This is a genomic window from Bartonella sp. MF74HXZ, from assembly GCF_042194445.1.
Lineage (GTDB): Bacteria > Pseudomonadota > Alphaproteobacteria > Rhizobiales > Rhizobiaceae > Bartonella > Bartonella grahamii.
This window is the reverse complement of the sequence record NZ_JBHIMW010000002.1, coordinates 173,015-230,685: the sequence shown is the minus strand read 5'-3', so window position 1 is coordinate 230,685 and position 57,671 is coordinate 173,015. Positions and strand designations below refer to the sequence as shown.

Below are 57,671 nucleotides of genomic sequence, written 5' to 3'. Positions count from 1 at the left end.
TACCAAACACTGTTCAGGAGAAAAACATGTTGATTGAACAGTTTATTTGTCGAAAAGATAACTTTGGTGTACTCATTCATGATGAAAAAAGTGGCTACACAGCTGCAATTGATGCACCTGAAAGTGAAGCGATTCATAACGCCTTAAAACGCCGTAACTGGACGCTTCAGACTATTTTTGTAACTCATCATCATCACGACCATGTAGAAGCATTGGAAGAATTAAAACAAGTATACAACGCTATGGTTATCGGACCAGAAGCAGAAAAAGAAAAGATTCATCATCTTGATCAAACACTTCAACCTGATGAAAAACTTCTCTTTGGTTCTCATCCACTTTTGGCTCTCTCAACACCTGGTCACACTTTGGGCGCATTATCTTATTATTTTCCTGAGAAAGGTTTACTCTTTGCTGGAGATACACTTTTCTCACTCGGTTGTGGACGCCTTTTCGAAGGAACACCTGCTCAAATGCTGAACTCTTTAAAAAAGCTTCGTCAACTTCCCGATGAGACACTTCTTTATTGTGGTCATGAATATACCAAAACCAATGCTCTTTTCGCATTAACACTTGATCCACATAATCAAAAGCTTCGTCAAAGAGTGGAAGAAGTTTTTTTGCTACGTGCAAAAAACGCTATGACTTTACCAGTAACCTTAGGGAGAGAAAAAGCCACCAATCCCTTTCTCCGCTGGGATGATAGTGTGTTGCGAAGGAACCTCGCAATGGAAGAAGAAACAGATGAAGAAATCTTTGCTGAAATTCGAAAAAGAAAGGATAGCTTTTAAACATGCTTAAGTTCGTATTACGTTTGTTTCTCCTTTTTCTTTTCGTGATACATACTCAACTAACAATGGCAGAGGAAAAGGAAACAGACAAAAAATCCGATTTCCTGTATTCCATTAGAACTTACACCTTAACAGAAGATTTTCTCTTAAAAATGGAACAAATTGGAAAAGAGTATGAAAATTTACTGCCAGAGTTGAAAGCATCTAATATCCCATGTAACAATACTATTAAAGAATTTACCGCTTACATTTCTGATCAACCAAAATTGATGAATATTTTAAAAAATAATAACATCACGCCTAGAGATTTTTTTCTTGGTTGCAATGCGCTTGCGGGAACATTAATGTCACTTATCTGGGTTGAATTTGATGAAAAAAGCACCGTATTTTTAAGCAATTTGGAATTTGGTAAAAAACATATGTATAGAATATATACTGTTGTAGAAAAAACTTGTGGCTGTTAACTTAAAAAATTAATTGACTTAGCAAACAAGGATAAATTTTAAACATGTTCAAGTTAGTGTTACGTTTGTCTCTCCTTTTTCTTTTCGTAATACATACTCAACTAACAATGGCAAAGGAAAAGGAAACAGATAAACAATTAGAGTTCCCGCATGTTATTGCAAATTACGCCTTAACAGAAGATTTCCTTTTAAAAATGGAACAAATTAATAAAGAAGAGTGTGAAAACTCACCATCAGAATCAAAAGTATCCGATACTGAAAAAGAACCTGATATTGAAATTGAACACGACAACAGTATTGAAGGATTCGTAGCTTCTATTTCTAATCAACCAAAATTAATGAATATTTTAAGAAAAAATAATATAACACCTAAAGATTTTGCTATAGGAACCCTCGCCCTTCAAGCAACATTAACAACGGTTTTAGCTCCTCTTGAACTTCTTAAAGAAGAGGGGATTTCTTTTGATGAAAAAAATACTGTAGTTTCAAACAATTTAGAGTTTGGTAAAAAATATATGTATAGAATACTTGCTATTTTAAAAAGTCGTTGTAAATAGAATTCGTTCTATTTTGAACAGACGATTGACTTCGCAGACGAAAAAGAAAGAAAAATTTCAAACAATGTTTTAATTGGCATTGTGTTTGCTTTTTCTTTCCCTTTTTTTACATATGTTCAATTAACAATGGCAAAGAAAAAGCAAACAGACAATCAATTTGTTTTCTCCCTAGCAGCAATCAAAATATCATTATAAATTATCCTTTAACAGAATATTTCCTCTCAAAAATAGAATAACTAAAACAAATAAATTGAGGATTTACCTCCAGATCCAGAGGCATCCAATACCGGAAATAATAACAGCATTGAAGGGTTCATTTTTTCTATTTCTGCTAGATCAAAACTAACAGATCTTTTAAGAAAATATAATCTCTCACCTAAAGATTATGTTATTGGTCTCATGGCCCTTTAAACAACTTTAGCTGTAATAATAGCCTTTGAAGATAAAAAATTCTCTTCAAAAATACTATACCTTCAGATAATTTTAATTTAAGTCAAAAATATATCGATAGAATTCGTGCTATTTTAGACAATTAATTAGTTTTGCAAACGCCGGCAAATATCATCCAATTGTTCTAGTGAAGAGTAGCGTATTTTTAAATCACCACCTTTTTTGCCATGCCGAATAGTCACTTTCATTCCGATCACGTCTGCAAGTAATTTTTCTAAAGATTTTGTTTCTGTATCTTTCTCAACAGCAGTTCGTTTTTTGACTTTTGGATTTGCCTGTTCATACGCAAGTATTTCTGTTTGGCGCACAGAAAGTCCTTCGCGAATAATTTTTTCGGCTAAATCCTGTGGATTCTCAACAGTGATAAGACAGCGTGCATGACCAGCGGAGAGTTGCCCGTCGGTTAAGAATTGTTGTACTTTTGGTGGAAGTTTTAACAAACGAAGCGTATTAGCAACATGACTGCGACTTTTTCCAATAACTTGTGCTAAATCTGCCTGCGTATATCCATGTTCATTCAGCAAAATTTCATATCCCATTGCTTCTTCGATAGGATTAAGATCGGCACGTTGAACATTTTCAATAATTGCCAATTCCAAAGCCGTTTTATCATCTACATCGCGAACAATAACAGGTAATTTATTTAAATTAGCTCGCTGTGCAGCACGCCAACGCCGTTCGCCAGCAATTAATTCAAAACGATGAGGATGATCACGTGATGGTCTTACAATAACAGGTTGAACAACACCGTGCTGGCGAATTGATTGTGCTAAATTATCAAGTTCTGAATCGGTAAAATGGCGTCGCGGATTATGTGGATTGCACGAAATAGATTCAAGTGGAACAAATCGTTCAGAAACAGGAGAAGCTGTATTGGACTCTGTAAATTTGTCAGTATTTGATGAACGTGTAAGATCGCTGTTTAAACTGATATCCCCAATTAATGCCGCTAATCCACGACCCAGTCTTTTTTTTGATTGATCATCATTCATAATTTTGCTCTTTAAATTTTTAGTTGATTTTTTTAAGCAGCAGCACGTGCTTGTTTTTCACGTTGAATCATTTCTGATGCTAGACGCAAATAAGCTTGGCTCCCAGCACATTTGAGATCATAAAGCAATACAGGTTTTCCAAAAGAGGGCGCTTCTGATACTCTTACATTTCGTGGAATAACAGTACGATAAACCTTATCTCCCATAAAAGAACGTACATCTTCAACAACTTGATTTGAAAGATTATTACGTCCATCATACATTGTTAGAACGATACCTTGGATTTCTAAAGATGGATTAAGTACGGATCGCACTTGTTTTACTGTTTCAAGTAATTGACTTAAACCTTCAAGTGCTAAAAATTCACACTGCATAGGCACTAAAACAGAATCCGCAGCCCCCATAGCATTAAGTGTTAAAAGATTAAGGGAGGGAGGACAATCAATTAAAATATAATTGAATTTTTTTTCCATTTCCGGATCATCATAGAAAGCTTTACGTAAGCGTTGTATGCGATCTTGTGATGAAGAAATTTCCATTTCCACACCTAAAAGATCAAGAGTAGAGGGAACTATATAAAGATTAGGTACTGCTGTTTTTAAAGCCGCTTGTGTAATTGAAATTCCCGAAACTAAAACATCATAAGAAGATAAAGGACGGTTATTACGATCAATCCCTAAACCTGTACTAGCATTACCCTGTGGATCAACATCCATAATAAGGACATTTTCACCAATAGCCGCTAAAGCTGTTGCAAGATTAATTGCTGTGGTTGTTTTCCCGACTCCACCCTTTTGGTTTGCAATAGCGATAATTCGTGTTTCGCTCATTTTGCTCTACCCTCTATATGATCGAATATGAGAAATTTCTAAAATAACAGAATTTTCATCAACTTTACTTTTATGTTTTAACAGATCAAAGTGCCAATTGGCAGAGGCATTTTTTATTTCTGTAGCGTAATCCCGACCTTTTTGCAAAAGAGCGATTGTTTTTTCTGTTAATAAAGGAAAAATAAGTTGTAAAAGACTATTGAGCGGCGCTAATCCCCGTGCCGTTATAATATCAGATACGGGAATTTTTTGATATACATCTTCAATTCTAGCGTGATAAACCGTTGCTGGAAGATTAAGTTGAGCAATAACTGTTCGCAAAAAAGCAACTTTTTTCCCATTACTTTCAACAAGATTAATATGTCCTACTTTTTTTTCTTTCAAAAAGATAGCAATCACAATTGCAGGAAAACCTCCTCCTGATCCTAAATCACACCAATGTAAAGAATGAGCATACAAAGGAAAAATTTGTGCTGAATCTAGAATATGCCGTGTCCATAGATCTGGTATCGTTGTAGCAGATATCAAATTAATATGTGCATTCCATTGAAGTATTAAAGACTCAAACTGAATTAAATTTTCCATCGTTTCACGTGAAACAGAAGGAACAATATTTAATAATTGTTGATATTTTTTTTCTGTAGAAAAATCCATTAAGCTGTTTTAGCCTTTTCACGTCGTTGACGTTGAATATATGTAATAATAAGCGATAACGCGGCGGGTGTCATGCCATCAATTTTTTGTGCATCAGCAATTGAACGCGGCGACACTTCTTGAATTTTTGATTTAAGTTCATTTGAAAGACCTGAAATTGCCTGAATATCAAGAGAAGAAGGAATTTCTAACCGCTCATCTCTTTGAAGAGAGGCAATATCTTGTGCTTGTTTATCTAAATAAACCGCATATTGTGCTTCAATTTCTAAAGACTCTGCTGTTTTAGAATCAATTTTTTGTAATTGTGGCCAAAAATCTGAAAGACGCTCTAAAGTCATATGAGGATACGCAAGAAAATCATAAGCGGAACGCCGAATTCCATCATGATTAACGTGTAATCCATGAGCAGAAGCTTCATTAGGTGTTAAAAAAAGATTTTGACATATTGATCGTGCTTGATCAAGGCGTTCTTGTTTTTTCTGATAACATTCCCAACGTATTTCACTCACAATACCCCATTTTTGTGCCAAAGGTGTTAAACGCGTATCAGCATTATCAGATCGTAAAGATAAACGAAATTCAGCACGTGATGTAAACATCCTATAAGGTTCACAAACACCACGTGAAACCAAATCATCAACCATAACACCAATATAAGCGGTAGAACGACTTATAAGTATTTCATCTAATTTACCTACTTTACGTGCCGCATTTAATCCAGCTAAAAGTCCTTGTGCTGCTGCTTCCTCATATCCTGTTGTACCATTAATTTGGCCTGCTAAGAACAAACCCGGTAAAGAACGTAATTCTAAGCTTCTCGTTAATTGTTGTGGATTAACAAAATCATATTCAATAGCATAACCAGGTTGCAAAACTATAGCATTTTCCAACCCTTCAATGGTTTTCAATAGAGAAATTTGTACATCTTCAGGAAGAGAAGTAGAAAGACCATTTGGATAAACAGTATCATCATTTAATCCTTCTGGTTCTAAAAAGATCTGATGTCCATCACGTTCTCCAAACTTCACAATTTTATCTTCAACAGAAGGACAATAACGTGGTCCTAACCCTTCAATATTTCCAGAATATAAAGCAGAACGATAAATATTCTCGCGAATAATTTGATGTGTTTTCTCATTTGTACGTGTTATTGCACATTCAATTTGTGGTTGTTCAATTTTCTCTGTTAAAAGAGAAAAGGGAATGGGATTTTCATCTGCTTGTTGTTTTGGAAGATGATCCCAAGCAATTGTTTTTTTACTCAAACGAGCAGGGGTTCCTGTTTTTAATCGACCAAGTTTTATATGATAATTTTTTAAACGTTTAGCAAGTTGCACACTTGACTGATCTCCCATACGTCCAGCAGCCCATGTTTTATCACCAATATGAATAAAGCCATTTAAAAATGTTCCTGTTGTTAAAACAACAGCACCAGATAAAATTGTTCCTTGTTTTTTTAAAATAACACCTGATACACAATTATCTTTAACAACCAGATCAATAACTTCATCCTCAATAAGAGTAAGATTTTCTTGTTCTTTTAATAATTTTTGAATTGCTTTTTTATAAAGTTGTCGATCCGCCTGTGTCCGTGGTCCTCTTACTGCCGGTCCTTTACGTCTATTAAGTAGTCTAAACTGAATTCCAGCAGCATCTGCTGCTCTTCCCATGAGACCATCTAACGCATCTATTTCACGAACTAAATGCCCTTTTCCAAGTCCACCAATAGCAGGATTACACGACATTGTTCCCAGTGCTGATATTTTATGTGTAACAAGCGCTGTTTTGGCTCCTACACGCGCTGAAGCTGAAGCCGCTTCACAGCCAGCATGACCACCACCAACAATAACAACATCATATGATTGCATTTTATTCATTCCGTAGAAAATATTCTAAGGTTTCACGTGAAACAGAATATAAATTACATAATCTTTATAATCTGTCTATGAAATAATCAATGTTTCACGTGAATCATTATTTACCAACACAAAACTCTGAAAAAATAATATCAAGCAAATCTTCAACATCAATATCTCCTGTAATTTTTCCAAGAAAATCACTTGCACAACGGAGATGTTCTGCACGTAAACTGAGATCAAGAGAATTATAATTAAGAGAATATTCAATCTCTTTAACAGCCTCCTTTAATAATTGAAGTTGTCTTTTACGCGCCGGAACAATATTTCCAATTTCAGAAGCACGATGATGACAAAATGATTCAAGTTCTTTGATAAAATAATCAAAATTTAAACCAGTTAATGCGGAAAATTGTATAGACCAATGCTGATCATTTTTTTCATAAAGATCAAGCTTATTGCCAACACACCATATTTCAGCCGATGTTTCTGGTAAATCAACTTGCTCAGGATTTCCTATATCATAAACCAAAATAACTAAATCAGCTTCCCTAACATGCTGTTTAGCAACTTCTATTCCCATTTGTTCTATTTTATTTTCTGTTTTTCTAAAACCAGCAGTATCCGTTAAAAAAATAGGTAAACCACCAAGAATAATTCTCATTTCTAAAGCATCACGGGTTGTTCCTGCTTCTTCCGTTACAATAGCAACAGATCTTCCTGAAAGACGATTCATAATGCTTGATTTTCCAGAATTTGGAGCACCAGCAATAACAATTTTTAATCCATCACGTAAAATACTAGCACGCTCTCCTTCAGTAATATATTCACGAATAGAAGTACAAAGATCCTCAACATCTTTCCAAACTTTATCAGATATTGCGTTGGGAATATCTGCTTCATCAACAAAATCAAGTTCTGCCTCAATAAAAGCACGCGCCTTCATAAGCTTATGACGCCAATCACGATAAAGCGTCGTTAAATGTCCACTTGTACCCATAACAGCTAAACGCCGTTGGCTTTCCGTTTCTGCTTCTATTAAATCAGCAAGACCTTCTGCTTGAACAAGATCTAATTTTCCTTCTATAAAAGCACGACGTGAAAATTCACCTGCTTCTGCAATACGGCATCCAGAAAATGTCGACAATTCATCGAGAAAACGACTAACAACGGCTTTTCCTCCATGTAAATGGAATTCTGCACAATCTTCCCCCGTAAAACTATGAGGAGCAGGAAAAAAAACAGTTAAACCAGAATCTAAAAAGCTCCCATCACGAGCAGTAAGATTTCCATAATGCATAAAACGTGCTTTAGGTAAACGACCACAAAGCGTTTTAACTATATCCACAACATGAGGACCAGAAAGCCGAATGACTGCAACCCCTGAAGGTAACAATCCACTCGAAACAGCAAAGATTGTATCCACAGGTTTTATCCTAATAAAAACTTTAATGACTCTACGTATTCATTGAATCAAAAAATTCACTATTGTTTTTTGTTTGCTTTAATTTATCAATCAGAAATTCAATTGCATCTGTTACATTCATAGATGCTAAAATACGACGAAGAACAAAAATTTTGTGTAAATCTTGTCGTTCTACCAGAAGTTCTTCCTTACGCGTTCCTGACTTTAAAATATCCATAGCAGGGAAAATACGCTTATCAGCAACTTTTCGATCAAGAACAATTTCAGAATTACCTGTTCCTTTAAATTCTTCAAAAATAACCTCATCCATACGACTTCCTGTATCAATCAAAGCCGTTGCAATAATGGTTAAAGATCCACCTTCTTCAATATTACGTGCTGCACCAAAAAAACGTTTTGGACGCTGGAGAGCATTTGCATCCACACCACCTGTTAAAACTTTACCCGAAGAAGGAACAACTGTATTATATGCACGTCCAAGACGTGTAATAGAATCAAGAAGAATAACAACATCGCGTCCATATTCAACGAGGCGTTTGGCTTTTTCAATGACCATTTCTGCTACTTGTACGTGACGTATTGCAGGTTCATCAAAAGTAGAAGAAACCACTTCTCCTTTTACTGAACGCTGCATATCTGTAACTTCTTCTGGTCGTTCATCAATTAAAAGAACAATGAGATAACATTCAGGATGATTAGTGGTAATAGAATGAGCAATATTTTGAAGTAAAACTGTTTTTCCTGTCCGAGGAGGAGCGACAATTAACCCTCTTTGTCCTTTTCCCAATGGAGATATCAAATCAATCACGCGTGATGACATATCTTTCTCTGTAGGATCTTGTATTTCCATTTGGAAACGCTCATTTGAATAAAGAGGAGTAAGATTATCAAAGTGAATTTTATAACGAATCTTTTCAGGTTTTTCGAAATTAATTGTATTAATTTTAAGGAGAGCAAAATAACGTTCTCCCTCTTTTGGACTACGTATAGGGCCTTCAATGGTATCGCCTGTTTTTAAAGAAAATGACTGTATTTGTGCTGGTGAAAGATAAATATCATCAGGACCAGGAAGATAATTAGCGTCAGCAGATCTCAAAAAACCAAATCCGTCTTGTAAAACTTCAACAACACCCTCTCCTATAATTTCTACATCTTGTAGAGCAAGTTTTTTCAAAATAGCAAACATTAATTCTTGTTTGCGCATAAGAGAGGCATTCTCAACTTCTAATGTTTCAGCAAAAGAAACAAGTTCAACGGGATTTTTGCTTTTAAGTTCTTGTAGTTTCATTTTTTGCATGAAATATGCTCTTTGTAATTAAGGAGAAGATTATCTTAAATAATTTATGGAAATTTATGAATGAAATATTCTTAAGAAGAAAAATATTTTACACTCAATTTTTTTAATCTGCAAGTACCATTTATATGAAATTTATCCCTGTAATATTAAGTAATTGTATGAAAAACTTGAAAAAATATAAAAATACAAATAGTGTTTAATTTATTTTATAACAAAAATATGAGTTAGAGTTATAGCATTAATTAAATGCTATTCAAAAGTATTTTTTACAGAAATTTATATTAATAAATTTATATTAAAGAAGGGATTCTTCTTATTTATAACTGTGTTTAGTGTGGATTATTATTTATCCTCAATTTTATCCACAAAAGGGACTAAAAAAAAGAATAAAAATAACACTATCTTAAAGATATTATCCCCTCTTTTTTATAAGAGGTATAAAATTATCACAAGCATTTAATTTGTGTATAAAAACGAAGAATTTTTCCTAAATTTTAGTTTTATAAAAAACGGTAAGGATATATACACATATCTTAACAAGGAGTTAAAATTTCTGTGACAAAAGAAAAAAAATTCTTTCATTTACACATGCTTTCTGATGCAACAGGAGAAACATTAATCTCTGTTGGAAGAGCTGTGGCATCGCAGTATACAATGAGTCAGGCAACAGAGCATATCTACCCTATGATTCGTAATAAAATACAGTTACAAAAAGCTCTTGATGAAATACAACAAGAGCCAGGTATTGTTCTTTACACAATGATTGATGAAGAATTTAAACTTCTCCTTCAAAAAAGCTGTAAAAAAATAAAAGTTCCTTGTATTGATATATTGCATCCTGTTTTAAATGCTTTTCAGTCTTACCTTGGAATGCCAACACATTTACGTGCGAGCGCACAACATGATCTTAATGCAGATTATTTTCGCCGTATTGAAGCACTGGATTTTACAATAGAGCATGATGATGGACAGTCTTCCAGTAGCTTATCCGAAGCAGATGTGATCCTTGTTGGAATTTCAAGAACCTCTAAAACGCCAACAAGTATCTATTTAGCAAATCGCGGAATAAAAACGGCTAATGTTCCTCTTATTCCTAATATTGATTTGCCAGAATCCCTTTTAGAGGCAAAAAATTCTTTAATTATTGGTTTAATTGCTTCAGCTGAAAGAATCTCACATATTCGCCAAAATCGAGATTTGGGAGAAGGTTTTGCTCTTGATAGTTATACAAATCGTATCAACATAGCTGAAGAATTAATCTATGCAAAACGCATTTGCGAACGTTTTGGTTGGCCTATTATTGATGTCACAAGACGCTCTATTGAAGAAACTGCTGCTGCAATATTTGAACTTTTATCACGATTTCGTGAAGGAAAATGAGAGAAAATTCTCATGAACGCAGATACGTTAATATTAGCATCTCTTAGTTTTTATCGTGCAAAATTATTAAAAAAAGCAGGTTTAAATTTTTTCATTGAAGGAGCTTCTTTTGATGAAAGAGAAGTAGAAAAAAAAGCAAAAGAAAAAACACCTAAAGAACTCAGCTGTTTTCTTGCGGGTGCAAAAGCAAAAAATGTTTCAGATCGTTTTCCTGATGCTTTCGTTATTGGTTGTGATCAAGTGCTTGATTTGGAAGGTAAAGTTTTTCACAAAGCAACAAATATTAAGGAAGCACATCAACGTTTATGTGAGTTATCAGGAAAAACCCATTCTCTTCATAGTGCGGTAGCTTTATTTAAAAATGGTCAAAAAATTTGGGTTGAAGCTTTTAGTGCACATATGTCCGTCCGTTTGCTCTCGTCAGAATTTATTGAACATTATTTAGCACGCGTAGGAAAAGATGTTCTAAACAGCGTGGGAGTATATCAAATTGAAGGGGAAGGGATTCATCTCTTTGAAAAAATTGAAGGAGATTTTTTTACCATTGTTGGTTTACCTTTGCTGCCTCTACTCATAAAACTGCGTCATTTAGGAATTATTGATGGTTGACTTAACAATAAAAAAAATAAATTATCCGCGTGCTTTTGTTGTTGGTTCTCCAATTCATCATTCAAAATCGCCTAAAATTCACAATTTTTGGCTTAAACAATATGGTTTACAAGGAGAATATCTTGCACAAGAAGTAACATCTGAAGAATTCAGTCATTTTATTGCGTCTTTACAAAAAATAGGCTTTTGTGGAGGAAATGTTACTTTGCCTTACAAACAGGAAGCTTTTCGTTTAGCAGATTATAAAGATGAGAGAGCAACAATGATTGGTGCTGTTAATACACTTTGGTATGAAGGAAATAAGCTTTGTGCCACGAATAGCGATGCCTATGGTTTTAGCGCTAATCTTGATGATTTTGCATCTGATTGGGGAGGGGAAACAGCTCTTGTTTTTGGAGCAGGTGGTGCCGCACGCGCTATCATATATGCCTTAAAAAAACGCGGATTTGAACAGATTTATTTGGTTAACCGTACAAAACAACGCGCCGATAATTTAGCTCAGCATTTTGGAAAAACCATTAAAGTTTACGATTGGCATAAAATCCATGAAATACTCCATCAAGCTGATTTGATTGTTAATACAACCTCTATTGGTATAAAAAATCCAGAAGAAAAAAGTGATTCTTTTTTTTGTGATTTTCATAAAGCAAAAAAAACGGCGTTAGTAACAGATATTATTTATACACCATTGATAACTCCTTTTTTACAACAGGCAAAGGCTTGTAATCTCAAGACGGTTGATGGGCTTGGGATGCTTCTACATCAGGCTGTTATAGGGTTTGAACAGTGGTTTGGAATAAGACCACAGGTAACAAAAGCTTTACGGACAGCCATTTTAGAGGATATGAGTGAAAAAAGATAATGAAGATCATAGGATTAACAGGATCAATTGCTATGGGAAAATCAACAGTTGCTGATTTTTTCAAGCAAGCGGGTATTTCTGTTTTTAGTGCTGATGAAGCAGTACAACAGCTTTATAAAAGTGAGCCAGCTTTGTCATTCATAGAGCGTATTTTTCCAGGTGTTGTTGAAAACGGTGAAGTTAACCGTTTGAAACTTTCTGAAATTTTGATTGATGATAAGGAAAAATTACAAACATTAGAAAAAATAATTCATCCTTTGGTGCAAGAAAAAGAAAGGGAATTTATTAATATAGCGCGTGAACAGGGGAAAAAATTAGTTATTCTTGATATTCCACTTCTATTTGAAAAAAATGGTGAAAGTCGTGTGGATAGCGTTATTGTTGTTTCTGCCTCACCAGAAATACAAAAAGAACGTGTAATGATTCGCGAAGGTATGAATGAGAAAAAATTTGCCTTTATCAATGCTCAACAAATGCCGGATGAAAAAAAACGAGAACGTGCTGATTTTATTATTTATACAGGGAAAGATTTAGAGAATACACGTCAACAGGTTTTTGATGTGATAAAAAAACTAAAGAATTGAAGTCATGCGGGAAATTATTTTTGATACAGAAACAACAGGTTTAGATAAAGAAAAAGATCGCATAATCGAAATTGGTTGTGTAGAAATGGTTGATCGTTATCTTACGGGGCGCCAATTTCATGTTTATTTAAACCCTGAAGGCGTTATTATTCCTGATGAAGTTGTAGCAATTCACGGATTAACCAATGAACGCCTAAAAAACGAGAAAAGTTTTAATGATATTGTTGATGAATTTTTGGAATTTATTAAAGGCGCGACAATGATTGCGCATAATGCGAGTTTTGATATTGGTTTTATTAATGCAGAATTAAAACGCGTCAACAAACCGCTCATCAGTGTTGATAATATTCTTGATACACTGGCTATGGCACGGCGTAAATTTCCTATGGGGCCTAATTCTCTTGATATTTTATGCAAACGTTTTGGAATTGATAACAGCCATCGTGTTCTTCATGGTGCTTTGCTTGATGCAGAAATTCTAGCCGATGTTTATATTGAACTGATCGGTGGAAAACAAGGTGTATTGGGTTTTGGTAATAGAAGGGGTGTTGATGAACATATCCAGAATGATAAAGATACATCTTATGCAGTTAAAATTCGCCCACAGGCTTTACCTTCAAGATTGAGTACGCAAGAAAAAAGGTTGCATGCCGATTTTATCAACATGATGGGTGAAAAAGCTCTGTGGAATAACTTCAAAATTCATGAATAACATCATCTTTTCTCTAAAAAAGTCACTATTTAAATTAAAGAATATGGATGTCAAAAAAAACGGTCGTTGTGGGGAGGGGAACACCACAACGACCCTGTCGCTACATCGTACCTCAGCTATCATAGGAGGAGCAAAATGAAAGCTATTAATCCTGTAACAGCAAAGAAAAGCTCTAGGTACTTAATATAAAGTGTAACGACTTCATGTCTTATGAAAAGAAAAAATGGCTTTTTAGAGGCAAAGTGAAAAAATAAAATAAAAGTGAAAAAAATATATAAGGGTAATTTGCGTTTTTAGCTGAAATGGAGAAATAAAATTGTCATGAAAGCAACAGATCATCTTTTTTTGGTTGACGGATCAGGCTATGTTTTTCGTGCTTATTATGCTTTGCCGCCTTTAAAACGTAAAAAGGATGGACTTCCTGTAGGAGCAGTAGCTGGTTTTTGCAATATGTTATGGAAATTACTTTGTGATGCTCGTAATACAGCTACTGGTATTGTTCCAACACATTTTGCTGTTATTTTTGATTATTCATCTGATACTTTTCGGAAACAAATTTATCCTGAATATAAAGCGAATCGCGCTGAACCTCCTGAAGATCTAATTCCTCAATTTGCGCTAATACGCCAAGCAACGAAGGCTTTTAATTTGCCTTGTATTGAAAAGGAAGGCTTTGAAGCGGATGATTTGATTGCTACCTATGCAAAATTGGCAACAAAGGTTGGGGCAAAAACAACCATTATCTCTTCTGATAAGGATCTTATGCAACTCGTAAATACGCATGTATCTTTGTATGATGGAATGAAAGACAAGCATATAGGTATCTCAGAAGTTGTAGAAAAATGGGGTGTTGCACCTGAAAAAATGATTGATTTACAAGCATTAATTGGAGATTCAACGGATAATGTACCAGGTATTCCAGGCATTGGTCCCAAAACTGCAGCTCAGTTGTTAGATCAGTTTGATTCTCTTGATCTTTTGTTGCAAAATGTAACAGAAATTAAACAAACAAAACGACGTGAAAACATTCAAGCTTATAGAGAACAAGTTAAAATTTCTCGTGAACTTGTTAGGCTTAAAACAGATGTTCCTATAGATAATGATTTAGATGATTTTATTTTGGAGCCACAAGATGGTCCACGTTTAATTGCTTTTTTGAAAGCGATGGAATTTTCAACATTAACGCGTCGCGTGGCAGAGGCAACGACATGCGATGCAACTGTTATTGATGCACTTGATATAGATGTTGAATGGGAAAAACTGAGCCACGGGCATGATTCCGATATCAAGAATACTGAGCGCGCATCTCTTCATAATTTTTCTGAAAATTCTCCACAAGTTTTTGCACAAAAACGTAAAGATCAAGCGCTGACTCAAAAAATTACAAGAGATGCTTATACAACAATTCTTGATGAGGAAATTTTAAAAGATTGGTTATCACAAGCACAAGAGCAGGGTTTTTTCGCTTTTAATACTGAAACAACATCTCTTGATCCGATGCAAGCAAAGCTTGTTGGTTTTTCACTCGCATTACAGCCAGAAAAAGCAGCTTATATACCTCTTGAACATTTTGATGAAGGAGAAGAGGATCTTTTGAGGGGCGGACGCATTGCCTCGCAGATTGAGACCCGAAAAGCTTTAGCACTTTTAAAACCGATATTAGAAGATTCATCGGTGTTAAAAATTGGTCAGAATATAAAATATGATTGGTTGGTGATGAAGCAATACGACATTATTACAAGCTCTTTTGATGATACCATGCTTTTATCATATGCTTTTGATGCTGGAACGTTAACCCATAATATGGATGATTTGTCTGAACGTTGGCTTGAGCATAAACCAATTTCCTATAAAGATTTAACGCATAACGGAAAAAAAATTACTTCTTTTGCACAAGTAGATTTAAAACAAGCAACCCTTTATGCGGCAGAACATGCTGATATAACGCTACGCCTTTGGCAAGTATTAAAACCGCAACTTGTTGCTCGTGGAATGACAAAAATTTATGAACGTCTTGATCGACCCCTTGTAGAAGTTCTTGCAAGAATGGAAGAACGTGGGATTCTTATTGATCGGCAGATTTTATTGCGTCTTTCAGGAGAATTGGCACAAGCTGCTTTGATTCTAGAAGAGGAAATTTACAAACAAGCTGATGAAAAGTTTAATCTTGCTTCGCCAAAGCAATTAGGGGATATCCTTTTTGGAAAAATGGGATTACCTGGAGGCGCTAAAACTAAGGGTGGACAATGGTCAACTTCTGCACAGACCTTAGAAGAGTTGGCTGCTGAAGGTCATGTTTTACCGCGTAAAATTATTGATTGGCGTCAACTTGCAAAGCTAAAATCTACCTATACAGATGCCTTGCCTTCTTATATTTTTTCAAAAACAGGGCGAGTTCACACGAATTATTCTTTGGCAATAACATCAACAGGGCGGTTATCATCATCAGAGCCAAATTTGCAAAATATTCCAGTGCGGACTGCTGAAGGACGTAAAATTCGAACAGCTTTTATTGCTCCCAAAGGACATGTGTTACTTTCTGCTGATTATAGTCAGATTGAATTGCGCATTCTTGCACATATTGCGGATATAAAAGCATTAAAAGAAGCTTTTGCTAAAGGGCATGATATTCACGCTATAACGGCATCACAAATGTTTGGTGTTGCGATAGAAGGAATGCATTCAGATATACGACGGCGTGCAAAAGCGATTAATTTTGGTATTATTTATGGTATTTCAGCTTTTGGATTAGCCAATCAATTGGGAATTTCACGCCAAGAAGCGGGTCGTTATATTCAACTGTATTTTGAAAGATTTCCAGGAATTAAAGATTATATGGAGAAGACCAAAATTTTTGCACGTGAAAATGGTTACGTAGAAACAATTTTTGGACGTCGTATCCATTATCCAGAAATAAAAGCAAAGAATGTAAAAATTCGTTCTCTTAATGAGCGAGCAGCTATTAATGCTCCAATTCAAGGTTCCGCGGCTGATATTATTCGCCGCGCTATGATACAGATGGAAAATGCTTTAAAAGAAGAAAAATTATCAGCAAAAATGTTGCTGCAAGTGCATGATGAACTGATTTTTGAAGTACCAGAAGAAGAGAGTAAAAAAACCATGGCTGTTGTTAAAAATGTTATGGAAAATGCTACAATGCCGATTTTATCTTTATCTGTACCGCTTGAAGTAAAAGTCATGACGGCTCAAAATTGGGATGAGGCACATTAATTTTTTTATTTATTTTTAAGAATGTTGATTGCGTTGGAAAGATTAAGATAGGCTTTGATAGGCAAATGATCTGAAGCAATGCGTGCAAGCGGTGAATGATGATTTTCAATACTTGTTACCAATTGGTGGGGAAAAGAAAAAACTCTATCAAGGGCTAAAAAAGGAAAGCGAGATGGAAAACTTGGTACAACTTCAAAAGTGCTATCAAAATAGGGAGAAAAATGATTTAAAGATGAGCCTTTTCCCATCCGCCATTCATTAAAATCTCCTATGAGGAGTGTAGGCATAAGGGAGCGTTTTTGGAAAATTTCAAGGAGCATTTTTGTTTGTTGTTTACGAGAGTAACGTAATAAGCCAAAATGAGCCGCAATAATACGAATAGGGCCTGCTGCCATTTCCAACTCTACAATTACAGCCCCACGTGGTTCAATACTAGGCAGAGTGACTTGTAAAGTATCACGTACATATCCCTTTCGCAAAAAAAGAGCATTACCATGCCAACCGTGTCCATGAGGTGACATAGTATTAAGAGGTACAGGAATCAAACCGGTTTCAGCTTTTAATAGCTGAAGATTAATCAAACCGACGCGTTCTCCAAAACGTCTATCTGCTTCTTGAAGAGCAAGGATATCAACTTGTAATTCAGTAATAACACGGACAATTCTTGTAGGATTAAAAATTTTATCAACACCTACACATTTATGCACATTATAGGAAGCAACAGTCAGATCATAATTACTATTTTGATTGATGATGTTTGATTGATGATGAGAGCGGCTGTGAATTGCATTTAAAAGGGAGCTATGGAGTTTTTGTTGGATAAAACTGGTAAACCAAGGGAATTTTTGCTTATAAGGTATTTTTGTCATTTTGCGAAAAGGATAGTCCCTAAGAGGCAAAGGGTAAAGACTTACACTAAAAACAAAAGAACCTTGTCTCTTTTAGAAACAAGGTTCTTTAATTAAGTTATGATTTCTGTAATCAATCACGGTTTGAGCCAAGAAATTGTAGCAAGAAGACAAACATATTGATGAAATCAAGATAAAGATTCAACGCGCCCATAATAACTTTACGTCCTCTGGTGTCGCTTTCATCTCCTTCATAATACATCAACTTAATGCTTTGGGTATCGTAGGCTGTTAAACCAGCAAAGATCAATACGCCAATCACAGAAATAGCAAATTGCAAAGCGCTTGATCCAAGAAAAATGTTCACAATCATGGAAAGAAACAAGCCGATCAATCCGATGAATAGGAATGAACCGATTGCTGTGAGATCACGCTTTGTCGTATAACCATAAAGTGAAAGAGCTCCAAAAGCTGCAGCGGAAATAACAAATGTTTGCACAACACTTTCTGTCGTATAGCGCAAAACGATTGAAGACAGTGAAAGACCAACCAGAGCAGCATAACCAAAAAAGAGGCTACGAGCAGCATTTGTGCTCAATGTATTAATTTTAAAACTGAGGAATAAAACTGCTATGAGTGGCGCAAACATAACAATGTAAGAGAATGGCGATGTATAAAATGTTACTCCAAATGATGTTAAATAAACACTGCTATTGATCTGAGCTGCTGCTTGGCTCATATCTGTTGTCGTTGCTAATGATACAATTACATAAGCGGCAGCAGCTGTAATAAGCAAACCAATGGCCATTGTATTGTAGACACCCAACATATAGTCGCGCAATCCCTGATCAATTGATGCATCGGCGTGAGAAGTAGGCGCCGAACGTAAATTTTTAAAATTAGCCATAATATAAAATCCTTTAGCATATGTCCCGTCAGGTATAGGGCTTTAAAAGTGTCTCTGTCATTACACAGATAAGCTTGGCATAAGCCTTAATTGGGCAAATACAAAAACCCTTAAGAATCACTGACAGAATTCCAGCATATTTGCTCTTATTATGGAGATTTATTTAAAAATTACAAGAGATTTATATGAAGAAGGAACCTTACAAATTGGTAAGGAAACGGTTCATTTTACTAAAAAATATTTCCATTTTTCGCCATATTTTTACAAGATAAAAAGACTGTACTCAAAAGGTTTTTATTATTCACAGAAACTATGTAATACAATCCTTTATAAAATATCCACTATTTTTGCATTTTTAAGAAGAGAGGCAAGTATCTATAATACTATTTTTCAACCTTCAATATTGCACCTGTTTTGCACGGTTAGAAGAGCTATTGAATTGGATTTATATAACATATTGATATATAATGATAAACTGTCTTTTTGTATGCTAAATGATATTTCAAATAAAAGAGATTTAGGCTTTTAAGGGCTTTTATCCAATATGAAAACGGTAATTTATATTTATAATCAATAGGTTGCTTTAACAAGGTACCATTGAAAATAATTGAAAAAATGTTTTTTATTAAACAATATATAAAACAAAAAAGGAGAGTTTTTTAGCGAAGCACTTAAGAAAGGCTCTGTAAAAAATAATACCTGTAAAAACTAAAGAACATATGAAAAGCAAATGTTCTAAGCAAATAATAGAACTTTAAATGCTATAAAATATTTTCCCTCTGAATTTGATAGAGGACATATGGATAAAAAATATTGATTTCTATTTGAGTTCATTTCTTTTGCATTGACCAAGTGTAGAAGTGTAAAGTTGAAAAATAAGATTTTATAATTTTATGAAAAGAAACACGAAAAACAATTAGCTGCAAGAATTATCCAAGAAAAATCAATTTATAATCAGGCTTATGATGGTCAATAAGCTCTGTTTTCTAAGACAATGAGCATATCAATGAGAAGATGTACTGTTAGAATGACGTTTTGCTTTCATCCAAGTGCGCAATTCTTCAATAAGGATGGCAATAACACCGAGAGTGATAAAACTATCTGCAAGGTTGAAAATAGCAAAATAAAAAATATCATCAATATGAAAGAGTATATAATCAGTGACATGATGAAAGCGAATACGATCAACGAGATTGCCAATTGCTCCCCCAATAATAAGAATAAGGCCAAAGCGCATTAAAGACTTATTATGTTCAGTATTTTTCCATAGCCATAGAAGGAAGATAATCACAATGATTGTGATGGCGATGATTCCCCAGTGAGAAAAGGAAGAAAAAAACGAAAATGCAATGCCAGAATTACGCACATGATAAAGGGAAAGAAAAGGAATAAGCGAAATTTCTGTTCCTAAAGGCATATTGTGCATAACCCAGTATTTGACAGCTTGATCAAGTACTACTGTAAAAGCCAAGCCCAAGAGAAGAAAAGGGAGTGATTTACGCATCATATTTTTCCTCACATGGTTCCAGTATTAAATAGGGGCGACGGATTTCATAAAGCATAACAGCTGTTGCTACAGCTAGATTAAGCGAGTCTGCACGTCCGCTTTGTGGAATACGCGCAAGTTTATCACACCGATTTGTAAGAAGATCTGATAATCCCTGTTTTTCATTTCCCATTAAAAGGATAATAGGGCCATTTTTGAAATCAAGTGTGCGATAATCCAGAGATCCTTTGAGATGTGTTCCAACGATCATACCTTTAAAGTGAGCAGACCAGTTTAAAAAGGCGCTTTCATCAAGACGATAAAGTGGTACAGAGAAAATAGATCCCATGGTTGCACGGACCGTTTCAGGCGAGAAAGGGTCTGTTGTTTCGCCAATTAAAATAACACCTTTAGCACCTACAGCATCAGCAGTTCGAATAATGGTACCAAGATTTCCAGGGTCACGTACACGATCAAGCGCGATGTAAACATCTTTAATCTGTCCTTTTATCATTTCAAGAGAGTGCCATTTTTGCTTGAAAATACCAATAACTGTTTGTGGATTATCGCGTCGGGTAAGTGATTCCATAACCTTTTGTGAGGCTTTAATAACAAAACCACCGTTGGCTACAGCACGTGCGGCAGTATTTTCGATAGCAGCATTACCGATTTTACTTTTAGAAAAAATAAGCGTCTGTATTGTCCAGCCGAGATTGAGAGCATCAATGACCAATTTCAATCCTTCTGCCATGAAAAGACCTTCTCTATTACGGTTTTTCTTTTGGCTAAGTGCTTTAAGGTCTTTTATGATGGGGTTGCTAAGAGAGGTAATTTCTTTCACTCTACCAGTTTTGGGTCTACACATATTCAAGCAATCCAACGGCTAAAAAGAGAAGTAGAAAGAGCACGTCCTGCAACTTCTTCACGCAAAATGAGTTCTCCTGATTCGACCGTACCACCAAGATTTACAAATGCATCACGCATTAAAGCATGAAGTGCAAAAAAGGAAGCACGAATAGAATAAGCTGTAAGGACAACAGAGAGCGGTTTATCAGAGAGAAGTTTACGACAATTTGTGATCATAGCGGGTAAATGATCAAACAGTTGCCAAATTTCACCATGGGGTCCACGCCCATAAGCAGGGGGATCAAGAAGAATCATATCATAGCTTTTCTTACGACGCAGTTCACGCTCGACAAATTTCATAGCATCATCGCAAATCCAGCGAATAGAATGATCTGGTAATCCTGCTTTTTCTTGATTAGCTTTTGCCCACGCAATGGCTTTTTTAGAAGCGTCAACATGGGTAACATTCGCACCCGCTCGTGCCCCAATCAAAGAGGCAATACCTGTATAGCCAAAAAGATTCAACAATTTTATAGGACGTTCGGCTTTAACAATTTGCTCTTCCATAGAGCGCCAATGAGCATCTTGTTCAGGAAAAACCCCCACATGACGAAAGGAAGTAAAACGGCCTAGAAAAAACAATCCATTCCAAGAAAGAGTCCATGTTTCATCAAGTGGCTTTTTAGGAAAATGCCAACGACCAACCCCTTCTTCATCACGGTTTCCTGTGAAAATAGCATCAACATCAGCCCATTGTTTTCGTGGTAAAGCGGGTTTCCATAGTGCTTGACCTTCTGGTCGAATAATGCGGTAAGCTCCATAACGTTCTAATTTTTGTCCATGACCAGAATCAATGAGAGCATAGTTTTCACTTACACCTGTTTCTAAAATAAGTGGCAACTTTTCCTGCGGATATCTATTGTTATGGGAGGAGGATTGAAAGCATTGTGCGGGCATGTTTTGTATCACGGTATATGAGGTATGAAAATATATTATAAAGCTCTTAAGTGTTTCGTAAAAGTGCAAAAGAGCTAAAGCCAATTAAAATATGTATAAAAAAAGAAAATAGCACTTTTAACTCTGTACTGAATATAAAATACAGAGAGAAAAGATTTAATTAAAATACCATTACACCAGATTTGTGATAGACGTTTTCAATTTCTCGATCTCTGCTTTACTTTTTTTGAGAGCTTTTTTGTATTTGTGATAGGAAAACCAACTGATCAGATTCCCTAATAAAATACCAAAACCAAAGAAAATAAAGAGCCATATAAAAAGGGGAGCATGATAAGTAAAACTTTCAGAATCTGCTCGAAAAGGATCAAGGGTTAACGGAACCATTTGACGATTAGCCACGATAAAAACAATCAAAAACGCTGCGAGAATCACACCGATACTTGTTAGAAGAATACGTTTAATTATCATAAGTTTCTCACTGATTAAGACGGTCGCGTAAATCCTTGCCAGTTTTAAAAAAAGGAATCCACTTTTCTTCAACAGAAACAGCTTCACCTGTTCGTGGATTACGTCCATTACGGGCTGAACGGCTTTTTACAGAAAAAGCTCCAAATCCACGAAGTTCAACGCGATTGCCATTTGCAAGTGCTGTTGAAATTTCCTCAAAAATAGCGTTTACAATATTCTCCACATCCCGTTGAAAAAGATGCGGGTTATGACGAGCGATAATTTGCACAAGCTCTGATTTTACCACAATAGCCTCACTTTCACACAAAAATTTTTTTGTAATTGTGCACTTCATGCATATTACAATATATAAACGGATAAAAGCAAAATAAAATCAAGAAAAAACAAATTGCAAGAAACAAAATTTGAAAATACCTTCTATAAAGGTTATACAGATTAAAAATGCGGAGTATTTAAGAGATTAGGAGAGTATGTCCGTACACAATAATTATGAAGCCTTTTCAACGCAATCATCTTTTGGAGATGTTTTTAAAAAAGCATCCCGTCATTCGCGTCGCATTAGCATATTAAAAATTTTTTTACCTCTCTTAGCGTTGATTTCAGCGCTGGTTTTTTGCTGGTTTACGTTTTTCTTGGTTCCCGTTACTTCTGATTCTACGCCTTTGAATAATGAAGAAAGTGGCGTGGTGAATTTGACGATGCTCAATCCAAAGTTAGAAGGGTATACGCGTGCTCATGAACCTTATTGGCTTAAAGCAGAAAAGGCATTTCAAGACCATACACACTCTGGAATGATTGGGTTGCAAAACATTACAGCTAAAGCATTTATGGGCCAACAAAAACAGGTTTTTCTCGCAGCACAAGGGGGGATTTACGATAACATTAATGGTTTTTTACAGTTGGACAAGCCATTCACCATTACGACGAATGATGGGATGATGGCACAATTTATGTCAGCAAGTATTAACTTATCCGAGGGACAGTTAAAAACAGATCAACGTGTTAATATTCAGCAAGCGGGTTTGCATCTTGCCGCAAATGCCTTACAAATTCGAGAAAAAGGAAAAAACATGTATTTCCATGGTGGTGTGCATTTAGTGCTTCAAAAGCAATGACGCAAGATCAATACGAATCTTCAAAGGATATTTATAAAGAAAAGTATGTGTATATACAAACAGAAGAATTGAAATAATGAAATCGTACAAAAGATGGATAGGTGTGACCTTGGCTTTTAGCATGGGAATGTTAGGAGGAGGAGCAGTTTTAGGATATGCTGAAGTGGCCCATTTTGGAATAAGTTTATCAAGCGACAAAGAACCGGTAGAACTTCATGCAGATTCTTTGGAAATACGTGATAAAGAAGGGATAGCGCTTTTTAAAGGTGATGTTTCAGTGGTGCAAGGTGAACGTCTTTTAAGAACGGCAAAATTAGTTGTTTACTACGATAAAGCATATAAAGAAATTGATAAAAACAAGGAAGATACAAAGGCATCATCTGTTTCTTTATTTGGTTCGTCGGGTATACAAAAAATGGAAGCTTTAGGAAAAGTTTATATAAAAATTGCTACGCAAATTGCTACGGGTGACAAAGGCGTTTTTGATGGAAAGTCAAAAATGATGAGTTTGACAGGGAGTCATGTTGTGTTAACTGATGGTGACAATGTGGCCACGGGGTGCAAACTAACGGCAAATATGGAAAGCGGAAAGGCTTTTTTAGAAGGTTGTGAGACGCCTAAGAAAAAAGGTCGTGTTTCTATTATTTTAAAACAAAATCAAAAGAATGGCCGTTAAGATTTCATGTTTGGAATCAAAAGAAAAAAACAGACCGATAGGTATAATCTTGAAAGTGAAGCTTCAAAAAATCCCTTAAAAGGGACCTTGATTGCTAGTAACTTGATTAAAGTTTATCGAGGAAGACGAACCGTTAATGGTGTTTCTTTTGGCATTCGTACGGGAGAAGCCGTTGGCATTTTGGGGCCCAATGGGGCAGGTAAAACAACTTGTTTTTATATGGTTACGGGGCTCATAAAATCTGATGGAGGATCCATTAAAATTGATGGATTTGATATTACGCATCTTCCGATGTATCGACGTGCGCGTTTAGGTATTGGATATCTTCCACAGGAGGCTTCTATTTTTCGTGGTCTTTCAGTAGAAAATAACATTAAAGCTGTTTTAGAGGTCGTTGAAAAAGATCGCCTTAAACAACGTGAAGAGTTAGATAGCCTTTTACATGAATTTAAAATTGATCATTTACGTAAAATGTCTGCACTTTCGTTATCTGGAGGTGAACGTCGGCGACTTGAAATTGCGCGCGCTTTAGCTTCTCGTCCCCATTTTATGTTACTTGATGAACCATTTGCAGGAATTGATCCTATCGCTATTTTCGATATTCAACAACTTATTCGTCATTTAACTAGGCGTGGCATTGGTGTTCTAATAACGGATCATAATGTGCGTGAGACATTAGGGCTTGTCGATCGCGCTTATATTATTCATACAGGGCGGGTGTTAGTTCACGGTTGTCCTAATGATATTATCAACAACGTTGATGTACGCAGAATTTATTTGGGAAATCAGTTTTCTCTTTGATTTTACAGCTTTCACGAGTTTCCATTTAAGTTTAACCAAACATTATTACTGAAAATCTCCTTATTTATGCCAAAACTTCTTTTATGACTATAACCTTAATGCTGTTATTGAGTGGTGAAAAAGGCTTCATCATTAGAGGGTTAGTTTGTTGTTTTATAAGTTTAGCTTTCTCATGATTGTATTATAGAAAGATATCACTAGATTAACTTGATAATGAGTGATAAACGAAGCCCTTAATAAATGCGTGCGTTATTGAAAGGTAAGAGATATTTATCATATTTTTCTCTGTCGAATCAAATAATATATCGATGATGCTGTTTTAGGTATTTTGATGGGAGCACCGGTTATATATTGCGGTTATTCAATAGGAGTTGTCGTATTTTATTGGTTTATATGGCCTATTTGAAAATAGGAGCTCGGCTAAAGATATCAGGATAAATCTATAAATCTCTAAAAACCTTTATATTCTTGTTATAAGGCGATGTTCAAGCTATACAGTAATTTTCAAAGTAAAGGTCCATTTTGCTCAGTATGCTTTTCATCTTAATTTAAGGGCTCATTTTTAAAGAAAGAAAAACTCTGATGGCGAATTATACATCAACTCTTATGACAAGTTTAATAAATTTATGAATAATGACCTTTTCTAGAGTCGTAAGGAAATTAACTTTATGAACAACTTCATTTCTTTGGTTTCTCATGCCGTTAATGATGATCCGAATACTATTTATTGTTGTGTTAGAAGTGATATGAGATGTATTGAGCCATCACCCATTATAAATTGAAAAGTAAAAACCCATGCGATGTTGCGAAAAGTGAAAGAACATTAAGTATCTATACCGTTTATAGGTTTATTGATGAGCATTTTAGCGTGTAAGAGGAAAATTAAAGTATGAATTTGAGTGAGTTAATAGCACCGGAAGCGATCATTCCGGCTCTTAAGGCTAATTCGAAAAAACAGGTTCTGCAAATTTTAGCCGAAAAAGCTTCCAAGCTAACAGGTCTTAGTGAGCATGTGATTTTTGATGTTGTTTTACAACGCGAGAAGCTTGGTTCAACGGGTTTGGGTGGAGGTATTGCGATTCCTCATGGAAAATTACCTGATATTAATCGGATCATTGGTATATTTGCACGTCTTGAAAGTCCTGTTGATTTTGAAGCTCTTGATGACGAACCTATAGATCTCGTTTTTCTCCTTTTAGCACCTGAAAATGCTGGTGCAGATCACTTAAAAGCTTTATCACAAATCGCACGTGTTTTGCGTCACACTGATGTTGTGCAAAAGTTGCGCAATACGCATAATGCTAATGCGCTTTATGCTTTACTGATTCAAACTTCAGAATCAAATGCAGCTTAGAAGATATTATGAGTGTATAAGTTGCAAGGTATACACCACGGAACTTAGAAAATAATATAATTTTTATCTTAAAAGACTGATAACAAAAGGTTATGTCATGCAATTTTGAGAAATCGTTTCTAAGCGAACCTTCTTTTTAAAGAGCAAGTAACAAAAACGAAGTACTTGTTTTTTCTTGTTCTTGTATATTAAAGCATCTAATCATTATGCTTCGTGGGTTCATTTATCCTGTTATACTGTAAAAAGCCATCATTTGAGGTGTGGAGAGATAAGGCATGTAAGTCTTCTTAATACATTAAATGCTTTTAGAGTGTGTGGTAAATATTCTTAAGCAGACTTGTTTGTAGAGCTTTTGGTTAAGTAAATCAAATAAGTAGGAAGACAAGAGGAGACCGCTCGACGAGAATCCAAACTTTTTCAGTCCAGATTGGATTAAGAATCTTCGTCCTTTGAAAGCGGGAAAGAAATCAACAGAAAAGTTTATTTGTGCATCGAATTTTTTCGTAAGTTGAGTTTGAGTGTTTAGGGATAATATTTTAATGCTCAAGAAGAAATAAGAGTGTATCCTCAGGATAGCAAGATATTGATTTATAAATATAATTCAATATCTTGCATGTTGGATGAGAGATGCGAATACTGTAAGATTCTCTCACTTCAAACCTGTTTATGTTGAATCAATCAAAACCATTTTCTTGCATGTTGTAAACGGAATTAGCGTGTGGATAAAAACTGTACAAGAAAGGGGTAAAAATGCTTCCTATGAATCGTCTCAAGTATCGAGGGTTGTAGCAAAACATTGGGAGCTGGAAAATAGTGTTATGGTGCCAGTTTGCTTCTTCACAAGTGGGGAGGTCAACTATTTTATAGATATGATTTAGATGTCAGCTGTTTTATAGAGCCCATGCCAAAAAACAATTTTGTACGGTAAAAATGAAAGTTATAGCTTTAGGTTGGGTGAAACAGCTTTGTGCATGGGAAGATTTATTCAGATCCACTTTAATTGATTAAAATGTTGTTAAAAAACGATAAGGTTAGAATTGCTGTAGAAAAGGTTTTATAAATTAGTTAGAAATAAGAGAAGGAAACTTTCCAAAAGAATTCTTAGGAAGTTTTTTGTAACAGAAAGGAAAATATCGTCTAACATATTAAAATAATATGATTAAGCTATTATAAGCTACTAAAATCATTTTAGAAATTAATAATTGGAGATGAAATATATAGGGAAATAAGATAAAAAGAAACAAAATGGTATGTGATTATTGAGATAGAATCTGAATTCTTTATGTTTTATTATTAATATCTTGATAATATTTATTATTTTTACAAGATATTTTGAAGATTGAGAAAAAGTGTTATCGGGACGATATTGAATACGAAGTATGAATGCACTATAATGGGTGAGAGATGGAGTATTTTGCGAACATAAATGTATTGGATGCATAAAGTCGAGAAGTGATATTCGTAAGGCGATTAAGCTTTTTTGCGGGGAGTACGGGGTGTATTTTCAAAATTTTGCATCAGATTGCTTGTGACATAAAGAGTATGGTTTATTTCTTAACAGAATGATGGTATATTTTCATCTCGTTTTGAAGTTCTATAGCTTAAAGAAATCGTTTTTTATACAAAAACGAAATGAGTAGCATAAAATGAAGATGTTATTTTTTAATGTGGTTATTGAATAAGAAGTTTATGTTTTGGTAACGATTAAAAGGTCACAATGAAACGTGGAAATCTATTCTGGTTAGTGTGAAAATATTTCGCTTATTGAAGGAATTAAGACAATAACACATGAATATCGAGGAGTTTTTGTTGAATTTTTCCAATGAAGAGAATCTTGTTAGAGACTAAAGAAGTGAGCTAAATGAAGATGTTTGAAAAGACTGTTATTGCTGCATCTGTAATGGTTCTTGTTACAGCGGGTGTGGCATATGCACAAACGCCGAGCCGTTTAAATCAATTTGAAGCGTGGGGAGCCTATTCTTATAAATCGCCCAAAAATACGATTTGCTATGTGTTATCGGTACCTTTGAAGGCTCTTCCAACGACAGTTAATCATGGTGATAACTTTTTCTTGGTTACCAAGCGTTCTCATTCACCTATTTCGTTTGAACCGCAGTTTATGGCTGGTTATACCCTTCAAGAAGGGTCGAGAGTGACAGTGACCATTGGAGGTAAGGACTTTGATTTTTTCACGAAAGATTCCTCAGCTTGGTTGGCTTCATCAGAGCTAGAAAAGCAGCTTGTTTCTGCTATGCGTGCAGGAAGCAATATGACAGTGAAAGCGATATCAAAACGAGGAACGCATACCACTTATACTTATTCCTTAAAAGGGGTCACTGCTGCATTAAATGCAGCTCAAAAGTGCCATTAAGGTTTCGATAATTTCTAAAATAGTGATGTGAATTGGAAAGCAATGGCCATTTCCTATGACCTTAGACCAGTTGGTTCATGTTTTGCGCGAGAAACAGATAATGTGGTCGTGAAGGAGAGTTCTAAGCTCTCTTTAATTGGTTTGTCGCAAGATGAGATGGTGCAGGCTTTAAAGACAGTTGGTGTACCAGAGCATCAAACGCGTATGCGTGTGCGTCAGCTTTGGCATTGGCTTTATGTGCGTGGCGTTTCAAATTTTGATGAGATGCTGAATATTTCTAAAGCAATGCAAGAAACACTTAAGTGTCATTTCTCCATTGCGCGCCCAGAAATTGTTGGAGAACAAATATCAAAAGATGGTACGCGTAAATGGCTCTTACGTTTTCCTGCACGTGGAGCTGGAAGGCCTGTTGAAATTGAAACGGTTTATATCCCTGAAGAAGGACGTGGTACTTTATGTCTTTCATCGCAAGTAGGGTGTACGTTAACTTGCTCTTTTTGCCATACGGGAACGCAGATGCTTGTTCGCAATCTGACTGCGGAAGAAATTTTGGCACAATTATTGGTTGCACGTGATTGTTTGGGTGATTTTCCTGATAAAAATACCCCTGATGGGGCAATAGTTCCCATTGAAGGTCGCAAAATTACCAATATTGTTATGATGGGGATGGGAGAGCCTCTTTATAATTTTGAAGCTGTTAAAAAAGCTTTATTGATTGCTTCTGATGGCGACGGGCTTTCTTTATCAAAACGTCGGATTACGCTTTCAACCAGTGGGGTTGTTCCTGGAATTATCCGAACCGGAGAAGAAATTGGTGTTATGTTGGCGATTTCACTCCACGCAGTACACGATACATTAAGGGATATGCTTGTTCCCATTAATAAAAAATATCCGCTTGCTTTACTAATGGAGGCTTGCCGTAATTATCCTGGTCTTTCCAATGCAAAACGAATCACTTTTGAATATGTTATGCTGAAAGATATCAATGATAGTTTAGATGATGCTAAGCGATTGATTAAGTTATTGAAAGGGATTCCTGCTAAGATCAATTTAATCCCTTTTAATCCGTGGCCAGGGAGCAATTATCAGTGTTCTGATTGGGAGCAAATCGAGCGTTTTGCTGATGTCGTTAATCAAGCGGGCTATGCTTCTCCTATTCGGATACCGCGTGGACGCGATATTTTAGCGGCATGTGGACAACTTAAATCAGCTTCAGAGCGTTTACGGAAATCTGAACGTTTGCGACTTGAAAATGCCATTGGTCATTAGTTAATGCAACTTTCTGCGATATTAAAGCCTATGCTTTTTTTCAGTAAATCAGCATATAATAGCATGTGTGAGACAGAGATTAAGATGGATCAGTGCTAGACGAACAGTTTCAGATTTTATATGCTCAATGGGGGGAAATATTGTATATAGCAGTCTGTTTGCGTAATCTCTAAAATGAGGAGGAAACCTCATTTAGAGGCAATATGAAGTCTTAAGGGTCTTAACTAATTTCCATATTATTATCATACCTTTTAATTCTATTTTATGACTTTCAAAAGCATCTACGGTAATATCTTTTAAAAAGTGGAGATTGTATATTGCCTCACTCTTTTGTTTATTACGTTCTTTAAAAAGATTTCGCTTCACACACGAAAACTCCCGATTCGCTTATAACGTACAAGGGAAAGATATTGTTTGATTCAAAATAAACAGGTTTAAAATGAGAGAATCCTGCAATATTTTTGTTCTCATTTAAATTAAAAACGATAAATTACATTTATAAATCAATTTTTGTAACTATAAGGAGATGGAGGGCAAAGATAGTAAAAGTACCAGCAATAAGCCAGTCGAGAAAGCGAATATAAAGAGGATTTTTCTTGAGAATTTTGGTAAGTTTATGCGCTGTAAAAACGATAGAAATTGTAATGGGAAAAGAAATAGGAATATAAGACAGTCCTAAAAAGAGTAGCTTTTGTGTTGCCATAGGATCATCCGCATTGATAAATTGTGGTAAGAATGTCGCATTAAAGAGTATAACTTTAGGATTTAAAAGATTGATTCCAATACCAGCAAGATAGTTACGTTTAGCGCTTTGAGATCTAGAAGATGTCTGTTCGAAGGAAAAAGTTGGATTTCTTCGTAACGCTTGAAAAGAAAACCATAAGAGATAAAAGGCGCCAGCAATTTTTAGAAGAATAAAAGTGTGTGGCGCAGCAAAAATAAGCGCTGATAAGCCAAGTGCTACAGCGGTAACCTGAATGGCAAACCCTGTTGCACTACCCAAGGCGCACATAATTCCAGCTTTTTTGCTTTGTGTAATGGTTCGTCCTACAGAAAGCATCATATCAGGTCCTGGAATAAGTGCTAAAATCAACGATGCTAAAGCAAATTGTACAACAATAGACCACTCCGGTAGAAATGACACGTAAATCTCCTTTTATTTTTAAGCAGTATTCATTATTTACACTCTAAAGCGTTTTTATTTACGTTTTTTGCGTCTTTTTAATGTTGCTTAAAGAGAATTTATTTTTATATTTGTTGCATTGTTTTGATTTCTAGGTAGAGATAAAAGAGCAGCTCATATAGAACTTTGAAATGAAGAAGTGGCAAAATATTAGAAAAGTTGTTTTGGCTTATTCAGGGGGATTGGATACGTCAATTATTCTCAAATGGTTGCAAAATACGCTAGGCGTTGAAGTTGTAACTTTTACAGCGGATTTGGGGCAGGGGGAAGAGCTAGAATTTGCTCGTCGTAAAGCTGAAATGTTAGGTGTTAAAGAAATCTATATTGAAGATTTGCGCGAAGAATTTGTGCGTGATTTTGTTTTTCCGATGTTTCGAGCCAATACCGTTTATGAGGGAACTTATCTTTTAGGAACATCAATTGCACGCCCACTTATTTCAAAACGCCTTATTGAAATTGCTAAGGAAACAGGAGCAGATGCAATTGCTCATGGGGCAACGGGCAAAGGCAATGATCAGGTACGCTTTGAGCTTTCCGCTTATGCTCTTAACCCTGATATAAAGATTATTGCTCCATGGCGTGATTGGGATTTTAAGAGTCGGACAGATCTGTTTGAATTTGCTCGTATACATCAAATTCCTGTAGAAAAGGATAAGCAAGGCGAAGCACCTTTTTCAGTGGATGCAAATTTATTGCATTCTTCATCAGAAGGAAAGATTTTAGAAGATCCAGCACTTCCTGCTCCTGAATATGTCCATATGCGTACTCTTTCGGTGGAAGATGCTCCAGATCAAGCAACCAGAATCACTCTTGGCTTTAAAAAAGGTGATGCTGTTTCAATCAATGGAAAAAATTTATCTCCTGCAACTTTACTTGCAGAATTAAATCATTATGGGCGCGATAATGGTATTGGTCGGTTAGATTTGGTAGAAAATCGCTTTGTGGGTATGAAATCGCGGGGTATTTATGAAACACCAGGGGGGACCATTCTTTTAACGGCTCACAGAGCTATAGAATCTTTAACGCTAGATCGTGGTGCAGCTCATTTGAAAGATGAATTGATGCCACGTTATGCAGAACTCATTTATTATGGATTTTGGTTTTCGCCGGAACGTAAGATGCTGCAGGCAGCTATTGATTTATCTCAAGAACATGTTGAAGGTGAAGTCACGTTAAAACTCTATAAAGGAAACGTGATTGTTGAAGGGCGCCAAAGTAAAAAATCACTTTATTCGAGTGAGTTGGTAACTTTCGAGGATGATCAAGGTACTTACGATCAAAGAGATGCAACTGGTTTTATTAAATTAAATGCTTTACGTTTGCGTACATTAGCAATGCGTCATCAAGGTGACAAAAAAAAGAAATAGAAAATTACAGTGACAAGTGTAAAGTAGAGGAAGTGCTTTTGTATGGAATGCCTAACTTAAGCATTTTTATCTGTTGGTTTTTGCAGTCCTTTCATTCAATGTTAGAGGCTTCGCTTTTGTACTAAATCAGTATAATAAGCAAAATTCATGATAATAATAGCAATGAAGGCTCTGATAATCAAAACAAGTCAATTTTGCTTTATAATATTGAATGTTTTTGATTTTTATCAGAACAAAATATGTTTATAGCAAGGGCGGTTTTTGTATTGTGACTTAAAAGTATAAAGAAATTTTCATCTTTTTGCTTGCTATTATTGACGAATAAATTCAAGAACCATACACCCTATTTTGAAAGAGTGTAATTTTTAGGACAAATAATGATGCGTGATCAGTGTGATACCCTTAACCTTACGCCTGAATTAAAAGATGCGGCTTCTCAATCGAGAACTTGGCCATTTGAAGAAGCACGTAAGATTATCAAACGGTATGAAAAGACGGGTTATCCAGACAGTGTGATATTTGAAACAGGTTATGGACCTTCTGGTTTACCGCATATTGGTACTTTTGGGGAAGTTGCACGTACAACCATGGTGCGTCATGCATTTCATATTCTTACGGAGAATAAAGTAAAAACAAAATTACTTTGTTTTTCTGATGATATGGATGGTTTGCGCAAGGTTCCTGAGAATGTTCCTGATCGCGAGAGGATGGAACATTATCTTGGTCAACCGTTGAGCCGTGTACCCGACCCTTTTGGAGATGACTATCCTTCTTTTGGGGCAGCAAATAATGCGCGGCTACGGGCTTTCCTTGATCGTTTTGGTTTTGATTATGAATTTGCAAGTGCTACGGATTATTACACTTCTGGTCGTTTTGATGAAACACTTTTGAAAATCCTTGCCTGTTATGACAAGGTTATGGCAATTATTTTACCAACATTGGGTGCAGAACGGCAAGCGACCTATTCGCTCTTTTTACCAATTTCTCCCTTTTCTGGAAAAGTATTACAGGTACCGATGATTGAGCGTAATGTTGAAAAAGGTACAGTTACTTATATCGAACCAGAAACAGGAGAAACCATAGAAACAGAGGTTACGGGGGGCAAGGTTAAATGTCAGTGGAAGGTGGATTGGGCAATGCGTTGGACAGCGCTTGGCATTGATTATGAAATGGCAGGAAAAGACCTTATTGATTCCACAAATCTTTCTTCTAAAATTTGTAAAGTATTAGGTGGGAAGTCTCCAGAAGGATTCAACTATGAGCTCTTTTTAGATGAGAAAGGGCAGAAAATTTCCAAATCCAAGGGAAATGGCTTAACTATTGATGAATGGCTTACTTATGCCCCAACAGAGAGTTTAGGGCTTTATATGTTTTCAAAGCCTAAAACAGCAAAAAGGCTTTATTTTGATGTTATTCCCAAAGCTGTGGATGAATATTATGCGCATCTTTCAGCCTATGGTCGCCAAGAATGGAAAGAGCGGCTGAATAATCCTGTATGGCATATTCATAATGGTTGCCCTCCGCAAGTTGATTTGCCTGTTTCCTTTGCGATGCTTTTAAATTTGGTAAGTGCTTCAAATGCGGAGAATGCAGAAGTTCTTTGGGGTTTTATTTCTCGTTACGCTAAAGGAGCAAATGCACAAACTTATCCAGAACTTGATCAATTAGTGAAGTTTGCCATTAAATATTTTGATGTTTTTGTTAAACCAAACAAAAAATTCCGGCTCCCTGATGATAGCGAACGAGCAACATTAGCACAAATTGATGAAAAATTAGCTAATTTACCTGAAACTGTTGATGGCAATATGCTACAAAATATGCTTCTTGATGTTGCACGGTTAACGGAACGCTATCAAGATCATAGCAAAAAAAGCCCTGAAGGTGGGCCTGGTGTTTCCAATGTTTTTTTTCAAATGTTGTATGAAGTCCTTCTGGGACAAGAGCGAGGTCCACGATGGGGATCATTTATAGCGCTTTATGGGATTAATGAAATGCGTGCACTGATTGCTGAAGCGCTTGCACGTCCTGTGGAGGAATAATGGAAAAGAGAGTGCAGGAAGTAAAGCGACGCCGTACATTTGCAATTATTGCTCACCCAGATGCTGGGAAAACAACATTGACAGAAAAGCTTTTATTGTTTGGTGGTGCTATTCAACTTGCAGGAGAAGTAAAAGCCAAAAAAGATCGTATTCAAACCCGTTCTGATTGGATGAATATTGAGCGTGATCGTGGTATTTCCGTTGTAACTTCGGTGATGACGTTTGAATATGAAAATCATATTTTTAATCTCCTAGATACTCCAGGACATGAGGACTTTGCGGACGATACCTATCGCACACTCACAGCTGTTGATAGTGCTGTCATGGTTTTGGATGCGGCACGGGGAATTGAGCCTAGAACATTAAAATTGTTTGAAGTGTGTCGGATGCGGGATATTCCTATTGTTACGTTTATCAATAAAATGGATCGTGAGGCACGTGATCCTATAGAGCTTTTAGATGAAATTGAAGAAAAGCTTGCTCTTGATACTGCGCCTATAACATGGCCAATTGGTACGGGTAAAGATTTTGTTGGTACCTATGACCTTTATCATAATCGTTTTCGTCAAAAAGATGATGAGATAACACAGCGGATAGTTTCAAATCCCAGAGAGGTTGTCCATTTACTTCCTGAATATCAACGTTCCACTTTTATTGAAGGGGTAGAACTCGCTCAAAGTGTTTGCAAGAATTTTGATCTTCAAGCTTTCCGTGAAGGTCATATGACTCCGGTTTATTTTGGTTCAGCTTTGCGAAATTTTGGTGTTCGTGATTTGATCAATGCGCTTATTGATTTTGGTCAAAGTCCTCGTGACCAAAGTGCAGATCAGCGCAATGTCATAGCCATGGAACCTAAAATGACGGGATTTGTTTTTAAAATTCAAGCAAATATGGATCCTAATCATCGTGATCGTATTGCATTTTTTCGGGTATGTTCGGGAACACTTGAACGTGGTATGAAGACAAAGTTGGTTCGAACAGGAAAACCAATGACACTTTCGGCTCCACAATTTTTCTTTGCGCGTTCACGCCAAATTGCTGATCAAGCCTATGCTGGTGATATCGTAGGGATTCCTAATCATGGAACATTGCGTATTGGTGATACTTTGACTGAAGGAGAAGATATCCTCTTTAAGGGAGTACCAAATTTTGCACCAGAGATTTTGCGTCGTGTTTGTTTGGGCGATCCAATGAAAGCAAAAAAGCTCAAAGAAGCTTTGCAACAAATGGCTGAAGAAGGGGTTGTACAATTGTTTATTCCTGATGATGGGTCGCCTTCTCTCATTGGTGTTATTGGTGCTTTGCAAATTGATGTTTTAAAAGAACGATTAAAAATAGAATATTCTTTGCCAGTGAATTTTGAGTCTGCGCGTTTTAATTTATGTCGTTGGATTTCAGCGCAGAGCAAAGATGAGTTGCAAAAGTTTCTCAGCAATCACCGCTCTGCTATTGCGTATGATTTAGAAGGTGATCCAGTCTTTTTAGCGGAGAATCATTTTTCATTGAATTATGAGGCAGAAAGAGCTCCTAAAATAAAATTTTCTGCTTTTAAAGATTACCAAGTACGCTCTTAAAATAAAGAAAAATCTTTTCTACAATAATTTGATTTATAATGATAATTTATCATTTTTTATATTGGGTTAAAAATCTGAATATTATAAGTTTCTTATATTGAAACAATCAAAATCATTTGTTTGCATATCATAAGTAGGATTGATGTGTGCGTAAAATACTTGAAGCAAGAAATACAATACCTCTTATAAATCTTCTCTATAGCCAAGAGCTTTCAAAATATTGGGTGAGGGTAAAAAAGTGATGATGGTGGTTTGTTGTGTTGTGATGTAACGATGGTGGTGTATGGTATATCTTATCCCATTCACGGAAGTTTATGTTATAGTATTCATTTATATTATTTATGGGACGACATTACGAGGTAAGCTCAAGTACAATGAAAGATGTCTCTTTAAAAACAAACATATAAAATTATAACATAATGATATTTGGGGCATTCTATTTTGCATAAGGGATGTGATCCTAGATAGAGGCTTGCACGATAAACTTTTGCAAAACTCTCTCTATCAAAGTAATCTATTTTCGCTGTGAAAGGTGGAAATATTATTATTTTTTTCCAAGCTTTTTATGGGATTCGAAAGTATTATTTATGAAACTGATTTTTTAAATCTAAAATAAAAAATCTGCTGTATAAATATAGCTTTTCAGTTTTTCCTTGTATAAATATTGTATACAGTCAAAATAATACAAATAATCAATAAGCTGAAATTTGTTATCCCAAATATGAGATCATATGACCTATAAACCGCGTGTCTTTTCTATTTCTCCGGGAACTGCTTTTTTGCCTCACTTTGTTGATGCATTACTCTCTGGTAGCCTTATTGATAATTTCGCTTCCAGTGGAGATATTCAAACTGCCATTGCCGATAGCCTTATTTATGTTCCGACACGTCGTGCTGCTCGCGCTTTGCGTTTAGCCTTTGTTGAAAGAAGTGATACACAATCAACATTCTTGCCAACCATTCGTGCTCTAGGAGATGTAGATGAAGACAGTTTCCTTTTTTTGGAAAATCATACCAGCGCTCTCGATCCGCCTATTGGAGAAAGCGAACGTCTTTTACTTTTAGCACGCCTTATTCGTCCATGGCGTGAAAATTTACCTGCGCATCTGCGTGCCATGTTTGGCACAGAAGATGTGCTTATTCCGGCTCATAGTGCTGATGCGATTTGGCTTGCGCAAGATTTAGCACACTTGATGGACGAAATTGAAACAGAAGGAGCAGACTGGTCAAAACTTAAAAATATTGCACCTGATATAGTCGCTGAATGGTGGCAAATAACGCTCGATTTCTTGACTATTGTTACGCAAAATTGGCCAAAAATCTTGACAGAAAGACAACGAAGTAATCCCGCTGAATGGCGTAATCAAGCACTCACAATGCATGCAGAGACTTTACGACGTATGCCGCCTGATAAACCGGTCATTGCAGCTGGTGTGTCAGGTTCTATGCCTGCAGTTTCTCATCTTTTAAAGGTTATAGCTTCTTTGCCAAAAGGGGCTGTTGTTCTTCCTGGCCTTGATCTTCATATGGATGAAGAACAATGGAATGCACTAAGCACAAGCAATAAAGAAAAAACAGCTTGTGATTTTTTTGATCCTGCAGAAAATGTTTTTAGCCATCCTCAATATCATTTAAAAAAACTTCTAACTCTCATGGAGTGTCAACGTCATCATGTTTGCGAAATTGGCCAACAAAGTATAACAAAGAAAAGACGAATGGCTCTTTTATCAGAAGCACTCCGACCAGCTTCTACAACAGATAAATGGATACAAATTGTCCGTGATGATTATGAAAATCTTTGTGCAGATTGGTCATTTATTGAAGCTATAAATGAACGTGAAGAAGCTCTCGCTATAGCTATTACCTTACGCAAAGCTATTGAAGAACCCCAAAAAACTGCGGCCCTTATTACAAATGACCGTAATTTAGCACGCCGTGTTGCTGTGGAATTACAGAGATTTGGAATTGAAGCAAATGATTCAGGCGGAATACCACTTGCACAAACATTACCTGTAACTCTCTTACGACTTATCTTAGAAAATGTGTTGCAACCCGATGATCCCATTGCTTTTCTTTCTCTTCTTAAACATCCACTGACAACACTCCAACAAAACCGTCATCGTTTACGCGAAATGGCAGAAAATTTTGAACTTTTTATTCTTCGAGGAAATACAGGGCGTATCAATCTTTGCGAATGTGATCAATTTCTTGAAAAATGGATTGAAACATACTTTCATAATAGTTCTGAAATCAACGCTCTTGATCAGCAGAAATGTGAAGAAGCACGTTTCCTTTGTCATCTTTTGAGGAAAGCTGTTGAACCTTTAACATCTCTTATGAAAAAAGAGAAAGAATGCACCATCAACGAAGCTGCGATAGCAACTGTTGAGGTTTTTGAAAATTTTGGTCGCAATGAAGATAATTCTCTTGCACATCTTTATCAACACGAAGCAGGACAAGCCCTATCAAAATTTTTACGTGAATTGGTCAGTGATCAATCAGGATTAACATTTCATCTTTGCGAATGGCCTGCTATGTTTTCTGCCATAATAGCAACCCGTTCCGTCACACCTTCGCCTGGAGGACATCCACGTTTATTCATCTGGGGTACTTTGGAATCACGTTTGCAAACAGTTGATACAGTGGTCATCGGCGGTCTTAATGAAGGGTCATGGCCGATATCAACCCGAAATGATGCTTTTTTATCGCGACCGATGAAAATGATGTTAACTCTGGAGCCACCAGAGCAGCGTATTGGTCTTTCCGCGCATGATTTTCAATGGGCGATGGGAATGGATAAAGTGGTGATGAGTCGCGCATTGCGCGTTAATCATACACCCTCCATTCCTTCTCGCTGGCTACAACGCATGGAAACAGTTGTAGGGAAACAGGTTTGGAAAAAAATCCGTGAACGAGGTGAAATACTACGCCATTGGGCAAAGATGCTTGATCATACAAGCATAACTTCTGAGGTGGAACGTCCTTGCCCTGCTCCACCTCTTGATATACGCCCGCGACATTTTTCAGTCACTGAAATAGAAACATTGCGGTATGATCCTTATGCTATTTATGCTAAAAAAATTTTACGGCTCAAACCACTTAAAGAACTTATTCATGATCCTAGCGCTTCAGAACGTGGAACACTTTATCACGCTATTCTTGCAGCCTTTTGCACACAAATAAAAAATCCAAATGCTGCAAATGCACTCAATGCACTGCTTTCTATTGGACGTAAAGAGTTTGATAAATTCAATTTTCCACCCGACATTGAAGTAATTTGGTGGAATAGTTTTGAAAATCTTGCTCCACGCCTTATTCAATGGGAACAAAGTTTAGGACTGCGAGAGCGATATTCGGAAGTGGTATCACAAAAAATCCCTATAGGAACAACAGGGGTAACCCTTTCAGGACGTGCTGATCGTCTTGATGTTTTGCCAGATAAAACAGTTGAAATTCTAGATTTCAAAACCGGTACCCCTCCTTCATCAAAACAAGTTCGTGAATTATTATTTCCGCAATTGGCTTTAGAAACAGCTTTACTCATACAAGGGGGATTCCCAGATTTTCAAGATTTTACTCCCTCAAATTTATTTTACATTCCCCTTAACAAAAAAGGTGAAATTAAATCCCAATCAATTCTTTTAAAGAAAAAAGACGGAAAAATTCACCTAAGTGCTGTTAATCTTGGTGAAAATGCATGGGAAAACCTTATCGCACTCATAACTTATTATCAAAATCCACAACAAGGCTATCTCTCACATGCTGTCCCCATGTCAAAACGATATGAAGGTGACTACGACCATTTGGCTCGGTTGTGGGAATGGTCAAGTGGTTTTCATAAAGAAGAGTAATCATGACGATTTTTTCTATTCCTGAAGCCGCTCTTGATGCACAAGCAACGGCAACACATCCCCAAAAAAACGTGTGGGTTTCTGCAAATGCTGGATCTGGAAAAACCCATGTTTTAAGTGAACGTGTTATCCGTTTGCTTTTAAACGGTACGCCTCCAGCACGTATTTTATGCCTTACTTATACAAGAGCTGCTGCTGCTGTTATGCAATCACGAATTTTTCGCACGCTTTCCAGTTGGAATGAACTCGATGATGCACAGCTGCAGGAAACCTTAACACGGTTTGAAAAAAAACCTGTTAATGCGCAAAAACTAACTTATGCACGACAACTCTTCGCGCGTGCCCTCGAAACGCCTGGTGGCTTAAAAATCCAAACGATTCATGCTTTTTGTGAATCTCTCTTGCATCAATTCATGTTAGAAGCCAATATTGCAGGGCATTTTGAACTTCCCGATGATATCAGTCGAAAAAAATTACTACAAGAATCTCGTCGCCAACTTTTAGCTCGTCGTGATGTACAGCCTGCTTTGCAACAGTTATTTAAAGTTATTAGCGAACATACTTTTAATCAATTGCTCTATGAAGCAACGGAAAAGCAACATAAATTATCTGATTTTTTATCTTCTCTTCTATCTGAAAATGGAGAAGAGAAATTGCGTGCACTTTTTAACTTAGCGCCAGATGAAACAAACCAATGTCTATTGGAACAAATTAAACAGACAGCGCGCCTTCCTCTTTATGCTCTTAACCATTGTGAAACCAATGGCAGTCAAAGCTGCAAGGATATGGTGGAAAAACTTTCCCAATTAGAAAAGGTGCATGATGAGACAAATATTCTCAATATTATTTCTGATATTTATTTTACAATAAAAGGTGAGCCACGTAAGTTTTCACATTTATCTCGTAAAAAGTCAGACCAAATTTGGCCCTTTATTCAACAAATGCTTGAAGATAAACAAAACAAGCTTTCTATTCTTTTAGAGAAATATCAATGTGCAAAAGTTGCTACTCTCAATATGGCTGCTTTTCAGTTATGTGCTGTTTATCTCAAAATCTATACGAATCTAAAAAAGGCTAATGGCTTCTTAGACTTTGACGATCTTATTGAGCGTACACTTCATTTATTACAGCGTAAAGGTGCAAGCCAATGGGTGCATTATAAACTTGATCGTGGTCTTGATCACATTCTACTTGATGAAGCACAAGATACTAATCCTGAGCAATGGCAAATTATTCAACTGTTGGCACAAGAGTTTTTCTCAGGTTATAGCCAACGAACAAATATACGGACTCTTTTTGCTGTTGGAGATGAAAAGCAATCTATTTATTCTTTTCAAGGCGCAGCTCCAGAAAATTTTGCTGAAAATGGACGAATCATTCAAAAAAAAGTGCAGCAAACAAATCAGCAATTTGAAAAAATACAACTGCATTACTCTTTTCGTTCTACAGCGGATGTTCTTAAAAGCGTTGATATTGTTTTTGAAACACCAGAAAACTACAAAGGACTTTCGGCAGAAAATACAAAAACGGTGCATGAAGCTATTCGTGTTAACAGTCCCGGTGAAGTTGTTATATGGGATGCTATTTCCCAAGAAACGAGTGAATTTCCTCATGATTGGCATTTAAGCGTTGATCATTTAGATACCCCTGAAGTTCGTTTAGCAGAAAAAATTGCTGAAACTATTGCCAACTGGTTACAAAAAGGTGAAATGCTTCCAGCAAAAGGACGCTTAATACGTGCAAGTGATATTATGATCTTGGTTCGTAAACGTGATCAATTTGTCTCAGCTCTTTCTCGTGCTTTTAAACACCGCAATATTCCCGTAGCAGGGGCTGATCGTTTACAGCTTACCAAACATATTAGTATCCGTGATTTAATGGCGCTTGCGCGTTTTGTTTTGCAGCCACAAGATGATCTTTCTCTTGCTTGTGTTTTAAAAAGCCCCCTTTTTGCTCTTAGTGAAGAGGAACTCTATCAGCTTGCTGCACACCGCACCGGCTCTCTTTGGCAAAGCTTATTTACGCACGCATCATCGCAGGCATCTTTTAAAGATGCTTTTGAAAAGCTAAACCATTATCGCGCTTTAGTGGATAAAATACCGGTTTTCGAGTTTTATAGCCATATTTTGAATAATGATAAGGGAAGACAAAAAATTCTGTCTCGTTTAGGATCTGAAGCAAATGATGTGCTCGATGCTTTTATGGATTATACGCTTACTATTCAAAAAACAGGATTACCAGGATTACAAGCTTTTTTAGAAACATTAAGTGCAAGCGAACCAGAAATTAAACGTGAATTTGAACAAAATAATGAAGAAATCCGCATCATGACTGTTCATGCTGCAAAAGGACTAGAGGCTGCTATTGTGTTTTTAGTCGATCCTGGTAGTGCGATTTGGCATCCTCAGCATGCGCCTCATTTGCTTAAAGTTCCTTTAAACAATGCAAAATGGAAAGGAAAACAAGCCTTTATTTGGCGTCCCAATGAAAAGTTTGATACAAAACTCTCTAAACAAGCAATTTCACACTTAAAAGAGCGTGCAGAAGAAGAATATAGGCGCCTTCTTTATGTAGGCATGACACGCGCTGAAGATCGCTTGTTTATTTGTGGATATAAAGGACAGAAAACGCCATCTCATACATGGTTACAACTGGTAAAAAAAGCCCTCGAACCGCATGCTCTTGCTATAAAAGATTCTGCGGAAGATATTGCAGCTTGGCGTTATTGTATTACACCTCCTTCTTCTGCTTCTATAAACCCAAAAGTCCCTTGCGCTGAATGCCAAACCTTACCACCTTTGCCTGCTTTTTTCTCCCATAAAGTACCAGAAGAGCCAGTGCTACCAAAACCGTTAAAACCCTCAGTCGCGAGCCTTGCCATTGAAGCTGATACAGAGCTGTCCTCAAGTCCAAAACAGCTTACCATCTCCCCTGTTTTAGGAGAAACAAACACTAACAGAGCTTTTTCCATTGAATATGGTAATATCGTTCACCGATTATTACAATATTTACCCGATTACCCCCCACAAAAACGTCGAGATTATGCTCGAAACTATCTCAATATCAAAGCCTCTCATTGGTATGAGAGCCAAAGAGAAGATGCTCTTCGCCATGTTTGGAAAATATTAGATCATGTTTACCTCAAGCCCCTTTTTTCTGAGCATTCACGTGCTGAGGTTTCCTTAATGGGTATTGTAAAAATTCGTGGAAAAGAACACGCAATTTCTGGTCAAATTGACCGTCTCTACATCACGCAAAACAGCATCATATTTGCCGATTTTAAAACAGGAACCCCGCCAGAAAATGAAGCTGCTATTGCTTCCCATCACTGGTTGCAAATGGCTCTTTACCGAAAATTATTACAAGCTATTCATCCTGATAAAGATATCCAAGCTCTGCTTATCTACAGTAAAGAAGCCAAAATTTTTAAGCTTTCTCCAGAAAAACTCGAGGCATTTCTTGGTGAAGTTGCCTTATAAGTTATTCCTTTCCTTCAAAGTATTCTTACACTTTTTTACTTTCATAAAATCGCCCAAACAAACACAATGCACAATCTCTGGTGTAAAAAAGTCCTTTAATAATTTATCTTTGCAATAACTTGATATGAATTGTTATCATACCAATCTATAAAGAGTGAATATAAAGGATAAATCAATGACGTGTATAAAAGTTGATAAGGACAATTTCGAAAGTGAAGTTCTAACCTCTTCCACCCCTGTTGTGGTTGATTTTTGGGCAGAATGGTGTGGCCCTTGCAAAATGATTGCTCCAATTTTGGATGAAATTTCAATGGAAATGCAAAATCAAGTTAAAATTGCTAAGGTAAATATTGATGAAAATCCGGAACTGGCTACCCAATACGGAGTACGTTCTATCCCTACATTATTAATGTTTAAAAATGGAAATATTTCATCGAATATGGTTGGCGCTACCTCTAAAGGACGTCTTTCTGAATGGATAAAAGATGGGCTTAGTTAATTCCACATATAATCACCATAAAGGAGAGAAGCTTTGTCTCTCCTTTTGATTTTTTAAACATTCTTTTTTGCATTATATTATAATAAAAAGATAATAAAATCAAAATGTTAAATGAATTTAAGAATTCGTACTTTTATGCATGATTCAATTGACTATTTTTTATAAAAAATTGCCCTGTATGAAGAATATAGGCAATTCTTTCCTTATATGCGCGTCAAAAATATTGGGTGAATGATAATTTCATAAAGGTATTTTCTTCTTGAATAAGACTATAGAGATAGACAGTGCTTTCAACACATAAAAAGGCAATATGAATCTAGAAATAAGGAGATTTTTGTTTGGAGTCCTTCGCAATCATGAAAGGAGATTTTAAGAAAAAACTTTGCAAATTACTTTTCTGAAGTTCACAATTTTTAAGCAGAAAGAAGCAAGCAATTCACTACAGGTTATATAATGCTCTTCTAAAGGGTTACCACTTCAATTTAAAATTCTCTTACACTATTCTCTAGAATCAAAGGACTTTTTTTGAAGCCTTTACTAAAAGTATGAAAGGCAAAAAACATTCTCTAAAATAAATTGATAAATTTCTATAAATTAACGGATGTCCTTTGCAATTTATGTCATTGTTATATAAAAGAGCCAGTATTTCATCTCATCTTCATAGTTGATACATCCATGAGGGACTTCTTTATGTTGTTCATCATCTCAAATTTCGGTACGTATTGAGGTATTATCAATTAAAAAATGATGATGTTCATGCTCATGTCGATGTTTTTTTAAAATGTACGAATTGCAAAAGACTGTTGCAAACGTTCAATGGCATGTTGTGCTGATCTGAGTGTTACATGACGCCCATGTTCTTTATAGTGTAAGGTGAGTGCAAAAGTGGCGAGCTCTAAAAGAGCTGTATTTCTTTCTGGCCATTCAACAAGTAAAATATTTTTCTCACGAGCTTCATGAAGCCCTAATTCATCAATTTCTTCTGCCATAGAAAGGCGGTAAAGATCAGCATGAATAATTTCAAACTGTGGAAGTTGATAGCTTTGCACAAGAGTAAAAGTAGGGCTTGGAACATCCATAGTGTTATCATTCGCAAGTGTTTGGATGATGGTACGTGCAATAGTTGATTTTCCAGTTCCAAGATCTCCTTGCAGCGTTACAAGATCCCCCGGCTTTAAAGAAAGGGTTAAATGTTGTGCAAAAAGCTTTGTTGCCTCTTCATTTTCAAGAAAAAAACTAAAATTCATTAAGAGTTCCATGAAATGGATGAAAAATTTTTGTTATAATAAAGATTGAAATTAAAAAATCTTATCTCCTTTGGGAAGTGGGAAAAAACATTTAACTGTTGTTCCTTTTCCAGAACCGGTAAGAATCTCAACATGTCCACCGTGTAGTTCAACGAAACTCTTCACAAGGGAAAGGCCAAGACCCGCTCCTGCACGCCCGCCATGGTGTGAATGAGAAGAAAAACGTTTAAAAATACGATCAAGGACGTCTTCTGGAATATCAGAGCCTTCATTGTGAACGCTAAAGACAATATTATCATCTTGTTCATCGACGCAAAATTCAATAGTGCTCGCCTCCGTTGCAAAATTAATAGCATTACTCAGCACATTCACAAAAATTTGATGCAAGCGTTTTTCGTCAGCAGAAATGGAATTTAAGGAAGGAGAAATTTGTTGTAAAAGCGTAATATGACGTCCATTAAGGCGATCTTCTATACGTGCTACTGCTTGTATCATAGCATCTGCAATATTAACCGATTTTATGTCCAACTCCATAATGCCTGCATCAAGGGTAGCAAGATCAAGAATATCGTTAACAATATTTAAAAGAGTTCCTGATTCTGAATGAATATGCCCAAGATATTCTTGTTGACGTTTATTGATAGAGCCGAAAATTTGATCACGTAAAATATCCGAAAATCCAATAATATTGGTGAGAGGTGTACGCAATTCATAGGAAACATGTTGGACAAATTCATTACGCAAACGATCAGCACTTTCTAATGCTTCATTTCTTTCTTGAAGAGCACGTGCAACATGGACAGTATCTGTAACATTCACAAAAGTAAGCATTGTTTGTCCATCGGGAAGAGGAACCAGAGTATAGTCAATAATCATATCATTTTTAAGATCTATACGACCTGAATATGTTTCACGTTTTTCAGCAAAACCGGTAATGAATTTGGTAAATTGATCCCATTCTTGTCCTAAGGTTAAGGCTGAACAATGGCTTTGTAACTGTGTAATATGGGTCCCTTCTACCAGTAAATTATAAGGAAGAGACCACAATTTCGACAAGGCAGGATTCGATAAACGAAGGCGTCCATCAGTACCAAAAACAACCACGCCTTCGGAAAGTTTATCAAGTGTTTCACCTTGTATTTTAATAAGTGTATTATAACGGCGTTCAAGATCAATTTTTTCTGTAAGGTTTTCGTAAAGCCAAGTGACACCTCCTTGTGGATGAGGGTTCGAGATAACACGCACCGTACGCCCATCTGGAAGATTCCAAATTTGTTGGTTCGATTCTGTTTGTCGATAGGCTTTAAAAAGTTCTTCTTTCCATGCGCGCCAATCGGGGTGTTCAGCAATGAGCCCTTTTTCACGTAGACGTTCAAGAAATAATGTATGGCTTGGTTCACTTTCTAAAAAGGAAGTCTCCAACGGCCATAAAATTTTAAAAGCATGATTACAGAATTTTAATTTTTGGTTTGTATCAAAAATAGCTACAGCTGTTGAAATTTGGTCAAGTGTTTCACAATGGCTTTGAAGAACATAACTTAATTCATGAGCAAGATTTTCATATGCGCTGTCATCACGCGCAAAAGCTGCCATCCCTTCGGCTGTTGTAATACGTGTGAGATGAAAACGATGTCGTTCTCCATCAATAACTGTGTGAACATGTTCTTGAAAAATTGTTTCTGTTTCATCTGTTTTGCGTTGTGTATTTTCATTGAAAAGATCCCCCACTTCATCACTGCCTTCACGAAAATCTGTCATTTCTCTAAAGGCGCGATTGATAAAACAAACTTTTCCTTCACAATCTTTTATCCATACGGGCTCTTGAATAAGATCAAGAAGATTACGCTGCATTCTCAGTTCAGTAAGAAGGCGGGCGATATCTTTCTGTAAACGAGCATTTTCACTCTGTTGTTTTGAGATATCTTGAAAACGAGCAATAGCGACTGTTCCTGCGATGACTCCTGTAACTTGCAGCAATACATTGTTTGTGGTGGTGATAGAAAGATCAAAAGGGTGACATTTACAACGTAGTTGAGTCAATGCATAATCAAGTTCTCGCAGAGAATTTTCTTCAACCCAGAGCTCAAAACGCTGAAAATCTTTCTGGTCGATTCCTATTTTTTGCAATGCAGAAAGGGCACCAACGACACGGGGTAAGGTTGTTGGATTTTCCCAAATAAGAAGGAATTGCTCGGTTTCTTCCAGAAGCCATTCATAATATTTAAGTTTTTCAGAAAAATTTGCCTGAATTATCTTCAAAGGCTTCTGTGCAGTTTTTTTTGCACGCATAATAACAGCTAGGCACGTGAGAAGTGAAGCACAAGAAATTCCTCCACACAGCGCTAAAAGCAGCCATGGACCATCTAGTAAAGTGAAGAAAAATGGTAGATAACCTTCCAGTGGCTGAGCAACAGCGCATGTTGGAGAAAAAAAGAAAAAAAGGCAAAATATATACGCATAGATTCGAATCATTTTTTGAGCTTTTTCTTTGGGGTTATAGTCACCAAAGCTGCGCACGACATCTTTCCCTTTTTTAACCCAAGGAAATGTTTAGTAACGGTAATGGTTTGGTTTATAAGGTCCTTGTGGTGTGACTCCAATATAAGCGGCTTGTTCTTCTGATAAAACACTTAATTTTATTCCTAACCGATCAAGATGTAGACGTGCAACTTTTTCATCAAGATGTTTAGGCAAAACAGTGACTTCATTTGTATAGTGTTCTGCACGGGTAAAAAGTTCAATTTGCGCTAAAACTTGATTAGTAAACGAGGCTGACATGACAAAAGAGGGATGCCCAGTCGCATTCCCGAGGTTTAACAAACGCCCTTCAGAGAGCAAAATGATGCGTTTTCCATCGGGAAAGGTGATCATATCAACTTGTGGTTTAATATTTGTCCATGGCAAATTTCTAAGGGCTGCGACTTGGATTTCGTTATCAAAATGACCAATATTTCCAAGAATACACATATCCTTTACTTGTCGCATATGGTCTAAACGAACAACATCTTTATTGCCTGTTGTCGTGATGATAATATCAGCACTGGAAGCAGCATCATCCAAATTAACAACTTCATAGCCATCCATAGCTGCTTGAAGAGCGCAAATAGGATCAATTTCTGTTACTTTAACACGAGCCCCAGCACCAGAAAGAGATGCTGCTGAACCTTTTCCTACGTCACCATAACCACAGACAATGGCAGTTTTACCAGCGATCATCACGTCTGTTCCACGTCGAATACCATCGACCAATGATTCTTTACATCCATATTTATTATCAAACTTTGATTTAGTGACGCTATCATTGACATTAATAGCAGGAAAAGGCAAAAGCCCTTCTTTTTGTAACTGATAAAGACGGTTTACACCTGTTGTGGTTTCTTCGCTTACACCTTTAATTGCTGCGCGCTGTCGTGTAAAAAATCCTGGCGTTGCATCCATACGCTTTTGTATTTGTTTGAAAAAAATTTCTTCTTCTTCTGTTTTGGGATGCGATAGGATAGCTTTATTTTGTTCTGCACGACTTCCCATTAAAATATAGTTTGTGGCATCAGCGCCATCATCTAAAATAAGATTGGAAGGATTACCATCTGGCCATTGGAAAATTGCATCTATATAAGTCCAATATTCTTCTAATGTTTCACCCTTAACGGCGAATACAGGAATACCAGTTGCGGCGATAGCTGCTGCTGCATGGTCTTGCGTAGAAAAAATATTGCTAGAGCTCCACCGTATATCGGCGCCAATCGCTTTTAATGTTTCAATTAAAACAGCTGTTTGAATTGTCATGTGCAATGAGCCAGAAATACGTGCTCCGCGCAAAGGTTGATTAGAGGAAAACTCCTTACGACAAGCCATCAAACCAGGCATCTCAGTTTCAGCAATATCAAGTTCTTTACGACCATAAGCGGCAAGTGCAATATCTTTGACAACAAAATCTTGAGCTGCCATTCTTTATTCCTTTAAAATAAGTTTTTCCAAGACGGTAGGAGAAATTAAAAAAAAATGCAAGACAAGAAGAGGACTTCTTTATGTGAAAAAGCTCTTTTAAAATCTCCATAAATTTGTGCAACAAATATGCATTTATGAATCTGAGTAATGATGTTACTGACAGAATAAGAGATCTTCATGATAAGTCTTATTATATAAACAAAACTCTATCCTTTTCACGTAACTTTAAAGCTTTTAAAAATCTCCAGGGAGAATACCTTTTAAATAATAAAAATTGTGCATTGCTTCACAGTTTTTATATCGATTTTTTATGGGATAATATCGAAAGTAGAATACTTATATTCTACTCGCTTATGCGATTGTTGAAAAAGGAAGTATTACCTTACTTTAATCTCATTATTAAGCTTTCTACCAAAATAATATAATGCAAAGCCATAGGTTATCATATTTATGAATAGGCAATTCAGAATCGGTTCTTTAGGATTCCAATGTTGCATCTGCTCTTGGATAAAGACAGTGTATAAGAAGTGCTTTTCTCCTGTTTTCAACGATTTTTATCAAAATACTATAGGTATACGATTAAACATTTTTTGTGATACTGAATAGAGCATTTAAAACGCAAAAACATTACTCTATTGAGCATTCTGATTTCAGAATCGCTAACAACGAGCTATAAATTATAAATCAAATAATTAACTCAGTTTTGGAAAAATTTATTCTAGACGAATAAGTTTTGCGAAAATTGACCATGTGGACGAAATCGCCAAAGATAACTTGGCAAGAATGCAGCCATTGCTCTGGGGGTAATTCCCACACCTTCTAGAGTATATCCATTCTCTATAGCCTCTTTAGAAACAATGTTATCCATTTGCAAAAAACGTATCTGATTGGCTGTTACGAGTGTTGGTACAAAAGGCAATTTACCGATAGTTCCCAAAATTCCTCCAATCAATAGACCAGCAGAAAGGGGCATGGATAGGATTGTTTTTTTACGGTGAATAATTTTGAGTATATTTTCAAGAGTATTTTGGAAAGTGATAATCTGGGGACCACCAAGATCATAATTTTTTCCCCAAGCAACCTGTCCATCTAAAGCGCGCGCGATAAACTCAGCAACGTCACCAACATACACGGGTTGCAATTTGCTTTGCCCACCCCCAAAAAGAGGCATAATTGGTAAAAAACGTGACAAATCTGCTAAGGTGTTAAAGAAACAATCCTCTGGTCCAAAGATAACGGATGGACGGATAATAATTGCTTGAGGATGCTTGTTATGAACGATTTGTTCACCCATAAACTTAACACGTGCATAAAGACATGAAGCATTCTCGTTAGCCACAAGTGCTGACATATAGATGAGTGGAATAGCAGCTTGTGCTGTTAATTCAGCAACATTGTAAGCACCATCAATTTGTGTGTTTTTAAAATTCGATTGATTTGCTTGTTTTAAGCTACCAGGTAAAAACACTGCCGCATCAGCTCCAAGCAACGCGCGTGCAACAGAGGCACGATGCTTGATATCCGTTTTAAGCATTTGGGTTTGTCCTACTTCTCCTATTTGGAGCATGTAATAAGCTTTTTGTGGATAACGAACAGCGATACGAACGCGATATCCCCGCTTAGTCAAAGTTTCAACGACATGTCGTCCTACAAAACCAGATCCGCCAAAAACAGTAATAAGTTTAGGATGTTGATAAAGTGCATAATCAAGTTGCATGATTAAAAAGTCTATCTTTCAAAGCTTTAAAATAATCAATTTCTAGCATGGAGGTGTTTTATTGTCACGTAAAATATCGCCCGCAAGATAAAGGGAACCACTAATAAGGACAATTGCCTCTTTATATTCGGCTCTAATCTTATGCAAAGCATCTTGTAGATGTGCTTGTGGAGTAGCAAAGATTCCTGCTTTTTGCGCTGATTCAGCTAATTTTATTGGAGAGATACTGGCATTATTGTTAATCAGCGGTATCGTATATATTTTATCGATAAGGTTCGCTAAGGAACGAAAATAACCGACAGCATCTTTGGTATTGAGCATGCCAGCAATCATAATAATGGGACGATCTGTTTTTTTTCTCCATTGTGTAAGTTCTGCTGCAATAACTTTTCCAGCAGCAGGATTGTGACCACCGTCTAACCATAAATCAATATTAGGAGACAGTTGATCAACCAAATGTCCTTGGATAAGATGTTGCATCCGTGCGGGCCAATAGATATTTTTCAAAGCGTCATTTATGGTTTGTTCTGAAAGTTGAAAACCTGCTTTACAAACTGCTTCAAGAGATGCGCCAGCATTGGCAACTTGGTGGTCTCCAATAAGGTTAGGAAGTGAAAGATCCATGAGACCTTGATTGTTTTGAAAAACCATACGTCCATGTTCTTTATAACTTTGATAATCTTGATCAAATAGAGAATAAGGTGCTTTATTTTTATCGGCAAGGGGTATTAAAGTAGCAAGAGTTTCTTCATAATTTTGCTTCCCGATGACTACTGGAACATTTGGTTTGATAATTCCCCCCTTTTGAAAAGCGATTTGAGCAATTGTGTTTCCAAGAAAGTTCTCATGATCATAATCAATGGGCATAATAAGCGATACAGCTGGTTTGTTAATGACATTGGTAGCATCAAAACGCCCTCCCAACCCAACTTCTAAAATGACAACATCAGCTGGATGTGTACTAAACAGCATAAAGGCAGCGGCTGTAAAAATTTCAAAAATAGTAATCGGCTCTTGACGATTTACTTTTATAATTTCACGGATTGTCTCAGCCAATTGGTTTTCTGTAACAAGTTGACCACCCCCTTTTTGACCTAACCGGCAGCGTTCATTCCAGTTGACGAGATGAGGTGAGCTATAGACATGAACGCAGTATCCTGCACTTTCTAAAAGAGCACGGCAAATCGCTGAGGCAGATCCTTTGCCATTTGTTCCAGCGATGTGAATAATAGGGGCAAGTTTTAAATGTGGATTACCAAGACGCTCTAAAAGGTGAATAATACGCTCTAAAGAAAGATCAAATTTTTTCGGATAATTTTTTAGTAAATCATCCACAACCCTTTGTATCTGGTTTTGTTGCATAAATTTAAGCTGCTTTTGTTGTAGAAAGCGATGTTTGAGAGTCTGTTGGGGATGGATCGGAAGGGTTAAAAACAGCAGGGCGTTTCATCATCAAACGTAAAAGACGCGCAATTGTTGTTTTCATTTCTAAACGTGATACAACCATATCAATCATACCATGTTCGAGCAGATATTCACTACTTTGAAAACCTTCTGGTAGGGTTTCGCGTATAGTTTGTTGAATCACACGTGGACCAGCAAAACCAATCATAGCGCCAGGTTCAGCAATGTGAATATCACCAAGCATGGCGTAAGAAGCAGTAACACCACCGGTGGTTGGATTAGTCAGCACAACAATATAGGGAAGTTTTGCTTCTTTCAACATTTCAATCGCTACGGTTGTACGAGGCATTTGCATCAACGAGAGTGTTCCTTCTTGCATGCGTGCGCCACCAGAAGCAGAAAAAAGAACTAACGGGCGCCTTTCGGCAATGGCAGTATCAAAAGCTTTAATAATAGCTTCTCCTGAAGCCATACCGAGTGATCCACCCATAAAGGCGAAATCTTGAACGGTTGCAATGATTGGTAAGCCTTCAATCGTACCACGTGCACTTAAAATATTATCATCAACACCAAGTTTAGAACGATAATCTTTTAACCGGTCAATATAGCGTTTTTCGTCACGAAATTTTAAAGGATCTGTTACAACTTTTGGATTTTCAAGAGCTGTATAAACACCATCATCAAAAAAATGCATGAGACGATTTTTAGCGCTGATACGCATATGATGGCCAGAATTGGGAGCTACAAATTGATTAGCTTCCAGATCTTTATGGAAGATCATTTCACCACTGGTAGGATCTTTAATCCATAGATTTTCTGGAATTTCACGGCGCCCCAATATAGAGTTAATTTTAGGACGAACATAATTTGTAATCCAGTTCATCTTTATAACCTTCCTTTAAATATTACACATCTTTCGCATGATTTGAAAGAATATGAACCTAAGCAGTCACATTTGCTTTACCGGTGGAACAAAGGAGTCCATTTAATACTTTTATCAGTGTACGTATAGCTTGTTTTTTTAATTTTTAATTTTCCAATATCATAACAATCATATCTATGAAGAGTATACCCTATAACAAATTTGTCGTAAGTTTAAGAACTTACATGTTTTTATTTTTTATTTTGGTATTAAAATTCACTCCTTGCGATGGTTAACAAACCCCTTATTTTTTAATAAAAATGAATATCCAATTAATCATTTGTATCAACGGCTTTGAAGAAAAGAAACCTTATAATATAAGGCGTTAATAAGGCTAAAATAATCCATTTAAGATAATGTATACGATAACACCATATTAGCGAAACGCTAACATCAGAGCAAGATTTTTTTCAAAAGGTTTCTTTAAAGCGCGCGCTTTTCACAATTAAAATAGAATACCCTCAAAAATGCTATTATATTACTCATTCATGTGCTTGTTTTACAAAGACATTTTTCAATAATCTCCAAAACTCTCTTATGACGGTTCTCAGAAGAGCATATACTCTCCATGAATGGTATAAAATACATTATGCTCTTCATTTTTACTGAAATAGAAGGTACAAATCGATACCATCATACTCTTTTCCATTTTTAATGTGACGATAATGTTTGCATTGAGAGGATTCATAAAAGATATTTCACGCCTTTTTGAAAGTACCTTTATCCACACACCACCTCCGTTTATGACATATTAACAAACGATTTCAATTGATCCAATATGAATAGGATTAAAATGAGAAAGCCTCATGATATTTAAGTTTTTCACTCATGTTGTGAAACGATAAATTATCATTATAAATCAATACATTACTTTAATAAAAGATAAAGCATAAAATTTTATATTATGCTTTCTTTGGCTGGCAAGTTTTATTAGCCTTAAAGTCAAGTAACATTATTTTTGTGTAATGCGTACCATGGTCTTTTGGGAAAGCATTTTGTGTAAATATGTCATAAAGGCGGCTGCAAAAAGCGGTGTTGCTAAATTAAGAATTGGAATCGAAACAAAAAGCGCTATCAATAATCCTGCACCAAAAACCGTTGTATAATGAGTATGTAAAAAAGCACGTGCGTCTTGCTCTGTTCGAAAACGATAAGCAGCAAACAAGAAATATTCATGACCAAGCAAATAACCATTAATAACATAAAAAGCGATTAAATTAATACCTGGTATGAAGAATAAAATAAAAGCAATTCCATTACCAAGAAGGCTTAAAATAACAAATTTAAAGGAAATGATAAGAGAACGCTGAAATGGCAAAGCTTGTCCAATAGGCTCGTTTGGATAATCCTCTTTTTCAATGATTTCAGCAACAGAGTCAATGAAAAAACCACCAATCATAGCTGCGATTGGTGCAATCAAAAAAGCCAACAAAAGAGCCAAACCAAGATTAAAAATGATAAGCATGCTAAAACCAATCCATCCCGCCCAACTAGGGAGTCCAGGAAGAAACTGAGCAATCCAGGGCCAAAAGTAAGACACAAAAAGTTGGTGCACACATAACCATAAAATGGCGAGAATGAAAAAAGTAATCCCCAATGCTTTCAGTATCATAATACTATATTGCGAGGTCAGAAGACGTTGTAAAGCACGATAGGCAGCAGTAAAAATCATAAATTAATAAACTAAGGAAAGAAGCAAAAAAAACAAGAAATATATTTAAAGAATGTACGGTGTAGTTTTTTCTTTTTTGAATTACAAGATTTCTTTTCAAGAACATTATAAAAACGGCTAAGGCTTCTTTGTTTAAAATAAAGTTTGAATAGATAGAAATTTTGATTTTTAAAAATCAAAAAGAATTTAAAAAGCAGCTGTTGTAGAAGAAATTTTTAATATTTTTGTACAGAGTGTAGGTTATTGCGTTTATATGATATATGTGAAAAATTAAGGAATAAGAACTATTTGGGAGGAAAGTTGTTGACTTCTATTTATTCAGTAGAATTGTCTAACTTCGTTTATCTACGTGCTTAATTGTTTTGCACAATTCCTAATGCTCTGTACTTTTATACTATTTGGCGGCATGCTTTTGCCTCTCGCTTTTATTCAAAACATATTGAGTTCAATGGAATCAGAGTAACATAGTAGCTTGTAGATATTCTGATTTGGGCAACAGAATGATTAATATGATAGAAGTGGAAAATAAGCTTAGGCGATTGACCGTCCATATCCCATGGAAGGGTAATTTCTTGAGAAGAAGCAAAGAGTGGGAGACACCACTGATGATTAAAAATGATGAGATTTTGAATTTTAAAAGCTATAAGTGCAATGAAGTAAGAATTCATTGAAGCACTTTTCATACAAGTGGTGCACTGTATCAAATAATTTTTAGATAATAACACCACTAATTTATGAAGAGAATTGATCATTTTCAACTTGAATAAGAATCCAAAATATAGAAATATTCTTTAATTTCAAAGCCTTTATTCAACATCAAAAAATTATTTACTTGCACATTATAGGCGAGACCAGTGTATGGATACAAAGCTTTCGATAAAGGACTAAAAATGCTTCTCATGAAACATCACAATGTGAGGATATCATGGATCAAATTCTAGTCTTTGTGGTCTTGGTATGCTGGAGAGAGGACACACACATTTAATTTTAAAGACCGATCTCTGAGGAAAATAATAAAGGCGTCAGTTTCATAAACTTATAGACAGTGGTGCAATGAATATTGTTTACATTCTTTATGAGCGTCAGTGTGAGATATGCTTCAAATTGCATTGAGATGTTATAATACATTGATTTATACATTATTTTTCATAGTGAATAAGAGCCCCAAGTAAAGTTGTCATATTTTCTTATTAGCCGCTCTCATCATGAAACAATCAAAAGCATTTATTTGCACATCATAAATAGGACTAATATGGGGATAAAAACATTGAAGAAAGAAAATGCTTTTATAAACTCTATCCAGTGCAAGAGCTTTCTCAAAATTGATGGTAGGCAAAGTAAATAATAGCTTGTTTTTTATAAGCTGGGGAAACAGAGGTGCAATAGATCCTACTTTTTATGATGGCTATGGGTGAAATAGAATTTTTTAAAGAAACATTTCCCAACGCTCGTCACACCCATTTCCCAACAGTGCTTGTGAATGGTATAAGGGTAAAGCTCTCGTGAATAATATAAAACTTATAGGGCACCTCTATCTTTACGCTTAATAAAAGAGCACGGCGGGATAAAAGAGCACGGCGGGATAAAAGAGCACGGCGGGCACCATCATTCTCTCAGTATTGCTCGACAGCTCTGTTCTTGAGACGGTCCATTATAAGCGTTTTTAGTTCTTTCTTAAACGTTTTGTATTCATACGGCTATCCTTCTTTGCAACGTGCAAGAAAAAGGTTTTTATTGATTCAACATGAGAGAGATTTGAAATGAGAGAATCTTACGATATTCGGGATTCTAATTTAATATGAACAACGCTAGATGATCATTATAAATCAAAATATTGTATACTAATCGAGATAAATAGACGCCTATTATTAGTTCTATTTTATAAGGTGTTTTAATATGAATGCATTTGAAGAGTTATTATTTGAAATGGGGTATATTTTCCTCATGAGGAGTAGGTGTCTGGGGGGCAAAAAATGATACAATCATGTTTGCTAATTTTTGCGCTACGTGTTGTTTACTCATATGGGGCCATTGTTCAACTTTTTCCTTACTCACGAGATAAACTTGATTTGTATCAGCACCCATGACACTTGTGCCATCTAGTTGAAGAGAAATATCATTAGCAAGAATGAAATCAGCTCCTTTTTCAACACATTTTTTTTGCGCATTGGCAATGATATCACATGTTTCAGCAGCAAAACCAATGACCAATGAGGGGCGATTTGGAGCGTGTCCAATCGTTGCTAAAATGTCAGGATTTTCGACCATATGAAGGGATGGTGGTATTTTATGAGCATTCTTTTTAATTTTGTGTAAAGACTGCGTTTGACTGCGCCAATCACAAACAGCGGCGACAAAAATGGCACCATCAGCAGGCAATGCGGTTTGAACGGCTTGTAACATCTGTTGTGCTGTTTCAACATGAATGGTTTTTACTTCTTGTGGGTCTGCAAGATTAACAGGTCCACAAATAAGTGTTACTTTTGCACCCAAATGCGCAAGAGCGGTTGCGATGGCATGACCTTGTTTGCCTGAAGACCGATTAGCAAGATAACGCACCGGATCAATTGGTTCATGGGTAGGGCCAGAGGTAACGATGAAATGGCGGTCAGAGAGAGGTTTTTCATGCACATTCAAAAGAGCCTCTATGGTAGCGACAATCGTTAAAGGTTCGCTCATGCGCCCATATCCTATCTCGTCACGTTCAGCCATATTTCCGATTTCTGGTCCAATGATATGAACGCCATCTGCGCGCAGTTGTGCAACATTGCGAATAGTGGCTGAATGCGCCCACATAGACGGATTCATAGCGGGTGCAATTAAGAGTGGACAGCGTGCCGCTAAAAGGATGCAATCAGCCAGATCATCTCCTATGCCATTGGCTATTTTTGCAATGCGATTGGCTGTAGCAGGGGCTAAAATAATAAGGTCAGCATTACGTGCTAATCGGATATGTCCAATATCGTGTTCTTCTTCGCG

Annotated in this window: 43 protein-coding genes (1 of these 43 cut by a window edge); 21 read left to right on the top strand and 22 right to left on the bottom strand. The window is 36.2% G+C overall.

Annotated features, from left to right (window positions below):
• The first annotated feature begins 26 nt into the window (after window positions 1–26).
• From gloB to ACFIJ8_RS02285, 3 genes are all read left to right on the top strand, one after another.
• Window positions 27–788 carry a hydroxyacylglutathione hydrolase gene (gloB, locus tag ACFIJ8_RS02295; RefSeq protein WP_375638903.1) on the top strand — a complete coding sequence of 254 codons (762 nt, stop codon included), beginning with the start codon at window positions 27–29 and terminating at the stop codon, window positions 786–788.
• Window positions 789–853: 65 nt separating this feature from the next.
• Window positions 854–1,252 (top strand): hypothetical protein, encoded by a 399-nt coding sequence (locus ACFIJ8_RS02290; RefSeq protein WP_375638901.1) that lies wholly within the window; start codon window positions 854–856, stop codon window positions 1,250–1,252.
• A gap of 44 nt (window positions 1,253–1,296) precedes the next feature.
• Entirely contained in the window at window positions 1,297–1,809 is a 513-nt protein-coding gene (locus ACFIJ8_RS02285; protein WP_375638899.1) for a hypothetical protein, read from the top strand.
• 536 nt (window positions 1,810–2,345) lie between these two features.
• On the opposite strand, the gene ACFIJ8_RS02280 is transcribed toward ACFIJ8_RS02285, so the two are convergent.
• From ACFIJ8_RS02280 to rho, 6 genes are all read right to left on the bottom strand, one after another.
• The gene (locus ACFIJ8_RS02280; protein WP_026500155.1) at window positions 2,346–3,251 is read right to left on the bottom strand and encodes a ParB/RepB/Spo0J family partition protein; all 906 of its coding nucleotides are present in this window, start codon (window positions 3,249–3,251) and stop codon (window positions 2,346–2,348) included.
• A 32-nt stretch (window positions 3,252–3,283) separates the two neighbouring features.
• The gene (locus ACFIJ8_RS02275) at window positions 3,284–4,081 is read right to left on the bottom strand and encodes a ParA family protein (protein WP_273787549.1); all 798 of its coding nucleotides are present in this window, start codon (window positions 4,079–4,081) and stop codon (window positions 3,284–3,286) included.
• A gap of 6 nt (window positions 4,082–4,087) precedes the next feature.
• Entirely contained in the window at window positions 4,088–4,735 is a 648-nt protein-coding gene (rsmG, locus tag ACFIJ8_RS02270) for a 16S rRNA (guanine(527)-N(7))-methyltransferase RsmG (protein ID WP_273787548.1), read from the bottom strand.
• Window positions 4,735–6,603 (bottom strand): tRNA uridine-5-carboxymethylaminomethyl(34) synthesis enzyme MnmG, encoded by a 1,869-nt coding sequence (mnmG, locus tag ACFIJ8_RS02265; protein WP_375638896.1) that lies wholly within the window; start codon window positions 6,601–6,603, stop codon window positions 4,735–4,737. Before mnmG ends, rsmG begins: the two co-directional genes overlap by 1 nt.
• A 106-nt stretch (window positions 6,604–6,709) precedes the next feature.
• Window positions 6,710–8,017 carry a tRNA uridine-5-carboxymethylaminomethyl(34) synthesis GTPase MnmE gene (mnmE, locus tag ACFIJ8_RS02260; RefSeq protein WP_375638894.1) on the bottom strand — a complete coding sequence of 436 codons (1,308 nt, stop codon included), beginning with the start codon at window positions 8,015–8,017 and terminating at the stop codon, window positions 6,710–6,712.
• Between the two features lie 31 nt (window positions 8,018–8,048).
• Window positions 8,049–9,314: a transcription termination factor Rho gene (rho, locus tag ACFIJ8_RS02255; RefSeq protein ID WP_015857121.1), complete on the bottom strand. Its 1,266-nt coding sequence runs from the start codon at window positions 9,312–9,314 to the stop codon at window positions 8,049–8,051.
• Window positions 9,315–9,869: 555 nt separating this feature from the next.
• Here rho and ACFIJ8_RS02250 point away from each other — a divergent pair.
• The 6 genes from ACFIJ8_RS02250 (at window position 9,870) to polA (ending at window position 16,692) form a co-directional block, all read left to right on the top strand.
• Window positions 9,870–10,694 (top strand): pyruvate, water dikinase regulatory protein, encoded by an 825-nt coding sequence (locus ACFIJ8_RS02250; protein ID WP_273787545.1) that lies wholly within the window; start codon window positions 9,870–9,872, stop codon window positions 10,692–10,694.
• Between the two features lie 12 nt (window positions 10,695–10,706).
• Entirely contained in the window at window positions 10,707–11,303 is a 597-nt protein-coding gene (locus ACFIJ8_RS02245; protein ID WP_273787544.1) for a Maf family nucleotide pyrophosphatase, read from the top strand.
• On the top strand, window positions 11,296–12,165 hold the full coding sequence (locus tag ACFIJ8_RS02240) for a shikimate dehydrogenase (RefSeq protein ID WP_273787543.1): 870 nt from the start codon (window positions 11,296–11,298) through the stop codon (window positions 12,163–12,165). Before ACFIJ8_RS02245 ends, ACFIJ8_RS02240 begins: the two co-directional genes overlap by 8 nt.
• A complete protein-coding gene (gene coaE / locus ACFIJ8_RS02235; RefSeq protein WP_375638892.1) occupies window positions 12,165–12,749 on the top strand; it encodes a dephospho-CoA kinase in 585 nt (194 codons plus the stop codon). Before ACFIJ8_RS02240 ends, coaE begins: the two co-directional genes overlap by 1 nt.
• A gap of 4 nt (window positions 12,750–12,753) precedes the next feature.
• Complete coding sequence (gene dnaQ, locus ACFIJ8_RS02230; protein ID WP_375638890.1) at window positions 12,754–13,461, top strand: DNA polymerase III subunit epsilon; 708 nt, start codon at window positions 12,754–12,756, stop codon at window positions 13,459–13,461.
• A gap of 321 nt (window positions 13,462–13,782) precedes the next feature.
• On the top strand, window positions 13,783–16,692 hold the full coding sequence (gene polA / locus ACFIJ8_RS02225) for a DNA polymerase I (RefSeq protein ID WP_375638888.1): 2,910 nt from the start codon (window positions 13,783–13,785) through the stop codon (window positions 16,690–16,692).
• 5 nt (window positions 16,693–16,697) lie between these two features.
• Here the strand turns inward: polA and ACFIJ8_RS02220 are convergent, their stop codons facing one another.
• The 7 genes from ACFIJ8_RS02220 to ihfB form a co-directional block, all read right to left on the bottom strand.
• Window positions 16,698–17,561, bottom strand: a complete 864-nt coding sequence (locus ACFIJ8_RS02220) for an endonuclease/exonuclease/phosphatase family protein (RefSeq protein WP_012754439.1) — start codon at window positions 17,559–17,561, stop codon at window positions 16,698–16,700.
• Between the two features lie 112 nt (window positions 17,562–17,673).
• Window positions 17,674–18,447 (bottom strand): Bax inhibitor-1/YccA family protein, encoded by a 774-nt coding sequence (locus tag ACFIJ8_RS02215; protein ID WP_012754440.1) that lies wholly within the window; start codon window positions 18,445–18,447, stop codon window positions 17,674–17,676.
• A gap of 1,003 nt (window positions 18,448–19,450) precedes the next feature.
• The gene (lspA, locus tag ACFIJ8_RS02210) at window positions 19,451–19,954 is read right to left on the bottom strand and encodes a signal peptidase II (protein WP_273787538.1); all 504 of its coding nucleotides are present in this window, start codon (window positions 19,952–19,954) and stop codon (window positions 19,451–19,453) included.
• Window positions 19,944–20,798: an RNA methyltransferase gene (locus tag ACFIJ8_RS02205; RefSeq protein ID WP_273787537.1), complete on the bottom strand. Its 855-nt coding sequence runs from the start codon at window positions 20,796–20,798 to the stop codon at window positions 19,944–19,946. Before ACFIJ8_RS02205 ends, lspA begins: the two co-directional genes overlap by 11 nt.
• 2 nt (window positions 20,799–20,800) lie before the next feature.
• Window positions 20,801–21,736, bottom strand: coding sequence for a class I SAM-dependent methyltransferase (locus ACFIJ8_RS02200; RefSeq protein WP_375628032.1), 936 nt, complete (start codon window positions 21,734–21,736; stop codon window positions 20,801–20,803).
• Between the two features lie 171 nt (window positions 21,737–21,907).
• Window positions 21,908–22,204, bottom strand: coding sequence for a lipopolysaccharide assembly protein LapA domain-containing protein (locus tag ACFIJ8_RS02195; RefSeq protein WP_375628030.1), 297 nt, complete (start codon window positions 22,202–22,204; stop codon window positions 21,908–21,910).
• A gap of 7 nt (window positions 22,205–22,211) precedes the next feature.
• Window positions 22,212–22,490: an integration host factor subunit beta gene (ihfB, locus tag ACFIJ8_RS02190; RefSeq protein ID WP_012754445.1), complete on the bottom strand. Its 279-nt coding sequence runs from the start codon at window positions 22,488–22,490 to the stop codon at window positions 22,212–22,214.
• A gap of 184 nt (window positions 22,491–22,674) precedes the next feature.
• On the opposite strand from ihfB, the gene lptC reads away from it, so the two are divergent.
• The 6 genes from lptC to rlmN all read left to right on the top strand — a co-directional run bounded on the left by lptC (window position 22,675) and on the right by rlmN (window position 29,790).
• On the top strand, window positions 22,675–23,319 hold the full coding sequence (gene lptC, locus ACFIJ8_RS02185) for an LPS export ABC transporter periplasmic protein LptC (protein ID WP_273787534.1): 645 nt from the start codon (window positions 22,675–22,677) through the stop codon (window positions 23,317–23,319).
• Between the two features lie 76 nt (window positions 23,320–23,395).
• Window positions 23,396–23,995, top strand: coding sequence for an LptA/OstA family protein (locus tag ACFIJ8_RS02180; protein ID WP_012754447.1), 600 nt, complete (start codon window positions 23,396–23,398; stop codon window positions 23,993–23,995).
• A gap of 6 nt (window positions 23,996–24,001) precedes the next feature.
• Window positions 24,002–24,796, top strand: coding sequence for an LPS export ABC transporter ATP-binding protein (gene lptB, locus ACFIJ8_RS02175; RefSeq protein WP_012754448.1), 795 nt, complete (start codon window positions 24,002–24,004; stop codon window positions 24,794–24,796).
• Between the two features lie 889 nt (window positions 24,797–25,685).
• Window positions 25,686–26,150: a PTS IIA-like nitrogen regulatory protein PtsN gene (gene ptsN / locus ACFIJ8_RS02170; protein WP_012754449.1), complete on the top strand. Its 465-nt coding sequence runs from the start codon at window positions 25,686–25,688 to the stop codon at window positions 26,148–26,150.
• A gap of 1,867 nt (window positions 26,151–28,017) precedes the next feature.
• Window positions 28,018–28,521, top strand: coding sequence for an invasion associated locus B family protein (locus tag ACFIJ8_RS02165; RefSeq protein WP_273787736.1), 504 nt, complete (start codon window positions 28,018–28,020; stop codon window positions 28,519–28,521).
• 42 nt (window positions 28,522–28,563) lie between these two features.
• Complete coding sequence (gene rlmN / locus ACFIJ8_RS02160; protein ID WP_012754451.1) at window positions 28,564–29,790, top strand: 23S rRNA (adenine(2503)-C(2))-methyltransferase RlmN; 1,227 nt, start codon at window positions 28,564–28,566, stop codon at window positions 29,788–29,790.
• 496 nt (window positions 29,791–30,286) lie between these two features.
• Here the strand turns inward: rlmN and ACFIJ8_RS02155 are convergent, their stop codons facing one another.
• Window positions 30,287–30,934 (bottom strand): LysE family translocator, encoded by a 648-nt coding sequence (locus tag ACFIJ8_RS02155; protein ID WP_273787533.1) that lies wholly within the window; start codon window positions 30,932–30,934, stop codon window positions 30,287–30,289.
• Window positions 30,935–31,104: 170 nt separating this feature from the next.
• Here ACFIJ8_RS02155 and ACFIJ8_RS02150 point away from each other — a divergent pair, with 170 nt between their 5' ends.
• The 6 genes from ACFIJ8_RS02150 to trxA all read left to right on the top strand — a co-directional run bounded on the left by ACFIJ8_RS02150 (window position 31,105) and on the right by trxA (window position 43,782).
• On the top strand, window positions 31,105–32,340 hold the full coding sequence (locus ACFIJ8_RS02150) for an argininosuccinate synthase (RefSeq protein WP_273787532.1): 1,236 nt from the start codon (window positions 31,105–31,107) through the stop codon (window positions 32,338–32,340).
• Window positions 32,341–32,717: 377 nt separating this feature from the next.
• Window positions 32,718–34,379, top strand: a complete 1,662-nt coding sequence (locus ACFIJ8_RS02145; protein WP_273787531.1) for a lysine--tRNA ligase — start codon at window positions 32,718–32,720, stop codon at window positions 34,377–34,379.
• Window positions 34,379–35,953: a peptide chain release factor 3 gene (locus ACFIJ8_RS02140; RefSeq protein ID WP_375638883.1), complete on the top strand. Its 1,575-nt coding sequence runs from the start codon at window positions 34,379–34,381 to the stop codon at window positions 35,951–35,953. The genes ACFIJ8_RS02145 and ACFIJ8_RS02140 overlap by 1 nt, the downstream gene beginning before the upstream one ends.
• Window positions 35,954–36,684: 731 nt before the next feature.
• Window positions 36,685–39,804, top strand: a complete 3,120-nt coding sequence (gene addB, locus ACFIJ8_RS02135; protein WP_375638881.1) for a double-strand break repair protein AddB — start codon at window positions 36,685–36,687, stop codon at window positions 39,802–39,804.
• Between the two features lie 2 nt (window positions 39,805–39,806).
• A complete protein-coding gene (gene addA / locus ACFIJ8_RS02130) occupies window positions 39,807–43,283 on the top strand; it encodes a double-strand break repair helicase AddA (RefSeq protein ID WP_375638879.1) in 3,477 nt (1,158 codons plus the stop codon).
• Between the two features lie 175 nt (window positions 43,284–43,458).
• Window positions 43,459–43,782 carry a thioredoxin gene (trxA, locus tag ACFIJ8_RS02125; protein ID WP_012754458.1) on the top strand — a complete coding sequence of 108 codons (324 nt, stop codon included), beginning with the start codon at window positions 43,459–43,461 and terminating at the stop codon, window positions 43,780–43,782.
• A gap of 776 nt (window positions 43,783–44,558) precedes the next feature.
• Here the strand turns inward: trxA and tsaE are convergent.
• The 8 genes from tsaE to coaBC form a co-directional block, all read right to left on the bottom strand.
• Window positions 44,559–45,029, bottom strand: a complete 471-nt coding sequence (tsaE, locus tag ACFIJ8_RS02120) for a tRNA (adenosine(37)-N6)-threonylcarbamoyltransferase complex ATPase subunit type 1 TsaE (RefSeq protein WP_273787526.1) — start codon at window positions 45,027–45,029, stop codon at window positions 44,559–44,561.
• 51 nt (window positions 45,030–45,080) lie between these two features.
• A complete protein-coding gene (locus tag ACFIJ8_RS02115; RefSeq protein ID WP_375638876.1) occupies window positions 45,081–47,546 on the bottom strand; it encodes a PAS-domain containing protein in 2,466 nt (821 codons plus the stop codon).
• A gap of 33 nt (window positions 47,547–47,579) precedes the next feature.
• A complete protein-coding gene (gene ahcY, locus ACFIJ8_RS02110) occupies window positions 47,580–48,977 on the bottom strand; it encodes an adenosylhomocysteinase (RefSeq protein ID WP_375628013.1) in 1,398 nt (465 codons plus the stop codon).
• 718 nt (window positions 48,978–49,695) lie between these two features.
• A complete protein-coding gene (locus ACFIJ8_RS02105; protein ID WP_273787523.1) occupies window positions 49,696–50,694 on the bottom strand; it encodes a complex I NDUFA9 subunit family protein in 999 nt (332 codons plus the stop codon).
• Between the two features lie 42 nt (window positions 50,695–50,736).
• Window positions 50,737–52,056 carry a bifunctional folylpolyglutamate synthase/dihydrofolate synthase gene (locus ACFIJ8_RS02100; RefSeq protein ID WP_375638874.1) on the bottom strand — a complete coding sequence of 440 codons (1,320 nt, stop codon included), beginning with the start codon at window positions 52,054–52,056 and terminating at the stop codon, window positions 50,737–50,739.
• 4 nt (window positions 52,057–52,060) lie between these two features.
• Complete coding sequence (gene accD / locus ACFIJ8_RS02095) at window positions 52,061–52,981, bottom strand: acetyl-CoA carboxylase, carboxyltransferase subunit beta (RefSeq protein ID WP_012754464.1); 921 nt, start codon at window positions 52,979–52,981, stop codon at window positions 52,061–52,063.
• A 991-nt stretch (window positions 52,982–53,972) separates the two neighbouring features.
• Window positions 53,973–54,692 carry a sulfate transporter family protein gene (locus tag ACFIJ8_RS02090; RefSeq protein ID WP_273787521.1) on the bottom strand — a complete coding sequence of 240 codons (720 nt, stop codon included), beginning with the start codon at window positions 54,690–54,692 and terminating at the stop codon, window positions 53,973–53,975.
• Window positions 54,693–56,609: 1,917 nt separating this feature from the next.
• Window positions 56,610–57,671: the 3' portion of a bifunctional phosphopantothenoylcysteine decarboxylase/phosphopantothenate--cysteine ligase CoaBC gene (coaBC, locus tag ACFIJ8_RS02085; RefSeq protein WP_375628007.1), read on the bottom strand. The gene runs 360 nt beyond the window's last position; 1,062 of the gene's 1,422 nt are visible here — the last part of the coding sequence; its start codon lies off the right edge, out of view — the gene reads right to left on this strand; the stop codon is at window positions 56,610–56,612.

Coding starts and splice junctions, on each gene's coding strand:
- ACFIJ8_RS02180 (WP_012754447.1), top strand. CDS start 23,396: ATGAAATCGTACAAAAGATGGATAGGTGTGACCTTGGCTTTTAGCATG.
- ACFIJ8_RS02280 (WP_026500155.1), bottom strand. CDS start 3,251: ATGAATGATGATCAATCAAAAAAAAGACTGGGTCGTGGATTAGCGGCA.
- ACFIJ8_RS02240 (WP_273787543.1), top strand. CDS start 11,296: ATGGTTGACTTAACAATAAAAAAAATAAATTATCCGCGTGCTTTTGTT.
- rlmN (WP_012754451.1), top strand. CDS start 28,564: ATGGCCATTTCCTATGACCTTAGACCAGTTGGTTCATGTTTTGCGCGA.
- lptC (WP_273787534.1), top strand. CDS start 22,675: ATGTCCGTACACAATAATTATGAAGCCTTTTCAACGCAATCATCTTTT.
- ACFIJ8_RS02145 (WP_273787531.1), top strand. CDS start 32,718: ATGATGCGTGATCAGTGTGATACCCTTAACCTTACGCCTGAATTAAAA.
- ACFIJ8_RS02150 (WP_273787532.1), top strand. CDS start 31,105: ATGAAGAAGTGGCAAAATATTAGAAAAGTTGTTTTGGCTTATTCAGGG.
- rho (WP_015857121.1), bottom strand. CDS start 9,314: ATGCAAAAAATGAAACTACAAGAACTTAAAAGCAAAAATCCCGTTGAA.
- ACFIJ8_RS02285 (WP_375638899.1), top strand. CDS start 1,297: ATGTTCAAGTTAGTGTTACGTTTGTCTCTCCTTTTTCTTTTCGTAATA.
- ahcY (WP_375628013.1), bottom strand. CDS start 48,977: ATGGCAGCTCAAGATTTTGTTGTCAAAGATATTGCACTTGCCGCTTAT.
- ACFIJ8_RS02205 (WP_273787537.1), bottom strand. CDS start 20,798: ATGTGTAGACCCAAAACTGGTAGAGTGAAAGAAATTACCTCTCTTAGC.
- ptsN (WP_012754449.1), top strand. CDS start 25,686: ATGAATTTGAGTGAGTTAATAGCACCGGAAGCGATCATTCCGGCTCTT.
- lspA (WP_273787538.1), bottom strand. CDS start 19,954: ATGATGCGTAAATCACTCCCTTTTCTTCTCTTGGGCTTGGCTTTTACA.
- rsmG (WP_273787548.1), bottom strand. CDS start 4,735: ATGGATTTTTCTACAGAAAAAAAATATCAACAATTATTAAATATTGTT.
- ACFIJ8_RS02100 (WP_375638874.1), bottom strand. CDS start 52,056: ATGCAACAAAACCAGATACAAAGGGTTGTGGATGATTTACTAAAAAAT.
- polA (WP_375638888.1), top strand. CDS start 13,783: ATGAAAGCAACAGATCATCTTTTTTTGGTTGACGGATCAGGCTATGTT.
- ACFIJ8_RS02290 (WP_375638901.1), top strand. CDS start 854: ATGGCAGAGGAAAAGGAAACAGACAAAAAATCCGATTTCCTGTATTCC.
- tsaE (WP_273787526.1), bottom strand. CDS start 45,029: ATGAATTTTAGTTTTTTTCTTGAAAATGAAGAGGCAACAAAGCTTTTT.
- ACFIJ8_RS02140 (WP_375638883.1), top strand. CDS start 34,379: ATGGAAAAGAGAGTGCAGGAAGTAAAGCGACGCCGTACATTTGCAATT.
- mnmG (WP_375638896.1), bottom strand. CDS start 6,603: ATGCAATCATATGATGTTGTTATTGTTGGTGGTGGTCATGCTGGCTGT.
- trxA (WP_012754458.1), top strand. CDS start 43,459: ATGACGTGTATAAAAGTTGATAAGGACAATTTCGAAAGTGAAGTTCTA.
- ACFIJ8_RS02200 (WP_375628032.1), bottom strand. CDS start 21,736: ATGCCCGCACAATGCTTTCAATCCTCCTCCCATAACAATAGATATCCG.
- ACFIJ8_RS02220 (WP_012754439.1), bottom strand. CDS start 17,561: ATGACAAAAATACCTTATAAGCAAAAATTCCCTTGGTTTACCAGTTTT.
- addB (WP_375638881.1), top strand. CDS start 36,685: ATGACCTATAAACCGCGTGTCTTTTCTATTTCTCCGGGAACTGCTTTT.
- gloB (WP_375638903.1), top strand. CDS start 27: ATGTTGATTGAACAGTTTATTTGTCGAAAAGATAACTTTGGTGTACTC.
- ACFIJ8_RS02245 (WP_273787544.1), top strand. CDS start 10,707: ATGAACGCAGATACGTTAATATTAGCATCTCTTAGTTTTTATCGTGCA.
- coaE (WP_375638892.1), top strand. CDS start 12,165: ATGAAGATCATAGGATTAACAGGATCAATTGCTATGGGAAAATCAACA.
- lptB (WP_012754448.1), top strand. CDS start 24,002: ATGTTTGGAATCAAAAGAAAAAAACAGACCGATAGGTATAATCTTGAA.
- ACFIJ8_RS02215 (WP_012754440.1), bottom strand. CDS start 18,447: ATGGCTAATTTTAAAAATTTACGTTCGGCGCCTACTTCTCACGCCGAT.
- ACFIJ8_RS02165 (WP_273787736.1), top strand. CDS start 28,018: ATGTTTGAAAAGACTGTTATTGCTGCATCTGTAATGGTTCTTGTTACA.
- ACFIJ8_RS02105 (WP_273787523.1), bottom strand. CDS start 50,694: ATGCAACTTGATTATGCACTTTATCAACATCCTAAACTTATTACTGTT.
- ACFIJ8_RS02275 (WP_273787549.1), bottom strand. CDS start 4,081: ATGAGCGAAACACGAATTATCGCTATTGCAAACCAAAAGGGTGGAGTC.
- dnaQ (WP_375638890.1), top strand. CDS start 12,754: ATGCGGGAAATTATTTTTGATACAGAAACAACAGGTTTAGATAAAGAA.
- accD (WP_012754464.1), bottom strand. CDS start 52,981: ATGAACTGGATTACAAATTATGTTCGTCCTAAAATTAACTCTATATTG.
- addA (WP_375638879.1), top strand. CDS start 39,807: ATGACGATTTTTTCTATTCCTGAAGCCGCTCTTGATGCACAAGCAACG.
- ACFIJ8_RS02195 (WP_375628030.1), bottom strand. CDS start 22,204: ATGATAATTAAACGTATTCTTCTAACAAGTATCGGTGTGATTCTCGCA.
- ACFIJ8_RS02090 (WP_273787521.1), bottom strand. CDS start 54,692: ATGATTTTTACTGCTGCCTATCGTGCTTTACAACGTCTTCTGACCTCG.